Genomic DNA, 57,671 nt, shown 5'->3' on the forward strand with positions numbered 1-57,671 from the left:
CGCTATCTTGAGTTTACGTCTTATCTGCAAGAATTTCCCTCATCTTTAGTTCTGAGTACCGGGAATGCGACGAGCTTGGTGGACAGCACGCCCCATGACTTGCTCATTTTTAACTATCAACGCAAATACCCGGAATTAGGAAATAGAGTTATCGCAAAGCGAGGGAAATTCCCGCTACATTTGGGTAAATTGATTTATATTATGTTCCTGCACAACACCTACGCAATGCTTCCGGAAATTGAAGAGGCTGGTGTGCAGTTTATATTTACGCTGTATCCTGGGGGTGGGTTTGCTTTAAATAATCCCGAGGTTGACCGCCAACTCACCCGGGTATTTGGATCCCAGTTTTTTCAAAAAGTCATTGTGACGCAGCAGGTAATATACGAATACCTCGTTAGAAAAGGATTATGTCCACCTGAAAAGATAGAAATAATCTATGGCGGTGTAATGCCCGAGGTCGGCGGGACCTTGCTTTCCAAGCGTCGATGGGGGGAGGAAAAGGCCCATTTGGACATATGTTTCATGGCGCACAAGTACACCCCGCGCGGTGAGGACAAGGGCTACGATGTGTTCTTGGAAGTCGCCAAAATACTGCGGCAAAGCCATGACGATATTTATTTCCATGTGGCAGGGGGGTTCGATCAGCATGTCATAGATGTGAGTTCGCTGGGCGACCGGATAAAATTTTACGGCCCCCTAGGCCCGGATGCGATTGATGGCTTTTTCAGAGACATGGATATTATCCTGTCTCCCAACATCAGTGGAAAGATATACTCTGGATCGACTGACGGCTTTCCCACCGGCTGCTGCGTGGAGGCAGCCATGCGCGGGACAGCGATTTTCGCTACAGACGAATTCGACTCCGCCAAGGCCTGCTACACAGATGATCAGGACATTGTCATCGTTAAATATGATGTTAAGCACATCGTTGACAGGATAGAGCAGTATTATAGCGATCCTAGCGCTTTGAAATCCGTCGGCGAAAAGGGCATCAAAACCGTGAGGGATGTTCATCGCCTTGAGGCGCAAATGGTGCCACGCATTAATCTTCTGCGTGAAGCCATTCTCAATCCTCCCCCGGCTGGAGAAGCGCTGACTCTAAGAAGAAAAATCGCTGGGTTGCAGACCGAGCTTGCTCACCGCGACGAGCAACTCGCCGCTCTCACAAAAAAGAAAAGAAAACTATCGTTATTATTGCGCGGTTTGAGGCGTCTTCTGACCGGCCGCTCGGATACAACAGCTAAAGAGATTTTCCGTGTTTTCCGTTCCGGAGGTTTCAAGGGCTTGAGGCGAGCCTTACGCGATATCGGGAGCTGAATATACTTTCGGAAGCGACGGCGTCGTGAGCCGCGTTATGCTCTTAGCCAAATCTAGGTCACTCATACTAACCTTTCCCTTGACGCTGTCTTCTGATGAAGTCGAGATAATGGTTCTGGTACAAAGATGTTGGTGGGCGGTGGCGCCCACCCATCGCGAGCAGGGCGTCTACTGATGATTATTCCCAACGCCCGGTATAAGATCGCGCTCAAAGCCCTTGTCGACGAGAAACTGGACGACCTCCGGTATACTCCCCTCAGCAATTGCATCTTTGATGATCTGGGTTTTTACAAAAGGAAATCCTTTTTTGATTAACTCTCTCCAACAGTGGATAGAAGGATTACTATGCCAATTTCCGCGGTCGCCGTCGGTTTCATAAAGAGGGCCGCATGTTAGTCCCGCATGGGTCAATTTGCTTGTCATCCCAATTTCATACAATGCAATAATGCGGCTTTTATCTTGCCATGCGAGAACTGAATCCCAGAATCTCTGGACTGTTTGAGATTTCAAAGCTTTTTGATTAAGGTGGATAAAATAGCTCTGCAGGTGACGTCTACCAATGGTACTATCAGTCAATCCAGTAACATCGTAAGGGGAAGCCGACAGTTGGTTGAAAAGCGGCTTCAGCGAAGGCTCTTTCGGTATCATGCTGTCATTGGCGAAAAGTAGGGTTTCTGCACGCCAGATTTCCGGGCGTTTCCGCAGCGCTGCCGCCCAAAGGGCGAAATCATGACCGTCATTCGCGCGAGCGGCGAATCCATCACAGAATGCCTCGCCAGGGTCCTTGCCCTCGTTTGGAGATGTGAGGCTCACGCCAAGTCCATAGATGTGAAATCCCTGCTCCTTAAGTGCCCGCATGTAAGCCAGTGCGTGAGGCGCGAACCTACCATCCTCCCGGAGTAGTCCGACGAATAGACAGCAATTCTTGTTCTCTGGATTTGAAAGTGGACGATGCTCAACCCATTCAGCTTGCAGAACGGAGTGACCAATAATTTTGTTTCCACTGTTCAAGGGCAGCGGACTTATTGCGAAACCTGCTTTCTCAACGGCTGGCGGTATAAGCTTAAGCAATGCATCAGAGTCGTAGATGCCACTATCGACATCGGCAGACTCGATATTCATCGTTTTTATCCAAATGAGTGCGGATTTGCGTATTAGACATACTGCTGGAAATGACGGGCGGCTATCTATCTCTGCGAGGTCGAGATTCATAAGTTGCGCGAGACGCCTGGTTTTCCTGTCGGTTTTCTTTCCGCTACGACTGCTATTGTCGACGTCCCAAGTCAAAAGTCCAATGCCAGGATTATTCTGCATAAAACTCCATGCGGGACCCAGCTGAGAGGTTGCTTCACCAAAACGTTGCTGGAGTAAATACTGAATCGCTGGCCGGCTGGTTTCAGAGAATTTCGCCTCGTTCGCCAGAAAGATGAATTCGCTATGGTGGTCGCTAATTCCATCCAGAAGGTTTTTGAGGACCGCAGCCGAAAAGAAACCGTCTCTGACGGGGCGGAAAGGCAAAGAACTCTTAGTTCCTTCAGGTAGTCGAAAGTTATGAAACGCGAGCCTCTCTATATTGGAGGTCGCTCGGGTCATAAATCGCCCGAATGTTATTTCACGTAAATGTACCCCTGTAGACGTTCGGATTTCTGGCCAGTAGGTACCTTGTTTGCGCCTCACGTCATCGAGCATCTCTCTAATTTTTGTCCCGATTGGCCGGCGTTTTCTGCTTCTCGGGATGATGCAGACGTCAACAGGTGCGATAGACGTGAATTTCAGGGTATTGTTTCCCTGTATGGTTCTTATCAAAAAATATGATTTATTTCTTTGAAGATTTAGCAAGTATGATTCTTGTTTACCGCCCGCGTTAATTTCCACCCCGCAAAGGCCCGCATCTTGTGTTTTCACCACAAAATAGTGCTTGTTTATTGTTGATATTGAAACTTCTGTTGTGAACATTAATCTTCTTTGCCCGTTACGATCGCTATATCCTGCCGTCGTTTTTTACTTCGCAATGACGGGATGAGTTATTACTTTAACATCGCCTCGCGATATGTGCTGATGATCCCTTGGAAAAAGCCTAGCGCCTTAGCGCGACGCCGATCTGAAAAAAGCATTGCAGGTGAAAGAAACAAAAATATGGCTTGGCAGAGCGTAGACGACAACGGGAAAGGTCTATGGTGCTTCTTTCCCGTATATATTCTTGATCTCGCCATGTGATAGGCTTTGAAACGAGCAATCTCGGGTGAGCGACCCGAGGAGTGTCCACTGCTATGTACTACGAGTGCATCTCGAACAAACATGAGGGGCCCAGTCTTCGCGAGTCTGAGCGAGAGATCGTCATCCTCATGGTAAAGGAATATGTTTGGGTCAAAGCCCTTCGAATCGCGAAATATAGCGCTTGAAACAAAAATCGCTGCTCCACTCAATATAGAAATGGGCCTGTCTTGAGTGGGCCACCCCCGGGACATATATTGCTGGCGTGACAGAAGCCAAGAGCGCCTTTTAAAATAAGGTGTAGAATCACTGTTAGCAATCCGAGGATTGAAGGCAGAGGCTGCAGGATAGCGTTCGGCGGCGATTAACAAGGCATCGATAGCGCCATCGGTCAATCTTGCATCTGGATTGAGAAATAATAACCACGGGGTAGTAGCAACCTCTGCACCGGAGTTGCATCCACGCCCAAATCCCTCATTTTTATCAAGTTTTACAACACGAATACTGCGACTACTAGGAAAATCATGAAATCGATTATTTCCGCCGTTATCCACTAGTATGATAGGCGTTGCTTCAGGAACGGACGCAATCATTTCCGGGACAACGTCTTCGCTTCTATAGCATACCGAAATTACAGTGACGTCTGCTGTGGATAAATTTGGCACTCTCAAATAAACTCCACCATCGATATAGTTCCGTTGCGCGGTGTTGGCTGCTTCGCGGCGACCTTGTAGCCGGCTTGCTTGACGATGGAGGAAAAGGCGCGTTCCAAACCATGTTGGAGCGTACCTTTCTTTGCTCCGTTTTCTGGTTGAAAATCTTTGAGACTTATATTGGCACGCTCAAGCAGCTTAAATGCTGCTGGACGAAACCAGAACATCGTTCCTACAAAGAATTGCGTATCCCCGGGCTCGAAGGTCACATCCGCCCGTTTGAATACCTCTCGCATATGACCCAACTCATTCTTAATGTATTGCGATACAGGTTTTCCATTAAGCGGCAAACTCAAATTTCTTGGACCGAGAAGGCCGAGTTCGGGGTTCTCGGAAAAGGATTTAAGTACATGACGGCCTGCACCATTTGCTAAAAGACATGCAAATGTATAGCGACGAATTCGATGCCCAGAGATAGTTTCTTTGCCATTCTTTCGGGACAGTTTCCCATGAATCTTGCAAACGGCATCATAGTTTTTAAAAATTCCCTGCTTCAAAAGCTCCATGAATGGGCCGACATCGCGGCCGCGATTTTCCATAAGGATGATCCGAGCGTTTGGAAATGTTGTAAGTACATTGTCTTGAAAATTAGAATCTTGCGCCGTCACGCTGATAACGACGTCCATATCAACACCGTTTTGAAGAAGGGTGGATTTAATTTCGGGCCATGTTTCCATGTAGTGCAGATGAACATAGACGCAGGCCCGCACAGGTGGAGACAACATAGCGTTTTCAGCATGGTCGACGAGAGGCCATCCCTCATCTAGCCAATCCCAGCCATTGTTTTCTTTTGATAAATCATCAAGCCCATATAAACGCAGAGCGCGATATTCAACATTGGCGAACGCCGCAGCTTCCGCTACCTCTTGATCGCCAGAAAGACAGATAAGCTTCTCTCCGGGGCCGAAATTTTGAAGTCTATGGCGCTGAATAACAGCCCACGTCTTTTGTATGGAAAAGAACGTCTTGGATGCAGGTATGAAATCGATATCTGCTTCCCGTTCGCAGGGGCTGTCAGCTATGAAGCGAACTTTTCCAGCGCCGAGAGGTTTTTGTAAATGCAAGGCGTAGCGCAACTGGCCCCTGCTCAAATCCAGTCTGCAACACCGTTCGACGTCATCCGCGTCTATAAGTTCAATCGCTTGGACTTTGGGATCAATGTTCTGAAACGAAAGTCTGTAATATCCGGGTTCGAGAGAAATTGTCTTTACTTGAGACATCTAACAGTCCATCCCAAAGCGCCACTTAATCAAACAAGAACGGACGTAATAGAGATTGTCCGAACGTTTTGGCGATCTTTATCTGGATAATCATGCGTTGATGGTTATGACTTTGACGTGACGCAATTGAGTTGGGTAGGGCGCGCACCCTCCCAATTGTCCGATGCAGGGAACACTGATCATACATTCGCAAGTTTACGCAAGTAAACGCCATAATCGCCTTTACCCGCTTTTTCGGCAATTTCGACAAATTGCGACTTGGTGATGAAGCCTTTGCTCAGAGCGATTTCTTCCGGACAGGCAATCTTGAAGCCTTGTCGCTTCTCCAGCGTGCGCACGAATTCACCGGCTTCAAGAAGACTCTCCGGTGTGCCGGTATCAAGCCACGCGTAGCCGCGCCCCATGATTGATACTTTCAGCTTACCGCGCTCGAGATAGGTTCGATTTACATCCGTAATCTCGTACTCGCCGCGTGCGGAAGGTTTGAGGTTGGCTGCGATGTCGACCACATCCGCGTCGTAAAAATAAAGGCCGGTGACAGCCCAGTTGGACTTGGGCGTCGCGGGTTTTTCTTCGATGGACAGTGCACGCATTTCGCTATCGAAATCGACCACACCATAACGTTCTGGATCGTTTACATGATAGGCGAAAACCGTCGCTCCGTCGTTGACGCTTGTGCCAGCCTGCAGAAGTTCCGGCAATCCGTGACCGTAATAGATGTTGTCACCCAGGATAAGGCATGATGGGGAACCCGCCACGAAGTCCGCGCCAATCATATATGCCTGCGCCAGCCCATCCGGGCTTGGCTGAACCGCATATTCGATGGAAAGACCCCACTTTGAACCATCACCCAGAAGAGACTGGAAAAGCGGCATGTCATGGGGTGTAGAGATAATGAGAATCTCACGAATGCCGGCCAGCATCAGCGTGGTCAGCGGATAATAGATCATCGGCTTGTCGTAGACCGGCAGGATCTGCTTGGAGACCGCCAATGTCATCGGATGCAGACGCGTGCCGCTGCCTCCAGCCAGAATGATGCCCTTCATGGCGTTTCCTTTTTGCTCTGCGCAAGAGCGGTGACCACCGCGCGCGTTGATGTTTGCCAGCTCGGCAGCCTTATGCCGTAAACCTCTTCCAGCTTGCTGCAATCAAGCCGCGAGCTTGCCGGGCGCCGGGCCGGGGTAGGGTATTGCTCTGTCGTGATGTCGTTGACGATCATCGACTTCCCGCCGTTCTCCGCAGAAAATGCGAATATCTGTTTTGCGAAATTCGCCCAGTTCGTTTCACCGGTTCCAGACAGATGAAAAACTCCCCGAAGACGGGCTGAGGAATCTTGCGCTAGTTTTCTTGCGATTGTTACGATCGCGGTAGCGATGTCGTTGGCTGAAGTAGGGCATCCGAACTGGTCCGCAACCACATTCAGCTCGTCGCGGTTCTCGCTCAGCCGGAGCATGGTTTTCACGAAGTTGTTGCCATATTCCGAATAGACCCATGCGGTCCGCAGAACGGCGTAATTGTCGGTGGCCTCGGAAACGGCGCGTTCGCCTTCGAGCTTCGAACGGCCGTAGATGGAAGTCGGGCCTGTCGGATCACTTTCGACATAAGCGGTGGCCTTGGTGCCATCGAAAACATAATCCGTGGAAAGATGAATGATGGGAATGCCGAGGTCACTTGCCGCCTGCGCGACTGCCCTTGCTCCATCTCGATTAACGGCAAAAGCGATGTCAGGCTCGCTTTCGGCCTTGTCGACGGCGGTATAGGCGGCTGCCGATATCACGACATCGGGGTTTGCCTCGCGTAGCGCCGTCAAAACAGTTTCAGGTTGTGCAAGGTCGAGTTCCGGTCGGCCCAGAGCCACGATCTCCAGTTCGGCACTCGCCAATGCCTGGAGGGCACTGACGACCTGACCATTTTTGCCCGTAACTGCCAGCCGCATTCGCTCAGCCCTTTGTCAGAACGCCGAGACGTTCTCCGGCGTAAACACCCTCGCGAAGCGGCTGCCACCACCACGCATTGTCGAGATACCATTCCACGGTCTTACGGATGCCGGTGGCGAAATTTTCCTGGGCTTTCCAGCCAAGTTCGGTTTCGAGCTTGGTTGCATCGATGGCATAACGGGCATCGTGGCCGGGGCGATCCGTCACATATTTGATAAGCTCGGCATAGGGTTTCGTTTGCGGGCGCAGTTCGTCGAGAATGGAGCAGATGCAGTTGACGACATCGATGTTCTTCTGCTCGTTTCTGCCGCCGACATTGTACTTCTCGCCGGCAAGACCCTTCTGAACGATGAGCCATAGGGCGCGGGCATGGTCTTCCACATAAAGCCAGTCGCGGATGTTTGCGCCGTTTCCATAGACCGGCAGAGGCTTGCCTTCCAGCGCGTTGAGAATGATCAGCGGAATGAGCTTTTCCGGGAAATGGAATGGTCCGTAATTGTTGGAGCAGTTGGAAATGACGACCGGAAGGCCATAGGTCCGCTGCCAGGCCGTAGCGAGATGATCGCTCGCGGCTTTAGAGGCGGAGTATGGCGAAGAAGGGTCGTAAGGTGTTGTTTCTTCGAAAAGCCCGTTGTCCCCGAGCGAGCCATACACCTCGTCGGTTGACACATGAAGCATGCGGAAATTCGCCTTGGCGTCATCCGCGAGGCCGCTCCAATATTGCCGGGCTGCCTCCAGAATCGTGAAAGTGCCGTTGATATTGGTTTGAATAAAATCAGCGGCGCCGGTTATGGAGCGGTCGACATGGCTTTCGGCGGCCAGATGCATCACATAGTCCGGCTGGAACGTCGCGAAGGCGTCATTCATCGCGGTCCGGTCACATATGTCGGCCTGAAGAAAGCGGTGATTGGGTGAGTTTTCGATTGGCTTAAGAGAAGCCAGATTTCCCGCATATGTCAGCTTGTCGACAGTGAGAACATCCGCGCCAACCTCGCTTACGAGATAACGTACGAGGGCCGAGCCGATAAATCCGGCGCCGCCGGTAACTAGAACGCGCATCATCAGTTCCCAGTGTTTTCGTAAGTGAAATATTCAGGCAATTCGGACAGAAGCGGCTGTTTGGCATCTTTGTCGGAAAGGATGCAGCCATCCAGCTTCGGCCAGCTGATGCCGATGGCAGGGTCATCCCATTTAACGCCGCGGTCGTTGGCTGCACTGTAAGGGGCCGTCACTTTGTAAGAGATGACCGTGTCGTCAACGAGCGTCATGAAGCCATGCGCAAATCCCGCCGGAACCCACAGTTGCTCGCCATTTTCAGGTGAGAGTTCGACAGCGGCCCATTGTCCGAAGGTGGGCGATCCTGTTCTGATATCGACGGCGACATCCAGCAGCCGTCCCCGAATGCAGCGAACGAGCTTGCCCTGCGCAAAAGGCTCTGTCTGGAAATGAAGCCCTCGCACGGTTCCGGCCTGTGCGGACAGGGATTCATTGTCCTGCACGAACTCCACATCCGCTACATTTTCGCGAAACCATTCCCTCTTGAAAACCTCGCTGAAGTAACCCCTGCTATCGCCGAAACGAGCCGGAGTTATCTTTTTCAAGCTTGATATCGAGAATGCTTCTAGTTGCACTATGCGGATCCTGTCTGGTCTGCCTACTCAGGGTGATATGGCTTTATCGGCAGGGACAGTCAATAACGCTTTATTGATCGCCCACACAAGAGCAACAAGCTTTACGTTGAGCAGTATGCAGAAGCTTTCGGATCATCGCGTGTTTTTTTGCATCGCGTTCAGCCAAGCGCTCGCTAAATTCTCTCCATTTGCCACCCGCGCAGCGTGAAATCTATACTGCCTGTGCGTCAAGTCCACCGGGATTGATTGTGAATTGTTCCATGCGCTTTCCGGGGATGCGGTCGCACTCTTATTTCCACATCGCCCGCATCCGCGCGCCCACATCAATCCGGATCTGCTGCGCGCTGCGCTCCGAAGCCGCGGCCGATATGATGGGCCAGGTTGCCGTTTCGAAGAATTGCAGCAATGTCGCCGGTATGAAGCGGGTTCTTGAGGCGTAGACATGCCTGTCGCCCTGCTGGCTCTGGCCGCCGGTGAAGAACCGTTGGGGCGTGATCAGTGACAGGCCGTCCTTGGCGCGCGTCATCGCGACATAGAGTAGCCGTCGCTCCTCCTCCAGTTCCTGGGTGGTGCCGACGCCAAGATCGGATGGGATGCAGCCGTCGATGACATTCAGGATGAAGACGGAACGCCATTCCTGGCCTTTTGCCGAATGGATGGTCGACAGGGTCAGGTAATCCTCATCAAGCAGCGGCACGCCGGCCTGATCGCTGGTGGCGTCAGGCGGATCAAGTGTCAATTCCGTCAGGAATCGTTCGCGTGAGGGATAACCGCCGGCGATCTGTTCGAGCTGCAGCAGATCGGCCTTGCGGGTATCGGCATCCTCATGGATGCGTTCGAGATGGGGCTCGTACCACAACCTTGCCTGGCCGATTTCGTCCGGCCAGCCGTTTTGGCTCCGCCGCAGGCCCACCAGCATTTGCGTGAAGGCCGTCCAGTCATCGCCGGTCTTCGGCGGCGGCGGTATTTCGGCAAGGGCAAGCAGGGGCTCGGCGTCTGCAGCGATCGTATCGAGAATGTTGCCGGCCTTCTTCGGTCCGATGCCGGGCAGCATCTGCAGCAGCCGGAAGCCGGCGACACGGTCACGCGGGTTCTGGGCGAAGCGCAGCACGGCCAGCATGTCTTTCACATGGGCGCTGTCGAGGAATTTCAGGCCGCCGAATTTGACGAAGGGGATGTTGCGGCGGGTCAGTTCCACCTCGAGTGGACCGCTGTGGCTGGAGGTGCGAAACAGCACGGCCTGTTGTTTCAGCGTCATGCCGGTTTCGCGATTGGCAAGGACCTGATCGATGATGAAGTTCGCCTGTTCTGTTTCGTCCTTCACCGTCACGAGCTTGGGGCGCTCGAGCGACTGCCGCTCCGTCCAGAGGTTTTTGGTGAACCGCTCACGCGCCAGATCGATGACGCCATTGGCGGCGGCAAGAATTGGCTGCGTCGAGCGATAGTTGCGATCAAGCGTGATGATATCCGCCGCCGGGCTGAAGGATGCCGGAAAATCGAGGATGTTGCGCACCGTCGCAGCCCGGAACGAATAGATCGACTGCGCATCGTCGCCCACCACCGTCAACCCACGGCCACCGGGTTTGAGGGCCATCAGCACCGAAGCCTGCAGCCGGTTGGTATCCTGATATTCGTCGACCATCACATGGTCGAAACGGTTGCCGATATCGTCTGCCAGGATGGGGTCGCTCACCATCTGCGCCCAATAGAGCAGAAGATCGTCGTAATCGAGCACGTTCTGGACCTGCTTGGCTTCGACATAGGCCGCAAACAGTTGCTTGAGTTCACTCTCCCAGCTGGCGACCCACGGATAATGCTGGCGCAGGATCTCCTTCAGCGGCGTCTGGGAATTCACCGCACGCGAGTAGATCGCAAGGCATGTTCCCTTGGTCGGAAAACGGCTTTCGGTCTTGGAAAATCCCAGCTCGTGCCGGGCAAGGTTCATCAGGTCGGCGCTGTCTTCGCGGTCGTGGATGGTGAAATCGATATTGAGGCCGATCTGTTCGGCATAGATGCGCAACAGGCGTGCGCCGATGCCATGAAACGTGCCGGACCATGCCAGCGCGTCGGTGAGCGCGCCCGAATTGCCGCCGAGGACCTGTTTGCAGATACGCTCAACACGCCGCGACATTTCCGAGGCCGCGCGTCTGGAAAAGGTCATCAGCAGGATGCGGCGGGGGTCGGCGCCGTTGACGATCAGATGCGCGACGCGATGGGCGAGCGTATTGGTCTTGCCGGAACCGGCGCCGGCAATGATCAAGAGCGGTCCGGCCGTCTGTCCCTCTGCCAGCCCGACGCCGTGTTCCACCGCCTTGCGCTGCTGTTCGTTCAACTTGTCCAGATAGGCAACCGCCATGCCTGCAATCCTTGATATGTGGTTGTCCGTCCGTGGATAGCGGTCGAAATGGTCAGCCGTCGAGGCATCGGCTGGCCATTTCCACCGTTCCTGCAATGATTAGCAAAGACTCAAACACCAATCCAGAACAAATGCTGAACGCGCTGCACGGATCATTTTAGCCGGGATGCTGTTCCAAGAACCGTGGGCGGAAAGGATCTGATTTTCCCATCATGATAAGAATAGTAGTGAGGAAAATCTCGTACTTAATTGAAATATATATTCATTTATTGTGGTCTCTCCCGCGTTTCCTGTTTCAGGTCGGAAAGATTTGAACCAAGCCGGAGGCCTGCGAGTTCAATCATCGGCCTTGGGGAAGAGGCCAGTCTGTTGGGAGGACCAAATGAAAAATCTGAAATTCTGCCTGATCGCCGTTGCCGCCCTTGCGACCTCGACATTTGCCTTGGCCGAGCAGAAAGCCGTGAAATCCGATGTCACCATCGCCTCTGACATCAATTACCTGCTTTACACCCCGAAGGATTATGCTGGTTCGGACAAGACCTATCCTCTCGTCGTCTGGCTGCATGGCGGTGACCAAGGTGGCAGCGATGTTGAAAAACTGCGCACAAGTGGTCTGCCAAAAATGATCGAAGAGGGGCGCGATTTTCCTTTCCTGGTGTTTTCGCCGCAAAACCCCAGTGAGGAACTGCTTTATCCGATCGAGCGTGTCGCAGCCACTCTCCAGTCGGTGGTGGCCGATCATCGGGTGGACCGCAGCCGCATCTATCTGATCGGTTATAGCCGGGGTGGATTTGGGGCGTGGTCAATGGCCGAACAGTTTCCGGAGACCTTTGCTGCTGTCGTGCCGATTGCCGGCGGCGGTATCCGGCATTATCTCAACCGCACCAATGAAAAGACCGCCTTCTGGGCTTTCCACGGTGCAAATGACGAGGTGATACCGTTGTCCGACACCGTGGTTCTCGTTCAACGCCTTCAGGAGTTGAAACGCAATGTTCGGCTCACCGTGTTCGAGGAGACAAATCATCAGGCGGTGGAGGCAAAAGTGCTGAAGGACGAGGCGATGTGGACGTGGCTTCTCGAACAGAAGCTTGCTGAGGTCAAAGCACCGTCTTCTCCCTGAGTTTCGCCGGATCTCTGATTGAGGCGATCACAGACAAAGCCGCCCGGCGCTTCCGCCGGACGGTTGTCTTTAGAGGCTCGATGTCGATCTAAAGGAAGCTGCTTTCGAACAGCTCGCCAGAATAGGCCGCGTGGGTAACGCCCGCTTCAAGGTCGGCCCTGGTCAACTCATCGACAAAAACACCATTCTGCATGACGAGAACGCGGTCGCACATATGGGCAATGACCGCGAGATCGTGGCTGACGAGAACGAAAGTAAGGTCGCGTTCCTCGCGCTGGTCGGCCAGCAGATTGAGGATTTCCGCCTGAATGGACACATCGAGCGCAGATGTCGGCTCATCGAGCAGCAGGATGGGCGGCTCGAGGATCAGCGCGCGTGCGATTGCCACACGCTGGCGCTGGCCGCCCGAAAGTTCATGCGGGAACCGCTCGGCGAAATGTGCGGGCAGGCCGACCTGTTGCAAGGCGGCCGGCACCTTCGACCAGCCATCGCCAAGCCCCATGGAGCGGATCGGTTCGGCCAGAGCCCGGCCGATGCGATGGCGCGGGTGCAGCGAACCGTACGGGTCCTGGAACACCATCTGCGCCAGCTTCAGTTCTTCGCGGCTGCGCACTTTGCCGACCGGCTTGCCGTCGAAACTGATCGATCCGGTCCACACCGATTCCAGACCCGCAAGCGACCGCAGCAATGTCGATTTGCCGCAACCGCTTTCGCCAACGATACCGAGCGTTTCACCCTTGTTGACCTTGAGGCTGACGCAGCGAACCACGTGATTGCGGTTTTCATTGGCGCCATAGACGACATCGAGCTTGTCCACCGTGATCATCGCATCACCTCCGCATCAATTGCCTGTCGGTCCAGTACCTTGAGACGCCTGACAGGATTACGGGGATCGGGCATCGCCGCGATCAGGCCGCGCGTGTAGGGATGTTGCGCATCTTCCAGCTTCGTCAGCGTTTCCACGACGCGCCCGCCATACATGACCAGCACCCGTTCGCAGAAGGCCGAGACCATGCGGATGTCATGGCTGATGAGAATGAGGCCCGAATTGTTTTCACGCACCATCTCGTCCAGAAGCAGAAGCACATCCTTGCGGACGCTGACATCGAGAGCCGAGGTCGGCTCGTCAGCGATAACGAGCTTCGGTTTGGCGAGCAGCATCATGGCGATCATCACGCGCTGCCCCATGCCGCCGGAAATCTGATGCGGGTAAAGTCCCATCACGCGGTCGGGATCGTTGATGCGCACGCGCAGCAGCATATCCCGCGCTGCGTTTCTCGCGGCCTTGCCGGTGAGAGCCAGATGCAGTTCGGCCGCTTCCGCCACCTGTTTTCCGATGGGCAGGACCGGATTGAGCGAATAACGCGGGTCCTGCATGATCAACGCCATCTCGCTGCCGCGGATCGCGCCCATCTGGCGCTCGGATCTGGTAAGCAGCGGCTCGGAGAGGAAGTCCATGCGCTCCGCTGTAACGGTGGCGCTTTTCGGCAGAAGCCGCATGGCGGCGCGGCCGGTCGTGGACTTGCCGGAGCCGGATTCGCCGACGATGCCGACACGCTCGCGCCCAACGTCGAAGTTGACATTGGAAACGGCGGGAATGGAGTTGCGGCCGAAGCGAACGTTGAGGTCGCGGACCGAAAGAATGGGGGAGCTATCAGGAACGGGCATGGCGCGGATCCAGGAGGTCTCGCAGCGTATCGCCGGCGATGTTGAAGGCAAGGCTCGTCAGCAGGATGGCGATGCCGGGCATGACGGCAACCCACCAGTAATCGAGCATGAATTTACGGCCGCTGGAGATCATCGCTCCCCATTCCGGCAAGGGAGGCTGGGCCCCGAGACCGAGGAAGCCAAGCGATGCGGCAGTGAGGATGATGCCGGCCATGTTCAGCGTCAGGCGGACGATGACCGAAGGAATGCACATCGGCGCAATGTATAAAAACAGGATGCGCAGCGGTGATGCGCCATAAAGGCGGGCGGCGGCCACATAGTCTGTATTGCGCACGACGAGGGCTTCGGCGCGGGCAAGACGCGCGATTGGCGGCCAGGCGGTCAGCGAGATCGCGATAATCGCCGTGCCGAGACCCGCACCCATGGCGGCCGCAAAGGCAAGTGCCAGCACAAGCGATGGGAAGGACAGCACGATATCGGTGGCGCGCATCAGGATCGCATCGGTTCTGCCGCCGAAGAAGCCGGCCATGACGCCAATCGCAAGGCCGATGGGGCCGACGATAACCGAGACCGACAAGACGGTCTGGATGGTGATGCGGGTGCCATAGACGAGCCGGCTGAAAATATCCCGCCCGAATTCGTCGGTTCCGGCCAGATGCAGCCAGCTGGGCGGCTGAAGCGCATTGTCGAGCGCCTGACGCGCCGGATCGAATGGCGCAATGAGCGGCGCAAAAATCGCGACGAGAACCAGGATGGCAAGGATGGCGAAACCGAACATTCCAAGCGGCTCGTCACCGAGCTTCCTTAATGTCCGGAACGTCGTGGTCGATAGGCGTGACAGGGCGCTGCGGCCGTGAACACCATTATTCTGGGTGATATCGGTCATCGAGCGACCTCCCGTGTGCGCGGGTCCAGCGTGGTATAGGCCACGTCTGCCAGGAAGTTGAGCATCATGAAGATGAATCCGATGACGATGGTGGCTGCGAGAATGGCATTCATGTCACCGATGAGCAGGGCGTTGGTCATGTATTGACCGATACCGGGCCAGGAAAAGACGATTTCCGTCACCACGGCGCCTTCGAGAAGGTTGCCATAGGAGATGGCGAGAACGGTGATGAGCTGCACGGCGATGTTGGGCAGCACGTGCCGGGTAACCGTGCGTGCCGGGCTGACGCCCTTGGCGCGCGCTGCGATCACATAATCCTGGCTGAGTTGCTCGAGCGTGAAGGCGCGTGTCATGCGGGTGATATAAGCCATCGCCATATAGGCAAGGATGATCGCCGGCAGGAGGATGTGCGAAAGCGCATTCCAGAAAATCTCGGTTTCGCCGGCAAGCAGAGTATCGACCAGCATCAGTCCCGTTTTCGGTTCCACGAGGCCTTCGTAAAAAACGTCGACACGGCCGGGGCCTGCAACAAGGTTGAGATTGGCGTAGAAAATCACCAGCCCGACGATGCCGAACCAGAAGACCGGGATCGAATGTCCCACCAGCGCGAAGACACGGGCGAATTTGTCGATGAACGTATCGCGAAACAGCGCGGCGGAAAGACCAAGCGGCACGCCGATGACGGTGGAGATGATGATCGCCAGCGTCGCCAGTTCCAGAGTTGCCGGAAAGGCCTGCGCCAGATCCCGGGTCACCGGGTTGCCGGTCAGGATTGCTATCCCGAAATCTCCATGCAGCAGGCCGCGCAGATAAAGGAAAAACTGCTGATAAAGCGGCAGATCAAGTCCGAGCCGCGCCCGCATGGCCTCATAGGCCTTGGGGTCCGCAAGCTCGCCGACAATTGCGCCGACCGGATCGGTCGGCATGACCCGGCCAATGATGAATGTGATGCAGAGCAGAATGAAGAGGCTGACGACAAGTTGCAGAAAGCGATGTCCAAGCCCGCGCAGTGAGATTTCCGTCATTGAAGGCCGCACTTCCGCACGAGGAAACCGTTAGCGAATGGCGTATCTCGAACCGCTCGCCACAGGCGCGCAATTCTCCATTGCAAAAACTCTTGATGGTACTTCATCCCAACTCCTCCCTGAGCTAACATGAAAACATATGACGTAACACAAAGTCATCATATGAGTAACGAAGGGATTCGTATTTCGCAAGAGGGAAGAGTGGCATGAGGGACGATATGGCAAAACCGCGGGAGCGACGGGCGCAACAGATCATCGACAATCTCAGCGCGGAAATTCGCAGCGGTAAACTGAGAAATGGTGACCAGCTTCCCACGGAACCGCAGCTTGAACGCACCTATGGCGTGAGCCGAACGGTGGTGCGCGAAGCGATCGCGGATTTGCGCTCTGCCGGTTATGTCGTTCCCATCCAGGGCAAGGGGGTTTTTGTCAGCAATACCAGTGAATGGGCCGGGGTAAAGCTGACTCAGTCGGAAGCGGGCACCATTGCGGAAACGCTGGAAATGCTGGAGTTCCGGCTGGCAACGGAAGGGGAGGCGGCAGCGATTGCAGCCTATCGCCGCACGGCCCAGCAGGAAGCCGCAATCTCGGCCGCGCACCGGAAAATGGCCCGCGCCATAGATGCCGGCGAAACCACCGTTGACGCCGATTACGAGTTTCATACGGCCATCGCGATTGCCACGAACAACCGCTTTTATCTGGAGGCCCTGCGCCAGTTCGGTTCACGCTCGATACCGCGCGGTCAGTTTCCGACGCTGCCTGAAACGGGGGATGCGAATTATCTTCGCAAAGTGCAGGCGGAACACGATGCAATCCTGCGCGCCATCGTCGAGCAGGACCCGGATGCGGCGCGAAAAGCCATGCGCGAACATATGCTTGCGAGCCAACGTCGCTATCGCCTGCTTTCGGAAGCGCAATAGCATCTCGACACTCATCTTATTTCGTGCAATGTCATATGATGACTTGCATGGAGAGAGGAGAGAATCGATGTATGTCGGCACCCAGGTTGCTGCACGCGACGATGAGGATTTCAAGGTTTGGGCGCAGCTCGGCGTCAAGAACATAAGCGCTGACCCGCCCGGAAAGCCCGCGAGCTGGGTTCTGGATGACTTCGAGCGTCTGCGCGACAAGGTCGAAAGTTTCGGTCTGGTGCTGGACATGGTGCAATTGCCCCTGCCTTCCCGGCCGATCGAACAGGCGTCGTATCCGGATATCCTGCTTGCCGGTCCGGAGCGTGACCGGCAGATCGATGCCGTCTGCACGATGATCGAGAATATCGCCAAGGCCGGCATTCCGGCAGCGAAATACAATCTCAATCTCATCGGCATTCCGCGCACTGAAATGGAACTTGGCCGCGGCGGTTCGCTGAATGAAGCGTGGCGGTGGGACAAGGCCGACCACAATGCCGATCCGGGTCTGGCCGGCGTACTTTCGGAAGACGAGAACTGGGAGCGCATCGATTATTTCCTCGAGCGCGTGGTGCCGGTCGCGGCAAGCAACAAGGTGCGCCTCGCGTGCCATCCGCACGACCCCTATACGCCGCCGGGCTATAAGGGCGTCACCCGTGTGCTCGGCACCGTCGAAGGCCTGAAGAAATTCGTGCAGATGCGCGAAAACCCCTATCACGGCCTGAATTTCTGCCAGGGGTCGATTGGCGAGATGCTCGATAATCCGCGCGAGGAGATCGATGACATCATCCGCTGGTTCGGCAGCCGCGACAAGATTTTCAACGTCCATTTCCGCAATATCAGCGGCGGCAAGCTGTCGTTCATGGAGACGTTCCCCGATGAGGGCGACATGGACATGGTACGTTCGCTGAAGCTCTATCGTGAGCTGGGCTATCGCTACATGATCATGCCCGATCACGTGCCGACGATTGCCGGCCGCGACCCCGTCGGCGTCGCTTTCGGCTTCTGCTACGGCTACATCGCCGCGCTGATCGAAGCGCTCGATAACAACCATCTTTGACTGTTTCAGGCCGGTCGGCGCAGGTCCGCGCCGCCGGTTTCACACCCATAATTACCGATCTGTAGGAGGAGCAGGTATGAGAAAATCATTGATCCGTCTCGCATTCACCACCGTTCTGGGAGCCATGCTGGTGCCCGCGGCACCAAGTCTGGCAAAAACCCCCAACGATCAGCTTATCATCGCAACGTCGCTGGCTCAGGTCCTGTCGCTTGATCCGCATCAGGCCACGGAAGCCAAGGCCAACGAAATCATGGCCAATCTTTATGATCGCCTGATTTCTGTTGACGGTTCGGGCAAGGTTTCGCCGCAGCTGGCGGAGCGCTGGGAGACAGACGACAAGGGCATCACGTTCCATCTTCGCGAGGCCAAATTTGCCTCCGGCAATCCTGTCACCTCTGCGGATGTCGTTTATTCGTTCAGCCGCCTGTTGAAGATGAACCAGGCGGCCGCCGCCAATCTTAAACGTGTCGGTTATAATGCTGACAATGTCGACAAGCTGGTGAGCGCGCCGGATGAAAAAACGGTGCGCATCGAACTTTCCGGTGAAACCACGTCCGAACTGCTGCTCTATCGCCTCGCCATGGTCATTGCCAGCGTTGTCGACAGCAAGGAACTCAAGTCCCATGAAGTCAATGATGATTGGGGCAATGCCTGGCTGAGAACGAATTCCGCCGGTTCCGGACCCTTCACGCTCAATCGCTGGTCGCCCAATGAGATCATCATTCTCGAGGCCAACAAGGATTACGTGGCCGGCAGCCCGAAAATGCGCCGCGTCATCGTGCGGCATGTGCCCGAAAGCCAGGTCGAGCGTCTGATGCTGGAGCGCGGCGATATCGACATCGCCAGTGCCTTGACGGCGGCCGACCTTGCGATCTTCAACAACAAGGAAGGTTTTCAGATCCAGCGCGTGCCGACGGGCGGTTTCTATGTCCTGTCGATGAATGCCGGCAAGGAGCCTTTGTCCAATCCCAAGGTCCGCGAAGCGATCGCTTACGGCATCGACTACAAGGGCATGGAAAAGACCATCATGGGGCCTTATGGCCGGGCGCGCACGGTGCCGGTGCCTGAGAATTTCGAATATGCCATTCCAAGCCCGGACTGGAAACTCGATGTTCCCAAAGCAAAGGCCCTGCTCAAGGAAGCCGGATATGAGAACGGCTTTACGCTTAATCTGAAGACGATTGCACAGACACCGCGTATCGACCTTGCCACCGCGATCCAGGCGTCGCTGAGCCAGATCGGCATCAAGGTCAATATCCAGCAGGGCAATGGTTCGGACGTGATTGCCGCTCACCGCGCCCGCGATTTCGATCTGCTCATTCCGCAGACCGGCGCCTATATGCCGAATGTGCTGGGTTCGATGGAGCAGTTTTCCAGCAACCCCGACAATTCGCTTGCCGCCAACAATGCCGGCAATTTCGTCTGGCGCTCGGCCTGGGACATTCCGGAACTGACTGCTCTGACGGCAAAGGCTTCGCTTGAACCCGACGCCAAGAAACGTGGGGAAATCTACACCGAGATGCAGGAGAAGTTCATTGCGCAGAATCCGGCCGTGCTGCCGATGTTCGAGCGGTTCGAACCGATCGTGCTCAATGCGCGCGTGAAGGACTATGTGGGCCATCCAAGCCAGACAACACGGCTGGAAAAGGTGACGAAGGACTGAGGGCCAGACCACACACCATCTGAAAATCTGTGACGGGCGGTCTTACCGCCCGTTTTTTATCGGCAGTTGCAGCGCAATGTTTCAGGGCAGACCATTGGTTTCAGGCGATTATCGTCATCATCCCGAAATTTCGGGGGTTTTCTCAAGGACTTCATCGGATTAGACCGTGTGATGACCATTCCTTCCGCTGGGCGAGAGTCGCAAACTCCGCTCACCAACATCCTAGAAAATACGTTGACGATCATGAACCTTGCACAGATAAAACTTCCGTCGCGGCCGCTGAGCCTCAAGCGTGGCGTCATTTCGGTGCCGGCAGCCTATTATTTTTCCATTCCGGTGCTTCTGGTAATCCTGGCGGTGATGCTTGTGGCTGAGGGCCCGGGCATATTGCGCGATTACCAGATCAGTAAAGATCCGCTTGAGATTGAAAGCGGCGATATCAACGGCAGCTGCAAGACACGCAAGGCGATCTTTACGACCTGCGAGGCGGACCTTTCTTATGATCATGCCGGCGTGAGCTACACGAAGGAAGTCGAGGTTATGTTCGTCGATTTCCATTCCGGTGACTATGAGACCGGGCTGGTCATTTCCGCGAAGAACCCGGAGCTTGCAACGATCTCACTCGGCCTCGATATGCTCTGGAACCGCATCATCACGCTCGGTGTGTTTGTCGCCCTGCTCGGTTTCGGCAGTCTGGCAATGCTGTTTACGCTTATCCGCGTCCTGCGAGCCCGCCTGCAATTGCGGCATCCCGCACCTTTGACTGTTATCCCCGTGGCGCTGACGGCAGTTGCCGAAAAACGCAGCCGCCTTTTCGTAACCTATGCCGATACGGTCAGAGACGCCAAAACCAAGCGGCAGTCCTTCACGCATCTGGAGAGAGGACGCATCCCTGTTGTCGTCGGTCACACCGGAAAACACGATATTGCGCTGGCGGTCTGGCACGGCAATACCGCGCTTCCGGTTCTTCTCGACGATCAGCTGGAGCGGATCGACCTCTCGAACGAGGAGAGGGCGCAGGCTCTTGCATCAATTGCACCGATGGTTGCGAGCCAGGCACAGGAGGCCTCCTCCACTGCCGGTGCGGCGATAAAGAAACAACCGGGCCTTCTGCGGCGGCTGGGGACTTTCGTCGCAATCGTGGCCGTCATCATTGTCGCGGTCTTCGGCTACTGGCTGTGGTATGTCACAGCCGCGCCGTCGCAATTCAATTCGCCGGGTATGGACCTCAACAACATGATGCCCGCAGCCGTCAATGAATGGGGTTGCGCCCGCCTGCAGGAGCGCTTCGCCGACGGCCCGGCGCCCTTCGGATGTACGGCGGCTGACTACCGAAGCTGGAAATAACGGCTTCGCTCTCTCTAACATCGCCGGACCGAGCGCAACGTTTTGCGCCGGTCCGGTGCATATCCTGTTTTGCGCAGAATGGCTGGCGCCATTTATCAATAGTTGCATTAGAGATTTATAAATAAACCAAATTCATAGTGCGATCATGGGCGGTTCTTCAGAGGCTGGGAGAGTGCATCATGTTCACGGTTCTGGAATGCGTTGCCGTACAACACGACCGGGCGGTCGTGCTTCTTGCGGCAGTGATCTGCCTGCTTGGCATGCTCGCCTTTTTTCACCTGTTGTTGCGTGCGGAGGAAAGTCCGGCTGGCCGCAAGCCCTATTGGGTGCTGACCGCCGCCTTTGCTGGGGGGCTTAGCGTCTGGGCCACACATTTCGTCGCCATGCTCGCCTATAAGGGGTCAGTCCCTATCGGGTTTGATTTTTTCTTCACGGCTCTTTCCGCAGCGCTTCCTGTTCTGGGTTTCTGGCTGGCGCTCAGAGTGCCCTCGCAGGCAGGTTACAGCCCTGCCATCGTTGGAACGTTGGTGACCGTTTCGGTCGCCGTCATGCATTTCGTCGGCATGGCGGGAATGGATGTCGCCGCCACCATCAGCTATCGCTGGGGGTCTGTCCTTGGCGGTTTTGCCGTTGCCTGGGTGTTTTTTCTTCTGGCCTTTTTCCTGTTTCGCCGTTCCGGCTCCTGGAAACAGCGTATCCTCCTTCCGGCCGGCTCTTCGATCCTGGCAATCTGCGCACTGCACTTCACCACTGTTTCGGCAACGGTGCTGTCGCCGGATCCCTCCATTTCCGGCCCTGATCCCGATAGTCTTGCAAGGCTGATGGTGATCGGTGCCGTGTCCGGCGTAACGTTCCTCATCCTTTGTGTGACTGCTACAGCGGCGCTTGTGGATCGCTACCTTGTCGATCTCAAGGGCCTTGTCGATGCGACGCTGGATGGTCTTGCCGTCGTGCGCGATGGTCGTATCGTCGAGTTGAACACCCGCTTTGCCGGTCTTCTCGGCAATGATGAGGCATCCCTGATCGGGAAAAATCCCGATGATCTGTTCAAGGCCATCGACGGGCAGCCCGCCTATCTGCCGCGCCACGCGCCGGTCGAGGCGATCCGCGAGCGGGCCGACCGGCAGCAGGTGTTTGAACTTGCCGTGCGCACCATCGAATATCGTGGTCGCCCCTGCGAGGTGATGGCCATTCGCGACCTTACGGAAAAGCGTGAGGCGCAACGGGAAATCGAATATCTCGCACGCCATGACGTGCTGACGGGCCTTTCGAACCGTACGATGTTCCAGACGCAGCTGCGCCGACAGATCGAGAATTGCGACGACGAGGACGAATTTGCTCTGCTGGCGCTCGATCTCGACCGGTTCAAGGCCGTTAATGATATATTCGGCCATGCCGAGGGTGACCGGGTGCTCAAAAGGGTCGCCGCCATTCTCCATGAATGCGCAAGGGCAGGGGATGTGGTCGCGCGCCTTGGCGGCGATGAGTTCGTCATACTGACTGCCCGGCACACCAAGGCGGATGAGGCGCGATTGCTCGCCGAGACCATCCTTGGCATGTTCGCACTGAAAATGAATGTTGCCAACGACCCGACCGCCGTCGGCGTCAGCATCGGCATTGCCGTTTTCCCGCGTGATGGTCTGAATGATGAAAGCATCATGCACGCTGCAGATCTCGCGCTTTACCGTGCCAAGGTCGGCGGGCGCGGCATATTGGCTTTTTACGACCCTTTGATGGATCAGGAGGCGCGTGAGCGCCGCCAGCTCGAAACGGATTTGCGGCTTGCCGTCAATCGCAACGAGTTGCTGTTGAACTACCAGCCGGTTTTATCCGTCGAATGTGGTCAGGTCGTTGGTTACGAGGCGCTGGTGCGCTGGCAACACCCGACAAGGGGTGTCGTGTCGCCGGATGTTTTCATTCCGATAGCGGAAGAAAGCGGGATCATCATCTCGCTCGGCGAATGGGTGCTGCGTGAGGCCTGCCGCGAGGCGAGCACCTGGGCGCCGCATCTGAAAATCGCGGTCAATGTCTCGCCATTGCAATTTTCTCTGGCAAATCTCGGCCATGTCGTCTGTACGGTGCTGATGCAGACCGGTCTTTCGCCGAACCGGCTGGAACTGGAAATCACCGAGGCTGCACTGCTGAAAGATCGCAAGGCGACGCTGATCATCCTCAACCAGTTGAAGGCGCTGGGCGTCGCCATCGTCATGGACGATTTCGGCACGGGTTATTCTTCGCTCAGCAATCTCCAGAGCTTCCCTTTCGACAAGATCAAGATCGACCGCAGCTTCATTGCCGCCATGAGCGATGATGACAATGCCCGCGCCATCGTGCGCGCGGTAATCGGCCTTGGCCGCAGCCTCGATCTGCCGGTGACGGCGGAAGGCATCGAAACCGACGCGCAATATCGTATGGTTGTCGATGAAGGATGCGCGCAGGCGCAAGGTTATCTCTTCGGTAAACCCGATGTGGCGCCAGCCGGGGCCGCAGGTACGACCACACGCAAGAAATATTCCGTTTGAAAGAAGGCGCAACGGCGTGATGCCGTTGCCCGCCATTCCCCAAATGATGGAACGAGAGCGGACGTAGATCGTTAGGGTCACGTGTGATGTGTCCACATCGTCGGCCAGGTCCGGCACCGGACGACCAGCCTGTGGAACTCGCGCCCGTCTATGTGCTGCTGGCCTCTCAGGACGGGAGCTGCATCAATGGCGAGGTCTATGGCGTGACCGATGGCAGGGGCATCGCCTGAGGGCGACGTGTCAGTCTCGAGGATGTGAGATGAAACGGCAGGCAAAACGTTCAGATGCTCAGGTAAACGCCCTCGACGTCCGCGACCGGCTGATACTGGCGCTTTATGCCCAGCTGAAGGCGGAGCGGCAGACGCGTGAGGCGATGGAGTGGGTCATCCGTAACGGTGGCCTCACACCCGAGGTGCTGGAGGCGATGGCATCCGACCCCGTGCCGGTGCTGGCTGAGGCGGATATTCCCGCGATCGAGCGTATTCTTGGTGCTGATCGATCTTCACGTGACGCTAATAGCGGACGGCCATCATGAACCGAAGAGCCAGCTGGAAGGGCCATCTTGTCTTTGCCGATTTCAACTGTGAAATCGGCCTCTATTCCGCGCTGACCTCCACGGAGAAGATCTCGTTCAACATCGTCAACCGCAAGACCGGCCACCGGGTTGAGCGGCAATATGTCGATAGCGATACCGGCGAGGCGGTCGGGCGTGACGATCAGGTCAAGGGTTACGAGCGCGACAATGGTGACTACATCGTCATCGAAGGCGATGAGATCGCAAAACTGATGCCGGAGAGTGACAAGGTCATTCGCATCCGGCATTTTCTTGAATGTGAAGAGATCGACAAGCTGTTCTTCGACAAATCCTATTACCTCGCCCCCACGCAGGACGGCGGAGAGGAGGCCCTGACGCTGCTGGCAAAGGCCATGCAGGACGAAAACGTTGTCGCGCTTGGCGAGGCTGTACTTTTCCGTCGTAACCGCATGTTGCTGATCCGCCCAAGCGGCAAGGCGCTCATCGCCACCACGCTGAATTTCAGTTACGAGGTGCGCGCTGAGAATACCGTTTTCAAGTCCATTCCCGATATCCAGTTCGATGACGAGATGCTGGAGCTTGCCGGCCACATTATTCAAACACGCGCCGGCACCTTCGATCCCGCCGAATATAGCGACCGTTACAATGATGCGCTCGCGGAGCTGGTGAAGGCCAAGATCGAGGGCCGGGAAATCCAAAGGCGGCCCGCTCCGAAAGAAGACAATGTCATCGATCTGAAAGAGGCCCTGCGCCGCAGTGCGAATGCCGATGGCGGAAAGAAAACCAGGACGACGGGCCGCAGGACTTCCCGGAAAGCGAGCTGACGCATGGGATTGCAGACCTATAACGCCAAGCGCAGTTTCGACAAGACGCCGGAGCCGAAAGGCACATGGGCCGAAGCTCAAGGGTCGAGTTTCGTGATACAGAAACACGATGCCCGGCGGCTGCATTATGATTTCCGGCTGGAAATGGACGGGGTGTTGAAAAGCTGGGCGGTGACGCGTGGCCCCAGCCTCGATCCGGAGGACAAGCGCCTTGCGGTGCATGTCGAAGACCACCCGCTGAGCTATGGTGATTTCGAGGGCGTCATTCCCAAGGGACAATATGGCGGTGGAACGGTCATCGTCTGGGATCGTGGCGTCTGGAGGCCGATTGGTGATGCGAGGAAAGGATATCGCAAAGGCCATCTCGAATTTGAACTTGATGGCGAAAAGCTGAAAGGGCGCTGGCATCTGGTGCGTATGCACGGAAAACCCGGTGAGAGCAGGGAAAACTGGCTGCTGATCAAGGGTGATGATGAGGTAGCCCGGCATCAGGGTGGTGCGGATATTCTGGAGGAGCGGCCGGAATCGGTAAAGACCGGACGCAGCGTCGAGGATGTCGCGGCCAAACCGAAAGACACCTGGAATTCCAAGCCGGTATCGAAAAAGGCGGCTGCCTCTTCTTCCGGCCAAAAGCAGGCACATGCCTTGCCCAAGGGCGCACGCAAACAGACGCTTCCGTCCTTCGTGCCGCCGGCGCTGGCGACGCTGAAGCCGAAACCGCCGACCGGTTTGCGCTGGCTGCATGAAATCAAATTCGATGGTTACCGTCTGCAGGTGCGGCTTGATCACGGCAAACTCCAGCTTCTGACCCGCAGCGGGCTGGACTGGACGGAGAAGTTTGGCGAAGAGGTGGCACGTGCGCTTAAAGCCCTGCCGGCGGAAACCCTGCTCATGGACGGGGAAATCGTCGTGGAACGCGACAGCGGCGCCTCCGATTTCTCGGCTTTGCAGCAGGATCTGAGTGAGGGGCGCAGCGACCGTTTCGTTTTTTACGCCTTCGACCTGCTTTACCTTGATGGCAATGATCTGCGCGGGGCGGCACTGACCGATCGCAAGGCGCTGCTGGAAAAGCTGCTGCCGGCGGGCGATCCAAAGCTTCGATACAGCGAACATTTCGAGGAGAGCGGCGAGCTCGTGCTGGACCATGCCTGCCGTCTCAGCCTTGAGGGCGTTATTTCCAAGGTTAAGAACAGCCAATATGTTTCCGGCCGTAAAGGCGAATGGGTGAAATCCAAATGCTCCATGCGGCAGGAATTCGTTATCGGCGGCTACACGCTCTCTTCGACATCGGACCACGCCATCGGCTCGCTGGCGCTTGGCGTTTATGAAAAGGGCAAGCTGCGCCATGTCGGCCGTGTCGGCACCGGCTACACGGGCGAAGTGGCCGAAATGCTGCTTGGCCGCCTGAAACCGCTGGACCGCAAGGAAAGCCCGTTTGGCGACAAGCTCTCCGCGCTTGCGCGCCGCGACCTTCACTTCGTCACGCCGCAATTGGTGGCGGAGGTGGAGTTCCGCGCCTGGTCTGGAGATGGCAATCTGCGTCATGCGTCCTTCCGGGGCCTGCGCGAAGACAAGCCGGTGGAAGAAATCGAACGCGAGGAGAAGGCCGTGAGCGATACAGGCGCGCCGCAATCCAGCATCAAATTCACCCATCCGGACCGGCTTTATTGGCCTGAGGACGGAGTGACCAAGGAGGGGCTCGCCGATTATTATGCGCAGGTCTGGCGGCATATGGCGCCCTTCGTCGTCGACCGACCGCTGGCGCTGCTGCGCTGTCCCGAGGGCATAGAGGGGCAGCGTTTTTTCCAGAAACACGCCTGGCGCGGCATCAACAAGGCCGTGGAACAGATCAAGGACCCCAAGGACAAGGGCGGCGAACCGCTGATCCGCATCACCGATTTCGACGGCCTTATGGCTCTGGTCCAGTCCGCAACGCTTGAAATTCACCCATGGGGCGCAACGACTGCCAACTGGGAGAAGCCGGATATGATCACAATGGACGTCGACCCCGGTGAAGATGTGGCCTGGGAAGAGGTGATCGAGGCGGCATTGGAGCTGAAACGGCGTTTCGAAGACGCCGGGCTTGCGGCCTTCGTCAAGACCTCCGGCGGCAAGGGCCTGCATGTGGTGGCGCCGCTCAAACCTCAGGCGGGCTGGGCCGCCGTCAAGGCATTTGCAAAAGCGATGGCCGCCGATATGTCGAAGGCTGAACCCGATAAATATCTTTCCGTGGCAACGAAAGCGAAACGCAAAGGCCGCCTTTTCATCGATTATCTGCGCAATGGCAGAGGCAATACGGCGGTTGCACCCTATTCGACCCGTGCACGACCGGGGGCGGCGATTTCCGCGCCGCTGGAATGGTCGGAACTCACGGCTGAGATCGGCCCGGCGCATTTTACCGTCAACAATATCGGTGGGCGCCTTTCGGCCCTGAAAAAAGACCCATGGGACGGTTTTTTCGCCGCAGCGGAACCGCTGCCGAAAAAAGCGCGCTGACAACAGCTGATCTTCAGCTTCGTTTTTCGGCGGCGAGGCTTTTTTTCAGTGCGTCCATGATGTTGATGACATTGCCACCGGTGCTCGCTTTCGTGCCGGTTTTCTTTTTGGAAGACGGTGTCTCGTCGCCTTTGGTCTTCAAAAGCGCCTTGATCTTTTTCTGGATCGGGTCCTGCACCAGAGTTGGCTTCCAGCCGGTCATCTGTTTGCCGATGCGCTTTTCCATGGCCTGCAGCAGCGGCTTTTCAATTTTCATTTTCGGGTCAAGCGCGTCGATGCTCTCGCGCACCTCTTCGCCATAATGCAGCGTCCACAGGATGATGCCCTTGCCTGAAGGCTCCAGCAGAACGGCCCGTTCCCGGCGGTAGAGCACCAGCCGTGCAATGCCGTACACGCCGTTGGCCGTCATGGCTTCGCGAATGACGCTGAAGGCCTCGGTGCCGATCTTGTCTTCAGGGCGCAGGAAGTGCGGGCGGTCATACCAGATCCAGTCGATCGAGCCCTTCGGTACGAAAGTCCTGATATCGATCGTCCGGGTACTTTCCAGCGCCACGGCATCGATCTCTTCGTCTTCCAGCAGCACATAGTCGTCCTCGGCGCGGGGAAACCCCTTCAACTGGTTTTTTACTGCTACAGGCCGATGAGTGATGCTGTCGACATAGCGGCTTTCGACACGGTTGCCGGTTTTGCGATTGAGGATGTGGAAGGTATATTTGTTACCCTCGGTCGTCGCTGGTGTCAGCGAGACGGAGGCCGTCACCAGCGACAGCTTCAGATAACCCTTCCAGAAAACCTGCCGTGCCATTGTCCGCGATCCGTTTCGCCGTTGATCTCCCGGATCAAACTTCCGCGGGGCGGTATTTGTTCCGGGCGAATGGCAAACGGGCAGGGGAGCCTGTCAGCCGAGCAGCGAGGTCAGCCCGTAGACGGCGGCGGAAATCAGTGCCGCAGCCGGCATGGTGACGATCCATGCGATGACGATGTTGCCGGCAAGCCCCCAGCGCACGGCCGAAACCCGGCGGGCAGCCCCCACGCCAACGATGGCGCCGGTAATCGTGTGGGTGGTGGAGACCGGAATTCCGAGCCATGTCGCGCCGAACAATGTCAGTGCGCCGCCGGTTTCGGCGCAGAAACCCTGCATCGGGTTCAGCCGGGTGATCTTCGAGCCCATGGTATGCACGATGCGCCAGCCGCCGAACAATGTGCCGAGCGCCATGGCCGACTGGCAGGAAATTACCACCCAGAACGGCACGTAGAAACTTTCGCCCAAATGCCCCTGGCTGAATAGCAGCACGGCGATGATGCCCATGGTCTTCTGCGCGTCGTTGCCGCCATGGCCGAGCGAATAAAGCGAGGCGGAGATGAACTGCATGACACGGAAGGTGCGATCCACCGCAAAGGGTGTCTGCCGCACGAACAGCCAGGAAACGGCGAGCACCAGCAGCAACGCCAGGAAAAAGCCGATGGCCGGCGACATGAAGATGGCCCCGACAGTTTTCAAGAGGCCCGACCAGACGATGGAATTAAAGCCCACTTTCGCAAATCCGGCACCGACGAGGCCGCCGATCAGCGCGTGTGACGAACTGGAAGGAATGCCGAAAATCCAGGTGACGATGTTCCAGACGATCGCGCCGATGAGGGCGGCAAAGATAACCTGCGGCGAAACGATGGCCGGATCGATGATGCCGGTGCCGAGCGTTTCCGCCACATGCAGCCCGAAAAACAGGAAGGCGATGAAATTGAAGAACGCCGCCCAGGCAACCGCATATTGCGGGCGCAATACGCGGGTGGAAACGATGGTGGCGATGGAATTTGCAGCGTCATGGAGACCGTTCAGGAAATCGAAGAACAGCGCGATGGCGATAAGGCCGACAAGCAGCGGCAGGGCAAGTGCGACATCCATCAGACGTTCTCGATAACGATGCCGCTGATCTCGTTGGCCACATCCTCGAAGCGGTCGACGACCTTTTCGAGTTCGCCGTAGATCTCGCTGCCGATCAAATAGGCCATGGCGTTACCGGCCGCACCGTGGCGGCGGAAAAGGTCTTTCAGGCCCTGATCATGAAGCTCATCGGAGCGGCCTTCGACGCGGGTGACTTCTTCGGCAATCGCCGACAAGCGCTGCGCATTGGTGCCGACCTTTTCCAGAAGCGGAATGGCTTCGGCGATCAGGCTTGCCGCACGCACGATCTCGTGTCCCATCTCCTTCATCAGCGGGTCGAATTCGCCCTGTTCGAAGAGGCGGATGGTCTTCACCGTCTTGTGCATCATGTCGATGGCGTCATCCATGGACTGGATGAGGTCCTTGATGTCGCCGCGATCAAAGGGGGTGATGAAGCTGCGCCGCACCGCAAGCAGCACATCGCGGGTAATGTCATCCGCCTGATCTTCGAGGGCAACGATAAGGTCGCAATTCTTCTCGACGTCGATGCCGCTCAACAGTTGATCAAGCGCACCTGCCGCCTTGACGACTGTTTCGGAATGTTTGCTGAACAGGTCGAAGAAACGATCCTCGCGCGGCATCAGCTTGCGGAAAATGCTCATCATGCGAATTGGCCCTCAATGGCGCTATTTATGTTGTAGGGGGTAATTGTCATAAAACTGTCATAAATGCAGGCAGGGCATTGATGCAACCCGGAAAATCGGCACTATCAACGCAAATGAAATCTTCCAAGAAAAGCCGGAAAACCCGTCCGGTGCGCCCCCTGACACTGCTTCAGCAACTTGCTACCATTCCCGAAAAGCTCTTCACCGGCGCTTTCCGGCAGCAATATGCCGCCTTGTGTTTTCGCCACGGCGATAACGGAAATGATGTTGAAATCCTTCTCGTCACATCGCGCACCAGCCAGCGCTGGATCATTCCGCGCGGATGGCCGATGAAACGCAAGAAGCCGCATGAGGCGGCGGCCATCGAGGCGTGGGAGGAGGCGGGCGTGCGCGGCCGGGTGAGAAAGGCAGCCATTGGCCGCTACACCTATCTGAAGATGCTCGACAATGGCGATGTCGTCCCGTGCATGGTCGATGTGTTTCAGATCGAGGTGACGGGTGCGGAAACGAGTTTCAAGGAACGCGGCGAACGCCTGGTTGAGTGGGTCCGTCCGGATGAGGCAGCGAGGCGCGTTCGGGAAATCGAACTGAAATCATTGCTGGTTGATTTCAAACCCAAGGGCAAAAGGAAAGACGGGGCGGGTGAGAGACCCTGACAGGTCGCCGTGTTCTCCGTGAACAGAGCCTGGACCCTGTGCCGTAATGTCTTTGCAACATGGCATACTCAATTTTGCCGGATGAATTTCATCAGGTGCATTATGCGTTTATGTCGTGCCGCCATGCGGCTTCTTGGCCGCTACATCCATCCCATCATCGTGTTTGCCGTGCTTCTGGCAGGGCCGGCCACCATACTTCTGCTCCGGTAAGAACCGTTGCCCCATTGACGGGAAAAGCATTGCTGCCTCTCCCGTCAATGACCGGTTTTCAGAAAACCAAGGGGTTTCAGCCGGGCTGCGCCTCGCGGGTTTGGGCGGAGTGATCGGCCGTGCCCGCTTTTCCAGCCTCATCCGGTGCTTTTGGCAAAAGGTGGGCGAAACGCCTCGTGATGCTGTCGATATAGGACAGGATGGTTGGCACGACGATCAGGGTGAGGAGGGTGGAGCTGATGAGGCCGCCGACCACCGCATGCGCCATCGGCGCGCGCTGCGCACCGCCACCGCCGATGGCGAGCCCAAGCGGAATCATGCCGAAGATCATTGCAAGCGTTGTCATGATGATCGGCCGGAATCGGATGACACCGGCGTTCGCCAGCGCTTCGTTAAGGGAAAGCCCGCGTTTCCTCTCCCTGTTGGCAAAATCGACCAGCAGGATGCCATTCTTGGTGACGAGGCCCATCAGCATGATGAAGCCGATCAGCGAAAACATGTTGATCGTGCTGCCGGCCACCATCAGCCCCAGAAGGACGCCGGCCAGCGAGAGCGGCAAAGAGGCCATGATGGCGAGCGGTTGCAGGAAACTGCCGAATTGCGAGGCAAGCACGATGTAGATGAAAATAACCGCCATGATGAGCGCCTTGACCATGTGGCCAATCGTCTCCTGCATGGTCTCGGCCTCGCCGCCAAAGCGGATGCGGTAACCATCCGGCAGATCGCGGGCAGCGGTCAGGCTCTGCAGGGCATTGGTCACATCACCTAGCGTGCGGCCGGCAATGTTGGCCGAAACCAGCACCTCGCGGCGATTGTCGATGCGGCGGATTTCAGCCGGTGCCGGCGCAGTGCCGATCTCGGCCACCTGATCGAGACGCACCATCACGGGCGCGCCATTCGATGCCGTGCGACCGGTCGCGATCATCAATTCGCCGAGGGTTGCGGCATCGGAGCGCCGTTCGCCGGGAAGGCGCACGACGATGTCATAGCTGTTGCCGCCCGTATCCGTCCATTTCGACACATCTTCGCCACCGATGAGCGGAGAGAGGGCAGTGGCCAGATCTGCGCGGGAAATGCCGAGATCGCTCGCCGCCTCGCGTTTCAGACGGACGGAAAGGACCGAGGTCACGTTGCGGGCGCTGGAATTCACATCCACAAGGCCGGGGATCGTTTTCATATCCTCCACCAGACCTGCAGCTATTTTTTCAAGGACGGCGCGGTCGTCACCGAGGATGCTGAGCTGCACCGGGCTTTCACCGCCGCCAAGGCCGTTCTGAAGGATCGCGACCTCTATGCCTGGTACGGCTGACAGGCGCTTGCGGATCGGTTCAGCCAGCATCGCGGGCGTCTGCGTTCGCGCTTCCAGCGGCACCAGCCCCACCAGCACGGCGGCGCGCTGCTTGCCCGCCGCACCACCGGTGTTGATGGTGGAATAGAGCGTCTCGACTTCGGGGAACTCCCTCAGTGCCTTCTCGACCTGTCGGACCTTCGCCGTTGTGTAATCCAGCGAGGAACCGGCTGGCGCCGTGACGGTAATCTGAAAGCGGCCTTCGTCGGTGTTCGGCACGAATTCCGTGCCGACCAGCGGCACCATGAACAGGCTGCCGATGAAGATGCCGATGGTGGTGAGCAGCGTGATGAGCCGGTGGCGCAATGTCCAGCCGATCACATGCCGATATTGTTCGGCCAGCCATTCGAAACCATGATCGAAGCGCGTAATCAACCGTCCGATTGGCCCGCGTCTGGCATCGGGTTGCGCATCCGGGTCGTACCAGACGCTCGAAAGCATCGGATCAAGCGTGAAGGCGACGAAGAGCGAGATCAGCACCGCAGCCGACACCGTGACGCCGAATTCATAGAAGAACCGACCGATGATGCCGTCCATGAAGGCAACCGGCAGGAAGACCGCCACGATGGTTGCGGTTGTCGCAATCACTGCAAGGCCGATTTCGTTGGTGCCGTCGAGCGCCGCGCGGATATGGGATTTGCCCATATGCAGATGACGGGTGATGTTCTCGCGCACGACGATAGCGTCATCCACCAGAATGCCGATGGAGAGTGTCAGCGCCAAAAGGCTGAGCGTATTGAGGGTGAAACCAAGAAAATCGATGACGGCAAGCGTACCGATGATGGCGATTGGCAGTGTCAGGCCGGTGATGACCGTGCTGCGCCAGGAATTCAAAAACAGGAAAACGATGGCGATGGCGAGCGCCGCCCCTTCGATCAGTGTCGTCTGCACCTGACCGACGGATTCCCGAATGGGCGTGGAGGTGTCGGTGACGATGCGCAATTGGACATTCTGCGTGGCCAGCTCGGTATTGAGTTGCTGGAGACGGTTCCTCACATCCGTCACGACCTGAACCGTGTTGGCGTCCTGAACCTTGACGATATCTATCGCCAGTGCCGTCTGGCCGTTATAGAGGGCGCGGCTTTCGGCATCGACCGCTCCTTCGGAAACCGTGGCGACGTCGCGGAGCAGGATCGCCGCGCCACCGCGTCTTGTCACCACCATGTCCAGTAGCGCCTGCGGCTCCTCGACGCGACCCCGAACCTGGATCGTGCGTTCGGACACGGGATCGACGATGCTGCCGGCCGGGCTGTTGCCGTTGCCGGTGCGCAGCGCGTTCACCACCTCGTTGATGCCAACCCCGAGCGCCCGCATGCGTGTTTCGTCTATAGCAACGTCGATCTGTCGTTTGCGGCCACCCACCAGCGTCGCCTGTCCGACACCTGCCACGGTGGTCAGCTGGCGCACCACCTTGCGGTCGGCAAGGGTGGTGAGCGCCGGCACATCGAGCGACGTCGAACTGATTGCCAGGGACAGGATAGGTTCGGCGGCGGGATCGAAACGGGAGACGACCGGCTTCTTGGCGTCTTCCGGCAAGTTCGCCTCGATGGCGGCAACCTTGTCGCGCACATCCTGCGCGGCGGCGGCTCCCTGTACCTCGAGCTTGAATTTCACGACGACCACGGAGCGCCCCTCATAAGAGGTCGAGGTGATCTCATCCAGACCGCCAATGGCGTTCAGCGCATCCTCGACCGGGCGTGTCACTTCGGTCTCCACGGTCTCCGGCGTCGCGCCTGGATAGGTGGTGACCACCACCACGACGGGCACGTCGACATTGGGATATTGATCCAGCCCCAACCGTTGCAGCGAAAAAATGCCCATGACCAGCAATGTGACCATCATCATGGTGGCAAAGACGGGATGGGAGACGGATATACGGGTCAAAAACATTTCAGCCTGCCTTATCGATGGTCACTGCCATGTCCGGCTGCAATTCCGGAAGCGGTGCAGTCAGGATCGTTTCACCATCCTTCAGGCCCGTGGCGATCTCGATCAGGCTGCCGCCGTGCCAGCGTGATCCCAGCGCCACCGTCTGGCGGCGCAAATGGCCGTCCGTCACCTTAAGCACATGGTAGCCGGTCTCATCCTTGCGAAGCGCGATGGCGGGAACTACGAGCGCATCGTTTTTTTCACGCACGAGGATTGAGCCGCTGGCAAACATTCCGCCCCACAGCCGGCCGTCACCGTTGACGAGACGCAGATAGACGGTGACGAAGCGTGTGCCATCCTCGGCAACCGGGCTGATACGCTCGACGGTGCTTTTGACGGTCTGGCCAACGAGGCCGTCAATCTCCAGTTCCGCTGTCTGGCCAACGCTCACACGGGGAATATCGCGGGTGGCGACGAGAACCTTCGCTTCCAGAACGCTGGTGTCGACCAGTGTGAGAAGCTCGCCATCGGCGCTGACGCGCGCGCCTGCTTCGGCCAGCCGGCGGGTGACGGTACCACTGAAAGGCGCGCGGATTTCCGCGTTGCTAAGGGCGAGGCGGGCGATATCCATCTGGGCCGAAAGGCTTTGAACCCTCGCTGTTTTCACCACGACATCGCTTTTCGCCTTGTCCAGCTGTTCCGCCGATGTGATGTTTTTGGTGGCGAGCTGTTCGGTTCTCGTCAGTGCCAGCATCGCGAGTGTCAGTTCGGCCTCGGCCGCGTCCCGGTCGCTTTGCCGTTGCAGCAGCGCCGCTTGCAGATCATCGGTTTCAAAGCGCACCAGCACATCACCGGCCCGCACCGCCTGTCCGTCCCGGATGTTCATCTCCAGAATTTTCCCGGCCTCGCGGGCGCGGATCACGATTCGGCTGACCGGCTGAAGTTCGCCGCTGATGCTGAGCTTCTCCACCATCTGGCGCGTGCCGATCTTCGCCGTTTCCGCAGCCGTCAGTTCGAAGGGAATGCCGGCCGGGCTCAGGAGGCTGGCCTCGACAATTCCCTTGACGCGTTCATTCGCATCGACGCTGCCGCGCGCCGGGTCGAGTGCAGTAACGACGAGAGCGCAGCCCGCAAGCGCGATCCCGGCCTTGATGCTTCTCTTCACCCACATAATACAATCCTTCCACGCAAAGTTCTTCGGGTAACGGCTCACTGAGCTGTCACGTCGCCCGTTATTCAGGCGGATGGTGTCTGGATAGGGGGCCATAATTGCAGCAGCATTACCCTGCCGCATCGTCTTCGCCGCAATACTGCCGCAACCTTTCTGGCAGACAACGGCTGGCAAAGGGACGGTGACATATGAGACTTCTGTTGATCGAAGATGAAAAAGAAATGGCGGATGCGCTGTCGGCAACGCTCGGCAAGCAGGGCATCATCATCGACCATACGATGCGGTTAGGTGACGCGATGGAGCTGACGCGCCAGCATGTTTATGATGCCATCCTGCTTGACCGCCGGCTGCCGGATGGTGAAGGGCTTGCGCTCATCCCGAAACTGCGTCGCGCCGGCGTCGATACGCCGATCATCCTGCTTACCGCGATGAACGAACCGGAGGACCGCATCGCGGGACTGGATGGCGGCGCGGATGATTATCTGGGCAAGCCGTTTCTCATCGGCGAGCTTCTGGCGCGGGTGCGCGCGGTTTTGAGACGGCCGGCAAGCCTTGCACCGGCCCAGATAGCCGCCGGTCGGATCGTGATCGATCCGCTGCACCTCAGCGTCACCATCAATTCGCTTCCCCTCGATCTTCCAAGACGCGAGCTTCTGGTTCTCGTCGCGCTCGCCAAACGCAAAGGCAAGTCGGTGCTGCGCTCGACGCTCGAGGCGGCCGTCTACAATTACGAGGAGGAAATCCAGTCCAATGCGCTCGATGCGCATATATCGCGACTGCGCAAACGCCTGCTCGACGCCTCCGCCGGTGTGAGCGTGCATAATATTCGCGGCATCGGTTATCTGCTCAAGGAGGATGCATGAAGGCGCAGGGTAAATCCAATCCGTCCCTTTGGTGGCAATTGAGCTGGCAGCTCAGCATCGTCGTCTCCGCCATGATCGCCGTCGTCATCATCGGGCTTTGTGTTTACGGGGTGATGCGGGTCTCTCCCAATATCGGGCTTTGGGAGGATCTGTCTGCGACACTCGACGAGTCGCTTTCGCTCGATCCGCAGAAGGGGCTCGTCATCACCGAGGGGCCGGCGCTGAAGGCCCTCAAGGCGGAGAATGAAGAACTCTGGTTCGTTGCATCGACGCTGGATGGCCAGTCCGTGACCTATGGCGCTGTGCCAGCGGTCTATGCCGAGCTGTCGCGTTACGCCCATCTGATGATGGACGCTGATATTCGCGGCGGCGCCGGCATATCCGAGGTCGCGTTGTCTGAAAGTCTCGATACGGCATCTGGGCCGCTGAGGGTCATGTTCGGCGGAACCTCCCATATCAGCGCGTCGTTTCTGACGCTTCTTCTCGGCACTTATCCGATCTATGTTCCGCTGCTGGCGGTTATCCTGCCTGCGGTGTTCTTTTCCGTGCCGCGCATCGTGCGCCAGGCGCTCGCCGGTCTCAGTTCCGTCGTCCGGAAAGCCCCGGAGATCGACCCGCGCCGGGCGGGCTCGAAGCTGCCCGTCGAGGATGTGCCGCGGGAAGTCGTGCCGCTTATCGTGTCTTTCAACAGCATCCTCGAACGGCTCGAGCAGCAGTTCCGGGCGCGGCAACGGTTTCTCATCGATGCGGCGCATGAACTCAGAACACCGATCGCCATCATGCAGACCCGGATTGAGGGTCTGCCGGAAGGGCCAGAACGGCAGCGCCTGATGGAGGATGTCGCGCGGCTTGGTGAAACCGCGGAACAGCTTCTGGCCGTCGAGCGGAACGATCAGGTACATGACCGATGGGAGACGGTCGATCTCGTCGAGATCGCCCGCACGGTCGTTGCCGATCTGGCGCCGCTGGCGCTGTCGGCGGGTTACGATATTTCCTTTGACACGCAGATCGCGCGCTACGAAATGCAGGGCAACCCGTTCGCTTTGCCACGCGCCGTCAGCAATATCGTGCGCAACGCCATCGACCATGGAGCAAACAGAGGGATGATCCATGTCTCGGTTCTCGCAAACGGCGAAATTGCGATTTCCGATGAAGGGCAGGGCATAGCCGAAGACCAGCAGGAGCGGATATTCGAGCCATTTTATCGCGTGACGCCACGAAGCACGGGAGCAGGTCTGGGTCTCAGTCTCGTCAAGCAGATCGTCGCTGACCACAATGGACGTGTCCTTCTGGAAAGCTCCGCCTTCGGAAGCACATTCCGGCTCTGCTTCTGATCGCGATTTTTGCAACGCCCCCGGACTGTGATTGTAATGCTGCCGCAATTTTAGCTGTCGTAGCGTGTGGGGCACAGGAAATCTTTCCAACCGGAGCACATGCAATGAAACACCAGCGGAATCCGTTCGTCACGGCCAGCGGCGGCAAAGTTGCGCGCAGCCGCAGCGCCACCTTCGCCACCTTGCCTTTTGCCCTCATCATGTCCGGCTGTGCCTCCGTTCCGCTGCAGGAGGGCGGTACGCTGACATCCTATGCGCAGCTCAGCCCTGCCAAGGGCAAGTTCACCAAGACCAGAACCTTCGTGGATGCCAAGGGCCTGGCAGCGGTTAAAACCGTCGCCATCGTGCCCACCACGTTTTCCTTCACCGCCTCGTCGCGGGTCACATCGGAAAAAGACCGCGCGCTTGTGTCCAATGCGCTTGATCGCGCCATCTGCGTGGCGCTCAGTGACAAATACCGGATCGCCGCTCTTGGCCAACCGGCAGATATGACGGTGCGCACCGTCATCACCGATCTGGTGCCGACCGACAAGACCATGGCGGGGGTTTCAACCGCCGTATCGCTCGGCAGCAACTTTGTCCTGCCGGTCGGCGTGCCGCGATTGCCGGTGGGCCTCGGCGGCCTGGCGGTCGAGTCGGAGGCGGTGGACAGTACCGGCGTCCAGCGCGCCGCCGCCGTCTGGTCGAAGGGTGCCAATTCCTTCACCGACAGTGCCCGTGTTTCGGAAATCGGCGATGCCTACGGGCTTGCCTCTGACTTCGCCAATTATTTCGCCCGCATCCTCGTCAAAGGCAAGACCTCCGAAGGACTGGATATTTCGATCCCGTCGGGCCACCGCATGCGCTCGGCCCTCGGCGGCAAGCCGAAATATGCCGAATGCGATGCCTATGGCCGGTCACGGGGTTTGCAGGGCATGGTGGCCGATCAATTCGGCGCACCGCCCGAATGGACGGACAAGCAGGTAAAGGCCGCTTCGCGATAGAATCAGCAGGGCTTATGCGCACCCGTCTTTGCCGTGTTGGCGGGATGGGCGGCCTGCGCCCATAATGTCTGCGCCATCGTCTTGAGCAGCAACGATTCCGCCCATCTGTCGGTGGAATCGTTGCCGTCCCGGTCGGTAATCGCATAGGGGCGGGGGCCGAGTTCGCAGGTGAAGACCAGCTCGGCATTATCAGGCGCGCGCGATCGCCAGTGCCGGAAACCATAGTCCCACCAGTCCAGAAAAAGGTCGACCCATGGCCGGTGATGGGCAAAGGAAATCTCGATCTGGATTTGCTCGCAGGAGCCGATGCGTCCGTGAAAGGCCTGCGCATTATGAAGGATGCGCTGAATCTCTCTCTGGCTCTCGTCTTCCACCGGAAAGGCGAATTCGCGGGCAACGAGATAATGGGAGAGATCGGCGAGAAGCGGCAGATCCGGTCGTTGTTCGAGCAGGTCCAGCGTGAATGGGAGATCGCTGGTGATGCGATTGCGGTGGGTCTCGATGAAGACGGGAACGCCCGCCTCTTCGGCAAGCCGCATCCAGCCGTCGAGAAGCGGCAGGCAATCTTCTACTCGGCGCGGGCGGATGTCGGCCTGTAGATCGATATGGCTGACCGGAAACTCCTGCGCCAGTTCCAGCGTGTGGCGCAGGTCGTCGACATGACGCGGAAAACAGACACCTTCGATCCGAAGGCCTGTGCCGCTGATAGCCTCATGGAGACGCAGCACATCGGCACGGTTGGTGTAATGCGCACTGATGCCGTCGAAGCCGGTTTCGGCAATCCGGGCGATGTTTTCCTCAAGGGTCGGCTCAGGGTCGTCGCGGCGCAAGCGTTCCATGGCCCAGAGCGATTGAAAGACGAGCAGCTTCTGCATCAGGCCGCCCGCGCGCTTTTCAGCAATGTCTTGAGGTTCACACCGGGGTCGGCAAGGCTCTCCGGATCGGGGTTGATGCCGGCGGCGATCAGCATCTCGGCCAGTTTTATGTCCCTGGCGACAGTGTTGCCGACACCCAGTCCGGCTGCTGCGACAAGCTGGCCGTCCTTAAGGAAGAATTCCAGTTCGCCATCGCCGAGCGGACGAATGACGCTTTGGTGTCCCGGCTGCGGCAGGCCCGCGACCTGAAGGCCGAGATCATATTGATCCGACCAGAACCACGGGAGGGCGGCAAAGGCTTCGTTCGCGCCAAGACTATTGCGCGCAGCAATTTCCGCCTGATGGCGGGCATTGCGCCAGCTTTCGAACCGGATATGTCCGCCAACGGCTTGCGAGACGGCCGCGCAATCGCCTGCTGCAAAGATATCGGGGTCGCTGGTACACAGAAACGCATCGGTCAGAATGCCGTTGCCGGTCGCAAGCCCCGCCGCTTCGGCCAGGGCGATATTGGGCACGACACCGATGGCGGAGACGACGATATGGGCCGGCACGCGCTCACCGTCGGTCAGCAGGACTGCTTCCGGTGTAATGTCCGCCACTCCCTGACCCAGATGGAAATGCACCCCTTCATCGCGATGGCGCGCATGTATCTTTTCGGCAAAACGCGGCGGAACCGCCCGGCCAAGCGGCCGTGCCGCCGCTTCGATAACGCTGACCATAAGCCCCTTGCCGCGCAGCACCGCCGCAAGCTCCATTCCGATCAGTCCCCCGCCTATGATCGCGATCCTTGCGCCGCTATCGGCGCGGGAAAAAATCGCTTCCGCATCCGCATGGGTGCGGAAATTGAGCGCCTGTGCGGCACCGGGGCAGGCGAGTGTTCGCGGCTGCGCCCCGGTTGCGAGCAGCAGCCTGTCATAGTTAAGCACCTGCCCGTCATCTAGTCTCACGGTTCGGCCTTTCGCATCGATCCGGGTCGCCGATACGCCCTGGCGATAGGAGATGCGGGCGGCTTCCAGCGCGCCGTCGGCGCAGATGGGTTTCATCCGCACGGCACCTTCGAGCGGCTTGGAAAGCGGCGGCCGTTCATAGGGCGGATGCGGCTCGGTGCCGACCAGCGTGATGTTGCCTGCAAAGCCCGTTTCGCGCAGCGTAAAGGCGGCGCGCGTGCCCGCCTCGCCGGCGCCGATGATGACGATTGCGTCCATGGTATCTCCGTCAGAAGGGGCCGGCGCGCTTTTCAGGGCGCACCGGCTGGGGGAGGGTCAGTTGCGGCTGGCGTAGTCGGTCATGTTTTTCCGCGTCACCAGTTCGAAAGGAACCATGACCTGCTTGTCGACCGGCGTGCCGCGCATCAGGGCGACGGCGGCGTCGAGCGCGCTCGTCGATTGCCCCTTGGCGTTCTGGAACACCGTGGCGTCAAGATCGCCGGCGGCCATGGAGGCAAGCCCGTCCGGGGTGGCGTCGATGCCGATGACGATGACATCATCCATCGAAACGCTCGCCGCCTTCAGCGCCTGCACCGCGCCGATCGCCATTTCGTCATTATTGGCGAAGACGACGTCGATGGGCCGGCCGGCGGTGATCCAGTTCGTCGTCATGTCCATGGCGTTTGTCCGTGTCCAGGCCGCCGACTGTTCGTCGGCGATTGTGACGGTCTTGCAGTCGCCGGATGCAAGAGCCTGCTTGAAGGACGAAGTACGGTCACGCGATGCCTGATGGGCAAGATCGCCCATCAATATGTAAGCCTGCGCATCCGCTGCCTTTCCCTTCTCCTTGAGCAGCGAACAGGCCGCTTCGCCCGCCAGCCGCCCGGCATCGGTTTCCCTTGAGCCGACATAGGCCTGTTTTTCGGGAAGCTTGGCGACATTGTCCGGCTCGAGATTGAGGTAGACGAGCGGAATGCCTGCCTTGGCCGCCGCATCGCTGATGCCGGGTGCGGCCGAGGTGTCCGCAAGCGTCACGATGATCGCATCGACGCCTGCGGCGATGAAATTATTGACCTGGTTGAGCTGCTTGGAAATATCGGCCTGCGCATCTTCGACCTGGATCTTGACGCCGTCGACTTCCGATGCCCGGGCGCCAAGCCCTTCGCGCAGCAAAGTCTGGAAATTATTGTCGAAGCTCTGCATCGAAACGCCGATCGTTTCGGCCGATGCGGTGCCCGCCAGCAGGACCGCCAGCGCGGCCATGGTACAGATGGATTTCATGTCGTCCTCCCTTGGGGCGCCGGGCCGCCCGGGTGCATTCCGGAGGCCCTTTCGGGCCTGCTCGAAAGCTCGGCCTATCCGATGGTGACGCGCACCTCGCCGTCCACCACTTCGGCCGGATAGGTTTTGAGATTTTCGCAGGCGGGGAGCCGCAGCGCTTCGCCGGTGCGGTAATCGAAAGCGCCGGAATGCTTGGGACATTCCACCTCGAAATCCATCACCAGCCCTTCGGCAAGATGGATCGCCTCGTGGGTGCAGAGGCCCGCGGTGCAATAAACGCTGTCATCCGGGGCGCGATAGATCGCATAGGTGCGCCCGGCGTGGTCGAAGCGGATTGCGCCTTCCTGTTCGATATCGTCAAGTCTGCAGGCTGAAACCCAGCTCATTCGGCTGCCTCCCCGATTGTGTTGCGCGCCTTGCGGGCCGCGAGTTTTTCTTTGCGTTTGCGATAGCGTTCCTGCATGCGGGCTTCCCCCTCGGTCGAGCCGTCGTGCCAGGTGCCGAACCACCGATCGAGCGGGATGAGGGCATCGCCGTAATTCACCTCGAAATATTTGTGGTGGAGGTAATGCGCATAGGCATGGCTATCGACCAGCCCGTCCTCGCCGATCTCGACCTTGTCGAAGCCCACATGGCCGGGGATCGCGCCGAAACCCGCATAGTGCAGCTGGTAGAGCATGAGGACCGGATTGGACGGCAGGATCAGGTGATAAAAGGCCGTGCCGAAATACAGGAGATGCTCGACCGGATGCATGGAGAGCGACGACCATGGCGACGGGTTCACTGAATTATGGTGGACGGAATGCACCCATTTGTAGAGCAGCGGAATATGGATGAGCCGGTGAACGCAGAAGAAGTGAAATTCGTGGATGATCGGCACGACAAGCGCGACGGCGGCGAGTGTCCACGGATTTTCGGCAAAGCTGAGCCAGGGCGCATAACCATTGGCATAGGCCCACAGCATTGCCACTTCGATGGCGGTCCAGATGGTCACGCCGGAAAGGAAGGTGCGCAGGATGTTGTCGAGGTTCTGGCTTTCGAACCAGAAGGCCTTGCTCTTTTGCTCGGCGGGAAACTTGCCGTTATATTTGAAACGGTTTTCCTGCCGCTTCAGAATATAGAGATGCAGTTCGAAGCCGCCGTAAAAGAGGAAGACGCAGACCGCATTGACCGCATAGAGCCAGGCGATCCAGCCGAAGCCGAGGCTCGCCATGGTTTCCACGGGCGGGATGACCCATGCCCAATAGGCGATGGCAGAAAGCGCGAAGATCGCATTCCAGGGCAGGAAATAATGCGGCAGCCATTTTAACAGCGCCATGAGGCGGGGTGGAAAGGCGAATAGCGGCGCCGTTTCCACCGGCTGGTTCGGCGCCCAGTCGCCGCGCTTGTTGCGCGTTCCATATTTCAGATCGTCCATAGCGCTCTCCTTCGGACGATCGCTCCCGATACGCCCGCGCAAGTTCTCACGATGAAGGGGACGTTTGCACGCCGTGGTCGCCCGTCGCTCCTCACGATCTGCGGCCTTCCTCCCTGACGCAAAATTAGCAGTGAGGGCGGTGAAAGCCGAAACCTTCCTTGATCAAATCAGATCAAAGGCTCTGCGCGGTGATGGTGACGAAGCGAATGGGCGCGCTGTCAGGTTCGATATCGGTAAGGCCGATCCTTTTCAGGACAAGGTCCAGCGCCCGGCGGGCCTGCGCCTCGGGCGCCTGATCGAGCACGATGTCCATGATGCCGTCGTTCAGCGCCTTGCGGGTATAATCGGTCAATTCATGGCCGACGAAGAAGATGTCTCCTCCGCGCGGGTGACGGCGAAGAACGTCGATCAGCGCGGCATTGGCGCCGCCAACATTATAAAGGCCGGCCATGTCGGGGTAGAGATCGAGCGCCATGCGCAGAGCCTCGGCGCTGTAATATTCGTCATCGCGGGTAAAACCCAGCCATTCGAAATGATGTTTCCCGGGATGATCGCGGAAATAGTCGGAAAAGCCGCTGATACGGTCGCGATGAACCTGATAGATCGGATGGCAGAGCGCTGTGACCGGGCCGTCCCGGCGCGCCATGCGGGTGATGAAATGTGCCGCCGTCCGTCCCGCCGCACCATTGTCAATGCCGATGAACTCACCCTTTTCGGCCGAGGCGCGCGTGACGACATGGACGACGGGAATGCCGCGGGCGACCACTGCTTCGACCGCAGCCCTGACCGCCGGACTGCTTGGAACAGCGAGGATCAGGCCGGCGCGCGCTTCGCCGGCGGCGATAATGCGGCTTGCCAGTTCTTCCGGCTTCATTTCTTCAGCAAAGCTGCGGTGAACGACGACAAGAGGGTCGAGCGTTGCGGCAATCCTTTCGAAGGCCCTGGAAAGCCTCCGATAAAAGGTGGTTTCGGGGCGTACCATCAGCACTTCTATGCGCAGCAATCCGCGGTGGGTTTCCGGCAGGGTGCGGGGATAGTCCAATTCCCGCGCGGCGATGACGACCTTTTCCACGAGTTCGGCGCGAACACCGCCACGCCCGTTCAGCACCCGCTCGACCGTTGCTGTCCCGACACCTGCAAGACGGGCGATATCGCGATAATTCGGTCTGCTCACATTCGGGTTCCCTGCTGGTGGTGCGGACGTCGGATTCTGCTGCAGATGGATCAGGCGATGCCAAGTTTCTGGAGACCGCATTCGCGGACAATCTCGGCAATATGGCTGAACTGCCCGGACAGCGGATTGCTCTTGCGCCACACCATGCCGATGGTGCGCGACGGGCGCGGTTCCGCCAGCCGGAACACCGAGACGGTGGATTGCCGCGTCTCCATATCGACCGCCATCTGCGGAATGAGCGTGACGCCGATGCCAGCGCCAACCATCTGTACGAGGGTGGAAAGCGAACTGCCTTCCATAAGCACGCGCGGCGGCGCATTGGTCGTGCTGCAAAAGGAAAGCGCCTGGTTGCGGAAGCAATGGCCTTCCTCCAGCAGCAGCAGGCGCATTTCACCCAGCTTGTCGGCGCTCGGCACCGGCATGCCCGCATCCTCCATGGGCCGCACGAGAATGAATTCCTCCGAAAACAGCGGAACCTCTTCGAGGGCGGGTTCCGATACGGGCAGCGCGACGATCGCCATATCCAGCCGCGCTTCCAGCAGGTCTTCGATCAGTTTTTGCGTCACCGCCTCGCGCGGCCGCGCCTCCAGCCCCGGATAATGCCGGGTGAGTGTTTTGATGACCTGTGGTAAAAGATAAGGCGCGACAGTGGGGATGACGCCGATGCGCAGGCGGCCGCTGAGAGGGCCTTGGCCCGCACGCGCCAGATCCTGCAACTCATCCACCGACCGCAGGATCGAACGGGTGCGCTCGGCGAATTCCTCGCCAAGCGTCGTCAGCCTGATCTGGCGGCTGCCGCGTTCGACGAGCGGCGCGCCGATCAGTTCCTCCAGCTCGCGGATTTGCAGCGAGAGCGCCGGTTGGGAAATGGCGCAGGCTTCCGCCGCCCGTCCGAAATGGCCGATCTTGGCCAGCGCGTCGAAGTAACGGAGATGTTTCATGGAGAGCGCAATCATAAGCTCAGCATATCGCAGCCTTTAGAATATACAATTGGAAATTATGGAACCCGGCTGTTAGTCATCTTCATGACAGAAAGAAGCTGTAGCTGTGAAAGGTCACCAGCGTCGCTGCACGGTCTTCCCATGACCTGCCGCCGCCTCTGGCTCGGAATGCTGCACATGTCGAACTGATTATTTTGTTTAATTGCTAAACCCATCGGAGGGCGAAATGGACGCAACTTCAAAACTGGCTGGCAAGTGTCCTGTCATGCATGGAGGCAATACGGCCTCCGGTAAATCGGTGACCGAATGGTGGCCGAATGCGCTGAACCTCGACATCCTGCATCAGCACGACGCCAAGACCAATCCGCTCGGCACCTCCTTCAACTATCGCGAAGCCCTGAAGACGCTCGACGTCGAGGCCCTGAAGGCCGATCTGCGTGCGCTGATGACGGACAGCCAGGAATGGTGGCCGGCGGACTGGGGCAGCTATGTTGGCATGATGGCACGTGTTACCTGGCATGCGGCCGGTTCCTACCGCGTGACGGACGGTCGCGGTGGCGCCAACACCGGCAACCAGCGTTTTGCCCCGCTCAATTCTTGGCCGGACAATGTCAACACCGACAAGGGTCGCCGCCTGCTGTGGCCGATCAAGAAGAAATACGGCAACAAGATTTCCTGGGCTGACCTCATCGCGCTCGCCGGCACCATCGCCTACGACGTCGCAGGTCTGAAGACCTTCGGTTTTGCCTTCGGTCGTGAAGATATCTGGGCTCCGGAAAAGGACACCTATTGGGGTGACGAGAAGGAATGGCTGGCGCCGAGCGATGGTCGTTACGGCGATGTGAGCAAGCCCGAGACGCTGGAAAACCCGCTTGCCGCCGTGCAGATGGGCCTCATCTACGTCAACCCGGAAGGCGTCAACGGCAAGTCCGATCCGCTGGCGACGGCGGCGCAGATGCGCGAAACCTTTGCCCGCATGGGTATGGATGATGAGGAAACGGTGGCGCTGACCGCCGGCGGCCACACCATCGGCAAATCGCACGGCAATGGCAGCGCCGCCAATCTCAGCCCCGATCCGGAAGCCGCAGGCCCGGAATATCAGGGCCTTGGCTGGATCAACACCAAGGGCCGCGGTATTGGCCGTGACACCGTGGTGTCGGGCATCGAAGGCGCCTGGACGAGCGAGCCGACCAAGTGGGACAACGGCTTCTTCGACATGCTGTTCAAGCATGAGTGGACCTTGACGCACAGCCCCGCCGGTGCTTCGCAATGGGCGCCGATCACCATCGCCGAGGATGACAAGCCTGTCGACGTCGAGGATGCCTCGATCCGCACCATCCCGATGATGACCGATGCCGACATGGCCCTTAAGGTCGATCCGATCTACCGCGAGATTTCGCTGAAGTTCAAGGACGACCAGGACCACTTCTCCGACGTCTTCGCCCGCGCCTGGTTCAAGCTGACGCATCGCGACATGGGGCCGAAGTCCCGTTACATCGGTCCGGATGTTCCGGCTGAAGACCTGATCTGGCAGGATCCGATCCCAGCAGGCCCCACCACCTACGACGTCGCTGCCGTCAAGGCCAAGATCGCCGCTGCCGGCCTGCCGGTCGCCGATCTGGTTGCGACTGCATGGGACAGCGCCCGCACCTTCCGCGGTTCGGACAAGCGCGGCGGCGCCAATGGCGCGCGCATTCGCCTCGCACCGCAGAAGGACTGGGAAGGCAACGAGCCCGCCCGTCTTTCCCGCGTGCTTTCGGTTCTCGAGCCGATCGCCCGTGAAACCGGGGCGAGCATCGCGGATGTGATCGTTCTCGCCGGCAATTACGGTGTGGAACAGGCGGCGAAAGCCGCTGGCTTCGATATTGCCGTGCCTTTCGCGGCCGGCCGTGGCGATGCTTCCGCCGAGCAGACGGATGCCGACAGCTTTGCCCCGCTTGAGCCGCTGGCGGATGGTTTCCGCAACTGGATCAAGAAGGACTATGTCGTCAGCCCTGAAGAACTGTTGCTCGACCGGGCGCAGCTTCTCGGCCTCACAGCGCCGGAACTGACCGTCCTCATCGGCGGCCTGCGCGTCATCGGTGCCAATTATGGCGGTGCGGCGCATGGCGTTTTCACGGACAAGCCCGGCGCGCTGACGACGGACTTCTTCACGACGCTGACGGATATGGCCTATTCCTGGGTTCCGACCGGCAACAATCTCTACGAGATTCGTGACCGAAAGACCGGCGCAGCCAGATTTACGGCGACCCGTGTCGACCTCGTGGTTGGCTCCAACTCCATCCTGCGCGCCTATGCGGAAGTGTATGCGCAGGACGATAGCAGGGAAAAATTCGTCCGCGACTTCATTGCCGCCTGGACGAAGGTGATGAACGCCGACCGTTTCGACCTCGTCTGAGCGGAAAGGCGAGTCCCCAATAAGGCAAAACCTCCCCGAGCGATCGGGGAGGTTTTTTTGATCTTGTCAAAGCCATCCAGGCGCTGCGCTACCCTCGGGCGTTAACCCGTGATGACGCATGAAAAGGGATGCGTGACTTGCGGCTATCGGGATCAAAAGAAACTGTCAGCGGCGGTCGGATGATGAAACCGGCCGGTCAGCGGCCGGTTTTTCGGCTTTCCCCGACGGCGCCTTGCCGCCTTTTTCATTTTCATGCGCATCCGGCCCGGCAACGATGACACCGTGGCCCTGTTCTTCGCGCTTCTTGTCGGCGAAATCGCCCGCTTCCTTCTTGCGATCCATGTTCATCTCCCGTGTTGAGGTCCTGTCATGGATTTAACGGGCGGTGCGGGCGGAGGTTCCAGAACTGCCGCGCAAGCGAATGTTTCTCTTTATAACGATCTTTGCTATTAACATGAATTGATAAGTCATGTTATTGGCGTAGGGGCGCGATGTCTGTTGCGGCATTCGCCGCTTCCCGCGTCCCCAACCTCGGCTCGACAACCGGACGGTAACCGCTTTGAGTTTCTGGCATTCCATGACCTGGCACACGGAAGGGATCAGCGTCACTGCGCCGGTCAAATGGCGCCAGTTCGACGGGCTGGTCAGCGCTTTCTGGGAGGCCGAAAGCCAGATGGGGGCGAAGGGTTATTATCTGGCCGCCGATCCCCGCATCATGATTTTCTTCAACGATGTCTCGTCGCGGATCCGGATTTCCAACCGCGATGGCGAGTTTTCGCAGCATTCGCGGCCGATGACGCGGGCGGTCTATGTGCCGGCCGGCGTGCCGATGTGGACGAGCAGCAATGCCACGCATCGCTTTTCCCATCTCAACCTGCATATCCACAAAGACCGGCTTTTGCGCTTCCTGTCGCCAGCGGTCGGCGGTTCTGCGGCCATGACGGCGCTGCGCCGTCCGGTCGAGATACAGGATATCGGTGCGGTGGAAACGCTGGCAGGCTTGCTTGTCGATGAGCTGGCCGAGCCTTCGAAACATCCGCTTTATGCTGAAAGCCTGATTGGCGGGATCGTCGCTGGATTGCTGGATATTCCCGGTTCAACGCCGGAGCAGGCCAATGGCAGGCTGACGCAGGCGCAGATGAACAGGCTGCTCGCCCGGGTCGAAAAACGCGGTGACGACCGTATGACGGTTGCCGAAATGGCCGATATCGTCGGGCTTTCCGAAAGCTGGTTCGCCACCGTGTTTCGCCAGACCACGGGCAAGACACCGCTGCAATGGCAGCTGGAGCGGCGTATCAATGCCGCCCAGAAACTTCTGCTGGAAGGTGATCTGACCGTTGCCGATATCGCCGCGCAGCTTGGTTTTTCCGATCAGGCCCATCTGACTAAGGCCTTCCGCCACTCGGTGGGCAATACGCCGGCCGCCTGGCGGCGCATGCACAGGCTGCTTTGAGCGGGCGCGCCTTGCCGTCTACGCGCAGCGGTTTTGCCGTTCCGCAAGCCTGGATCCGCTTCCTCCTCGTGCTTGTCCGGAGGATCTGCCAACTTCTAACATGACGAGACGGGATTGGATCCTCGGGACAAGCCCGAGGATGACGTTGAACATTAGGATAATGATGCAATATACTGAAAAATATTGCTAATCGCGACGTTCACCACGTCTTGCGCAGGGTGACGGAAAACGCCCGGCCGGGATTGTAGAAGTCAGCGCCGAAGCCACCATAAGCCACGTGTTTTTCGTTGAAGAGGTTGGAAACATTCACATCCAGAGAGGCGGTTTCCTGGATCTTGTAGCTGAATGCCGCATCCACGGTGACACTGCTGCCGGTTGAGACCTTGTTGGCATTGTCGAAATAATAGGCGCCGGTGTAGCGGCCACCGAGACCAAAGGTCATGTCGCCGAAGTGGTCGTTGCCCTCAAGCGTATAGTTGACCCACAACGAGGCCTGATGTTCCGGCACGAATTGCGGCCGGTTGCCGACATTGCCGCCCGTGCCGTTTTCGGTGATTTCCGCGTCGAGATAGGAATAGGCCGCCGTGAGGCTGAGATTGTCGGTGACTTCCGCCTTGGCTTCCAGATCGAGACCGCGCACGCGCACTTCACCGATCGTGGTCGGCAGGCTGGTGATCGGGCTGGTGACGGTGATGTTGTTTTTCTTCAGGTCGTAGATCGAGGCGGTAAACAGGGCGGGGAAAGCCTCCGGCCGGTATTTGATACCAAGCTCGATCTGCTCGCCGCGTTCCGGTTCAACGCTGAGGCCCGATGCCGGCACCACCGATTCGGCGTAGCTGATATAGGGCGCGATTTCATTGGTGACCTTGTAGGACACGCCGATGCGCTTGGTCAGTTCGCTGATGTCGCCGCTCGCCGTCGTGCCGTTCAGCCGGTTGGTCTGGTCGGTGTCGATCCAGTCGTTGCGCAGGCCGGCGCTGACGATCAGCCTGTCGAAGAAGGTCAGGTCCTGTTGCAGGTAGATTGCCTTGGTTTTCTGGTCCGTCAGCGAGTTGGAGAAGAGCGGCACGGAGGCGGGGGCACCGGTATAGACGGGGTTCATCCAGTTGATGCTTGGGGCCGAGCCGAAGTAGTTTTTGCTGCCGGATGTGTAGTCGTTGTAGAAGACGCCGACGAGGCTGCGGCTTTCGACATTTTCAAACCGCGTATCGTATTGCAGGCGCGTGTCGATCAGGAAGTTTTCGGTCTCGGTGTCGTTGCCGAAATAGGAGCGGTTGGCGATCGTCGAACCGTTGGTCGGCGTGGACGAGATATAGGCGTAACCGAAATCGGTATTGGTCTTGCTGTAGCGCGCATTGGAACTCAGGGTCAGGCCCGAGCCGAAGTCGTGGTCAAACATCACGCTTAGCGAATTGCGGTTGGTGCCGCGATAGTTGTAGTCCGGCTCACCGAAGAAACGGCTGCGGTCGAAATGCGAACCGACCGGATGGCCGCCGCCGCCGGGAACGCCATCCTTGTTGAGGTGGTCGTAAACCACGGTCAGGCTGGTGACATCGGTCGGACGCCAGGTCAGGCCGCCCATGAAAAATTTCTCGTCATCGCGCGAATAGTCATATTCCGCATCGGCATTTCTGAGCTTGCCGGTCAGACGGTAGGACAATGTGTCGTCGCTGGTGATGTTGTCGCCGAAATCGAAGCCAGTCTCGGCGCGACTATAGAAACCGCCGGTGACATAGGCTTCGCCGAAACGGGCGCGTTTCGGCACCTTGGTGGAGTAGTTGACAGAACCGCCGGGATCCGAGACGCCAAACGTGGTGGAGTTGCCGCCTTTCAGCACTTCCACGCGCTCATAGGCATAGGTCTCTTCGCGTGGCGCACCGAAGGGGCGGCCGAGCGTCAGGCCGTCGCGATAGGTATAGGCATCGAAGCCGCGAATCTTGAAATAGTCGAAACGATCGTCGGAGCCGTAGAAATCCGTGGTCACGCCGGCGGTATATTGCAGCGCTTCTTCCACGCTCTGCACGCCGCGCTGCTGCATTTCCCTGGCGGTGATGACAGAAACGGAGGCAGGTGTGTCGAGAATATCGGTCGCCATCTTGCTACCGCTCGTCGTGCGGGTGGCGACGATGGACTTCTGGTCATTGTCGCCGCTGTCGATGGTGATCCGTTCCAGAACCGTGCTGCCGCCCGTCGTGCCAGCTTCCTGCGCCAGCAATCGGCCGGGCAGGGCGACGACAAGCGCCGTGCAGGCAAGCAGGGCCGCTTGCCCGTAACGATGCGGCGCGGTTTTGCGGTTTCTGCCTTCGATTTCGATATTCATTGGTGCGTTCCAGAAGTTGATGTCCCTATCGCCGCTTACACGGCCCACTCTCGAAGCGCCAATAACTTGAGAAAGTTTGTCCGGTATTGTAACTTTTTGCGGTTTTGTACAAAACCCCGGAAATTTCACCGCTGTTCGGGCCGCATATCTTCCTTAGGCTTGACGGGGGCATGTGAAGCTGAGAGTTCAAGTCCACTTTTGAACCTTTGAGAGCTTCGCCCATGCTTCGCCTGTTTAGCGGTCTCGTGCCGGCCGTTTTGCTTTTCCTGTCGATAATCGTGCCGACGACTGCCGCTGCAAACGAGACGACGAGCTATCCCATCGTCATCAAACATGCCTTCGGCACCACGACGATTGCCGGCAAACCGAAGCGCGTCGCCACCGTCGCCTGGGCAAACCATGAGGTACCGCTTGCTCTCGGCGTCGTGCCTGTCGGTTTCGCCGCCGCCAACTTTGGCGATGATGACGGCGATGGCCTGCTGCCCTGGGTGGCAAAGCGGCTTGCCGAACTCAAGGCGGATAAACCGGTTTTGTTTGACGAGGGCGACGGCATCGATTTCGAGGCGGTGGCGGCAACGCAGCCGGATGTCATTCTCGCGGCCTATTCCGGTCTCAGCCAGTCCGACTACGATACGCTGAGCCAGATTGCGCCCGTGGTCGCCTATCCCGTCTCTCCATGGGCGACGGACTGGCGGGACATGATCCGGCTGAACAGCGCCGGCCTTGGCATGGTTGCGGAAGGCGAAGCGCTGATCAAACGCATCGAGACGGAGATTGCCGAGGTGGTCGCCGGCCATCCGCAGCTGAAGGGCAAGTCGGCGATGTTCGTCACCCATCTCGATGCCACCAATCTCAGCGTCGTCAATTTTTACACCGCCAATGACAGCCGGGTGAAGTTTTTCGCCGATCTCGGGCTCGCCTCGCCAAAAAGCGTCGTGGAAGCAACGAAACCGGGACAGTTCGCCGCCGGCGTCAGCGCCGAGCGTGTCGATGCCTTCGACGATGTCGATATTGTCGTGACCTATGGCAGCAAGCCGCTGCTGAATGCCATGCGCGCCGATCCGCTTTTGGCCCGTATGCCGGCCGTTTCCCAGGATGCCATCGTCATGCTGGGGCGCGATCCGCTCGGAACAGCATCCAATCCCACACCGCTGTCGATTTCCTGGGTGCTGAAGGACTATGCCGACCTACTGGCAAAGGCCGCTGAGAAATCCACCGGGAAACCGCAATGACAATGCCTGGGACCGACGGCGCTCCCACCCTGCCATATGCCGGTCGCTCCAGCCGCAGGCGCGCACTCTGGCTTGGCATCGTGCTGGCGCTACTTGCGGTCCTTTGCGCGCTTTCGGTTGCCATCGGCACGCGTGACGTATCGCTGGCCGATATTACCGCAGCGCTTGCCGGCCGGGTTGAGACGGTTGCGGAAGCGGCCGTCGCGGTCCGCCTGCCGCGCACGGTACTTGCGCTTCTGGCCGGTGCGGCGCTCGGTCTGGCAGGAGCGATCATGCAAGGCGTCACTCGCAATCCGCTGGCCGATCCCGGCATTCTCGGCGTCAATATGGGTGCGTCGCTCGCCGTCGTCATCGCCATCGTCTGGTTCGGCATTGCCTCTTCGCAGGCTTTCATCATTGCCGCGATTGTTGGCGCAGGTATCTCTGCCGTTTTCGTTTATGTCGTTGGTTCGCTGGGACGCGGCGGGGCGACGCCGCTGAAACTGGCACTTGCCGGTGCCGCCACATCCGTTGCCTTCTCGTCACTGGTCATCGCCGTGGTGCTGCCGCGCAGCGATATTGCCGGTGGCATTCGCGCCTGGCAGATCGGCGGCGTCGGCGGCGCGACCTTCGAGCGCATCGAGACCGTGCTGCCGTTTCTCGCCGCCGGTTTTGCCATCAGCCTGCTTTCGGCGCGCAGGCTGAATTCGCTGGCGCTGGGAGACGAGCTTGCTGCCGGCCTTGGCGAAAATGTCGCTGTCGCCAGAGCCGTTGCCTCCTTCGGCGCCATTCTGCTCTGCGGTGCGGCCACAGCCATCTGCGGGCCTATCGGCTTTGTCGGGCTGGTGGTGCCGCATCTGTCCCGCCTGCTTGTTGGTGTCGACAATCGCTGGCTGCTGCCGTTTTCCGCGCTTGGCGGCGCCTGCCTGCTGCTTGCTGCCGATATTGTCGGCCGTATCGTCGCACGGCCGTCGGAACTCGATGTCGGCATCGTCACCGCGCTGGTCGGAGCGCCGTTCTTCATCTGGATCGTCAGACGCCAGCGGGTGCGTGAACTATGACCATGCACGCTGCCGTCATCGACACATTGGTCTTGAACCGCCAGACCCGCCACCGCCGGCGTCGCCTTGTCATCGCCATTCTGTCGGCCCTCGTGATTGCCGCATTCACCCTGACGCTGATGCTGGGGCAATCCTTTACGCCGCCCGGTGAGGTGATCCGCGTCTTGGCTGGCGAGGATATTGCCGGCGTCAGTTTCACCGTTGGGCAACTGCGCCTGCCGCGCGCGCTGCTCTCTGTGCTGGCCGGGCTGAGCTTCGGGCTGGGCGGTGTTGCCTTCCAGATCATGCTGCGCAATCCGCTCGCCAGCCCCGATATTATCGGCATCAGTTCCGGCGCGAGCGCTGCCGCCGTCTTCGCCATCGTCGTGCTGCAGTTGAACGGGCCGCTCGTCTCGGTCTTTGCCGTCATCGCCGGTCTTGGCATCGCGCTGCTGGTCTATCTCCTGTCCTTCCGCAACGGCGTGGCGGGAACACGGCTTATCCTTGTCGGCATCGGCGTTTCCGCCATGCTCGAGAGTTTCATCGCCTATATTCTCTCCGTCGCGCCCGCCTGGACGCTTCAGGAGGCGATGCGCTGGCTGACGGGCAGCGTCAATGGCGCCAAACTTGCCCAGACCTCGCCGCTCCTCATCGCGCTTATCCTGTTCGGCGGGCTGCTCATCAGCCGTGCGCGCGATCTTGAGGCGCTCCGCCTCGGTGATGATGCGGCCGCCGCGCTCGGTGTGCGGGTCGGGAAAACGCGCATCATCGTCATCATCGCCGCCGTGGGGATGATCGCTTTTGCCACGGCGGTCTCAGGCCCCATTGCCTTTGTCGCGTTCCTGTCGGGGCCGATCGCCGCGCGTATCGTCGGCAGCAACAGCTCGCTGCTCATTCCCGCAGCACTTGTCGGCGCGGTTCTGGTGCTGGTGGGGGATTATTGCGGCCAGTTCCTGCTGCCGGGCCGTTACCCGGTCGGCGTCGTTACCGGCGCGCTGGGCGCGCCCTATCTGATTTACCTTATCGTGCGGGTCAACCGCAGCGGAGGCTCGTTATGACCGGCCACTCCCTTTCCGTAAGCGGCCTTTCCGCCGGCTACGGTGAAACCCTTATTATCGAAGGGCTGGACCTTGTTGTTCCGCGCGGCAGGATCACGGTCATTGTCGGCGCCAACGCCTGCGGCAAGTCCACCCTGCTGCGCAGCATGTCTCGGCTCATCACGCCCCGCGCCGGTCAGGTCCTGCTTGATGGCAAGTCGATCCACCGGCTTCCTTCGAAAGAACTGGCGCAGCGCATGGGCCTGCTGCCGCAGTCGCCGATCGCGCCGGAGGGCATTGTCGTGGCTGATCTCGTCAGCCGTGGCCGGCATCCGCACCACGGCCTTTTCGCCCGCTGGTCGCGGCAGGACGACGAGGCGGTTGCGGCAGCCCTCGTCGCCACCGATACGGTGGAGCTTGCCGAACGGCCGGTGGATGAACTTTCGGGCGGCCAGCGGCAACGCGTCTGGATCGCCATGGCGCTTGCCCAGCAGACCGACATATTGCTGCTGGATGAACCGACCACCTTCCTCGATATCAGCCATCAGGTCGAAGTGCTGGACCTTCTGACTGACCTTAACCATGCCCGGCAGACCACCATCGTCATGGTGCTGCACGATCTCAATCTCGCGGCCCGTTATGCCGATCATCTCGTGGCCATGCGGGACGGAAAGCTGCATGTCTGCGGCACGCCGGAAGAGGTGTTGACGGAAGAGAATGTCCGCCAGGTCTTCGGCATCGAAAGCCGGGTCATCGAAGATCCGACATCGGGCAAGCCGATGATGCTGCCGATCGGGCGGCACCGGAGTGGGGTCGCGCGGCTGCAAGATAGCAATATCTAGCCGCATGCGATTTATCCCCGGGGTAGACGTCTGTTAAGTCTTCACGGCTTGAAGAGATTGGCCGCCATATAGTCTACGAATACACGCACCTTGGGTGATAGATACCGGCTTGTGGGCCATAGCACCCTGAAGGTGCCGGTCGCCGCCAGATAGTCGTCAAGCACGGATACCAGCTTTCCCTCCGCGATTTCAGATGCGGCTGCGAAGAGTGGAAGACATGTGATGCCGAAGGCGTGCTGAGCGAGGTGGATCAACGGCTCGAGCGTGCTTGCCACGGTGGTTGCCGGAAGGTTCAGCTTGATTTCCTGCCCATCGCGAACGAGTGGCCAGGGTTCCAGCTTGCCGGAATTGGCAAAGCGGTGGTGCAGGCAGCGATGCAGGAGCAGATCTTCCGGCGTTTTGGGGTAACCGTGTGCGGCCAAGTATTCGGGCGACGCGACGATCACATGCCGGAATGTTCCGAGCTTTCGGCTCATCAGGCGTGTGTCCTTCAAATCGCCGGTGCGGATCACGGCGTCGAAACCCTCCTCGATGACATCGACGATGCGATCGGTGAAATCGAGATCGAGATTGATCTCTGGATAGGTGCTCATGAAAGCGGATATCGTCGGCATCAGCAGCATGCCCGCAAGCGGCAGGCTGACACGCAGCTGCCCGCGCGGGACGGCCTGTGATCGCGACAGTTTCGCCTGCGCTTCCTCATATTCCGACTGGATGCGCCGGCAGGTGTCCAGAAAATAGCTGCCTTCCTCCGTGAGGGCGATGCTGCGCGTCGAGCGATTGAAGAGACGAACCCCCAGTTCGTCCTCCAGCCGGGCGACGGCTTTTCCAACCGCGGAGCCGGATATTCCCAGACGGTGTCCCGCCGCGACGAAACTACCGGCTTCGGCCACCTGAACAAAGATGCCGAGCGTACCAAGCTTGTCCAAGATTGCCCCATTGCGGAAATATTTTCCGATATGTTGAGAGTTGCGGCCCGTTTATCCGCTATTTCCGAGGAGATATCCAGACCGTGCCACGCCGATAAGGGCTGTGCGTATCAAACGGAGATATCAATGGAAACGACACCGATTGCCTACTTTTCAGGCGCGCCTGCTGCCACAACCTTCATCGTCAACGTCATCCACGTTCACCCGGGCAAGCAGGAAGAAGCCTTTGCCATCATCCAGGACGTTGTCCACTACGTTGCGGAACGGAAGGAAGGATTTCTCTGGAGCAACCTCGCGAAAAGCAAGGACGGCCTGACCGTCGTCAATATCGAAGCGATCCAGGATGCCGGCAATGTCGACGAGTTCTTTACCGACCCGGTTTTCGTTGAGAAATTCAGGCGACTGGATACGGTTTCGAAGAGCGAATTCCACGCCTATTCCGTCGATGATCTCGTCCTTCCAAAACGGATCGCGACCGAGTGAAGGTCTGGGGTGGTAGGTTTTTCTGACTGGAATAAAGCGCACCGGCAGGGACTCACCCTGCCGGTGCCGGCGTGGCGCTCTCACACCAGAACAGTCACGGCCATGCCGCATAGGATGGCGGCGGCACGTTTTGCATGCGCATCCCCATTCGCCGGAAACGGCCGGGTGAGGTGCCTTCGTTGCGGGTGAAGAAGCGATTGAAATAGCCGGGGTCCTGAAATCCCAATCGGAATGCGATTTCAGCGACTTGCAGTGAAGAATTCAGAAGAAGATCGCGCGCTTCGGATAGCAGTTCGCGATGAATATAGGCCTGCGGCGAAAGCCCCGTCGCCTTGCGCACCGCAAATCCAAGGCGTTCGCGGCTGACGCCGAGTTGCCTCGCATAGTCTTCCACACCCCATTGGTCGCGCTTGTGCTGGCTGACCAGCAGGACGAACCGTTCAGTAAGGCTGCCGGGCGTGGAGACGGCTGCGGCAATATCGGCGATGGCGTGCTGGCAGATGCGGATGAGCGTGACGGAGAGCAGGCTGGCGATGATCGTGTCCGAACCGGTTGTCGCGCGGACATTTTCGCTGGCGATGGTCTCTAGATAACCCGCAAGTTCCTGCCGGTCCTTTTCCGCCGGCACCTGCGTCAGAACACGCTGCAATATATTGCGCACGGTGCTCGCGCTCATGCCGGTGGGCATCGCATGGGCAAGCCCGATTTCGCTCGTCTTCAGCAGCGATCCACGGCTTCCGGCATTCAGCCGCAGGCGGCCGGCGGGGCCGATGGGGAGCCAGACAAGCCCCGGTGCCGGAACAGGCAACGTCTTTTCGCCCTGTATTATCTCCGCTTCCCCGGCTGAAAGGAGAAGCAGATGGGCGCTATCCGATTCCAGCCGGAATTCGGATATGCGCAGCGTCGAGGCGAGGGTGCGTG

General features: G+C 58.6%; 49 protein-coding genes and 1 pseudogene (2 of these 50 cut by a window edge). 22 read left to right on the forward strand and 28 right to left on the reverse strand.

Annotation, left to right across the window (positions count from 1 at the left end):
• Positions 1–1,317: the 3' end of a glycosyltransferase gene (locus ACQZ5F_RS21220; RefSeq protein ID WP_448730937.1), read on the forward strand. It extends 1,446 nt beyond the left edge of the window; the window shows 1,317 of its 2,763 coding nt (coding positions 1,447–2,763); the start codon falls outside the window, past its left edge; it ends in the stop codon at positions 1,315–1,317.
• 168 nt (positions 1,318–1,485) lie between these two features.
• Here ACQZ5F_RS21220 and ACQZ5F_RS21225 read toward each other — a convergent pair whose 3' ends face one another.
• From ACQZ5F_RS21225 to ACQZ5F_RS21260, 8 genes are all read right to left on the reverse strand, one after another.
• On the reverse strand, positions 1,486–3,273 hold the full coding sequence (locus tag ACQZ5F_RS21225) for a rhamnan synthesis F family protein (protein WP_448730938.1): 1,788 nt from the start codon (positions 3,271–3,273) through the stop codon (positions 1,486–1,488).
• Between the two features lie 71 nt (positions 3,274–3,344).
• On the reverse strand, positions 3,345–4,196 hold the full coding sequence (locus ACQZ5F_RS21230) for a glycosyltransferase (protein ID WP_448730974.1): 852 nt from the start codon (positions 4,194–4,196) through the stop codon (positions 3,345–3,347).
• Positions 4,197–4,198: 2 nt separating this feature from the next.
• Positions 4,199–5,464 carry a rhamnan synthesis F family protein gene (locus tag ACQZ5F_RS21235; protein ID WP_448730939.1) on the reverse strand — a complete coding sequence of 422 codons (1,266 nt, stop codon included), beginning with the start codon at positions 5,462–5,464 and terminating at the stop codon, positions 4,199–4,201.
• Positions 5,465–5,643: 179 nt separating this feature from the next.
• Positions 5,644–6,510 (reverse strand): glucose-1-phosphate thymidylyltransferase RfbA, encoded by an 867-nt coding sequence (gene rfbA, locus ACQZ5F_RS21240; RefSeq protein WP_444552760.1) that lies wholly within the window; start codon positions 6,508–6,510, stop codon positions 5,644–5,646.
• Positions 6,507–7,400, reverse strand: a complete 894-nt coding sequence (rfbD, locus tag ACQZ5F_RS21245; protein WP_448730940.1) for a dTDP-4-dehydrorhamnose reductase — start codon at positions 7,398–7,400, stop codon at positions 6,507–6,509. The genes rfbA and rfbD overlap by 4 nt, the downstream gene beginning before the upstream one ends.
• 4 nt (positions 7,401–7,404) lie before the next feature.
• On the reverse strand, positions 7,405–8,460 hold the full coding sequence (rfbB, locus tag ACQZ5F_RS21250) for a dTDP-glucose 4,6-dehydratase (protein WP_225338135.1): 1,056 nt from the start codon (positions 8,458–8,460) through the stop codon (positions 7,405–7,407).
• A 2-nt stretch (positions 8,461–8,462) separates the two neighbouring features.
• Positions 8,463–9,032: a dTDP-4-dehydrorhamnose 3,5-epimerase gene (gene rfbC / locus ACQZ5F_RS21255; protein ID WP_080843011.1), complete on the reverse strand. Its 570-nt coding sequence runs from the start codon at positions 9,030–9,032 to the stop codon at positions 8,463–8,465.
• Positions 9,033–9,321: 289 nt separating this feature from the next.
• Positions 9,322–11,388 (reverse strand): ATP-dependent helicase, encoded by a 2,067-nt coding sequence (locus tag ACQZ5F_RS21260; protein WP_225338136.1) that lies wholly within the window; start codon positions 11,386–11,388, stop codon positions 9,322–9,324.
• Positions 11,389–11,770: 382 nt separating this feature from the next.
• On the opposite strand from ACQZ5F_RS21260, the gene ACQZ5F_RS21265 reads away from it, so the two are divergent.
• A complete protein-coding gene (locus ACQZ5F_RS21265) occupies positions 11,771–12,508 on the forward strand; it encodes a carboxylesterase family protein (protein ID WP_225338137.1) in 738 nt (245 codons plus the stop codon).
• An 88-nt stretch (positions 12,509–12,596) separates the two neighbouring features.
• Here the strand turns inward: ACQZ5F_RS21265 and ACQZ5F_RS21270 are convergent, their stop codons facing one another.
• Genes ACQZ5F_RS21270 through ACQZ5F_RS21285 form a run of 4 tightly spaced genes read right to left on the reverse strand, consistent with a single transcriptional unit; the run spans position 12,597 to position 16,087 of the window.
• Positions 12,597–13,334 (reverse strand): ABC transporter ATP-binding protein, encoded by a 738-nt coding sequence (locus tag ACQZ5F_RS21270; RefSeq protein ID WP_448730941.1) that lies wholly within the window; start codon positions 13,332–13,334, stop codon positions 12,597–12,599.
• Complete coding sequence (locus tag ACQZ5F_RS21275) at positions 13,331–14,176, reverse strand: ABC transporter ATP-binding protein (RefSeq protein WP_052820395.1); 846 nt, start codon at positions 14,174–14,176, stop codon at positions 13,331–13,333. The genes ACQZ5F_RS21270 and ACQZ5F_RS21275 overlap by 4 nt, the downstream gene beginning before the upstream one ends.
• Positions 14,163–15,062: an ABC transporter permease gene (locus tag ACQZ5F_RS21280; RefSeq protein WP_052820396.1), complete on the reverse strand. Its 900-nt coding sequence runs from the start codon at positions 15,060–15,062 to the stop codon at positions 14,163–14,165. The genes ACQZ5F_RS21275 and ACQZ5F_RS21280 overlap by 14 nt, the downstream gene beginning before the upstream one ends.
• Positions 15,059–16,087 (reverse strand): ABC transporter permease, encoded by a 1,029-nt coding sequence (locus ACQZ5F_RS21285; RefSeq protein WP_046801147.1) that lies wholly within the window; start codon positions 16,085–16,087, stop codon positions 15,059–15,061. The genes ACQZ5F_RS21280 and ACQZ5F_RS21285 overlap by 4 nt, the downstream gene beginning before the upstream one ends.
• A gap of 206 nt (positions 16,088–16,293) precedes the next feature.
• Here ACQZ5F_RS21285 and ACQZ5F_RS21290 point away from each other — a divergent pair, with 206 nt between their 5' ends.
• The 9 genes and pseudogenes from ACQZ5F_RS21290 to ligD all read left to right on the forward strand — a co-directional run bounded on the left by ACQZ5F_RS21290 (position 16,294) and on the right by ligD (position 27,442).
• A complete protein-coding gene (locus tag ACQZ5F_RS21290; protein WP_046801148.1) occupies positions 16,294–17,007 on the forward strand; it encodes a FadR/GntR family transcriptional regulator in 714 nt (237 codons plus the stop codon).
• Positions 17,008–17,074: 67 nt separating this feature from the next.
• Complete coding sequence (locus ACQZ5F_RS21295) at positions 17,075–18,055, forward strand: mannonate dehydratase (protein WP_137087852.1); 981 nt, start codon at positions 17,075–17,077, stop codon at positions 18,053–18,055.
• A gap of 124 nt (positions 18,056–18,179) precedes the next feature.
• Positions 18,180–19,718: an ABC transporter substrate-binding protein gene (locus ACQZ5F_RS21300; RefSeq protein ID WP_404801037.1), complete on the forward strand. Its 1,539-nt coding sequence runs from the start codon at positions 18,180–18,182 to the stop codon at positions 19,716–19,718.
• Positions 19,719–19,961: 243 nt separating this feature from the next.
• Entirely contained in the window at positions 19,962–21,065 is a 1,104-nt protein-coding gene (locus ACQZ5F_RS21305; RefSeq protein ID WP_225338209.1) for a hypothetical protein, read from the forward strand.
• A 179-nt stretch (positions 21,066–21,244) separates the two neighbouring features.
• Positions 21,245–23,587: a bifunctional diguanylate cyclase/phosphodiesterase gene (locus ACQZ5F_RS21310; RefSeq protein WP_225338139.1), complete on the forward strand. Its 2,343-nt coding sequence runs from the start codon at positions 21,245–21,247 to the stop codon at positions 23,585–23,587.
• A gap of 125 nt (positions 23,588–23,712) precedes the next feature.
• Positions 23,713–23,817: pseudogene (locus tag ACQZ5F_RS21315) on the forward strand (NAD(P)-dependent dehydrogenase); the annotation flags it as partial.
• A 29-nt stretch (positions 23,818–23,846) separates the two neighbouring features.
• Positions 23,847–24,122, forward strand: a complete 276-nt coding sequence (locus ACQZ5F_RS21320) for a hypothetical protein (RefSeq protein ID WP_225338140.1) — start codon at positions 23,847–23,849, stop codon at positions 24,120–24,122.
• Positions 24,119–24,946 carry a non-homologous end joining protein Ku gene (gene ku / locus ACQZ5F_RS21325; protein WP_225338141.1) on the forward strand — a complete coding sequence of 276 codons (828 nt, stop codon included), beginning with the start codon at positions 24,119–24,121 and terminating at the stop codon, positions 24,944–24,946. Before ACQZ5F_RS21320 ends, ku (ACQZ5F_RS21325) begins: the two co-directional genes overlap by 4 nt.
• Before the next feature lie 3 nt (positions 24,947–24,949).
• Positions 24,950–27,442, forward strand: coding sequence for a DNA ligase D (gene ligD, locus ACQZ5F_RS21330; RefSeq protein ID WP_225338142.1), 2,493 nt, complete (start codon positions 24,950–24,952; stop codon positions 27,440–27,442).
• A gap of 13 nt (positions 27,443–27,455) precedes the next feature.
• Here ligD and ku (ACQZ5F_RS21335) read toward each other — a convergent pair whose 3' ends face one another.
• From ku (ACQZ5F_RS21335) to ACQZ5F_RS21345, 3 genes are all read right to left on the reverse strand, one after another.
• Positions 27,456–28,247: a non-homologous end joining protein Ku gene (ku, locus tag ACQZ5F_RS21335; protein WP_225338143.1), complete on the reverse strand. Its 792-nt coding sequence runs from the start codon at positions 28,245–28,247 to the stop codon at positions 27,456–27,458.
• Between the two features lie 93 nt (positions 28,248–28,340).
• A complete protein-coding gene (locus ACQZ5F_RS21340) occupies positions 28,341–29,345 on the reverse strand; it encodes an inorganic phosphate transporter (protein ID WP_046801157.1) in 1,005 nt (334 codons plus the stop codon).
• Complete coding sequence (locus tag ACQZ5F_RS21345) at positions 29,345–29,989, reverse strand: DUF47 domain-containing protein (RefSeq protein ID WP_080843024.1); 645 nt, start codon at positions 29,987–29,989, stop codon at positions 29,345–29,347. The genes ACQZ5F_RS21340 and ACQZ5F_RS21345 overlap by 1 nt, the downstream gene beginning before the upstream one ends.
• A gap of 113 nt (positions 29,990–30,102) precedes the next feature.
• Here ACQZ5F_RS21345 and ACQZ5F_RS21350 point away from each other — a divergent pair, with 113 nt between their 5' ends.
• Positions 30,103–30,645 carry an NUDIX hydrolase gene (locus tag ACQZ5F_RS21350; protein ID WP_080843025.1) on the forward strand — a complete coding sequence of 181 codons (543 nt, stop codon included), beginning with the start codon at positions 30,103–30,105 and terminating at the stop codon, positions 30,643–30,645.
• A 286-nt stretch (positions 30,646–30,931) separates the two neighbouring features.
• Here the strand turns inward: ACQZ5F_RS21350 and ACQZ5F_RS21355 are convergent, their stop codons facing one another.
• Positions 30,932–34,093 (reverse strand): efflux RND transporter permease subunit, encoded by a 3,162-nt coding sequence (locus ACQZ5F_RS21355; RefSeq protein WP_225338144.1) that lies wholly within the window; start codon positions 34,091–34,093, stop codon positions 30,932–30,934.
• A gap of 1 nt (position 34,094) precedes the next feature.
• A complete protein-coding gene (locus tag ACQZ5F_RS21360) occupies positions 34,095–35,243 on the reverse strand; it encodes an efflux RND transporter periplasmic adaptor subunit (RefSeq protein WP_052820409.1) in 1,149 nt (382 codons plus the stop codon).
• A gap of 188 nt (positions 35,244–35,431) precedes the next feature.
• On the opposite strand from ACQZ5F_RS21360, the gene ACQZ5F_RS21365 reads away from it, so the two are divergent.
• The 3 genes from ACQZ5F_RS21365 (at position 35,432) to ACQZ5F_RS21375 (ending at position 38,423) form a co-directional block, all read left to right on the forward strand.
• Positions 35,432–36,106, forward strand: coding sequence for a response regulator transcription factor (locus ACQZ5F_RS21365; RefSeq protein ID WP_046801162.1), 675 nt, complete (start codon positions 35,432–35,434; stop codon positions 36,104–36,106).
• Positions 36,103–37,440: a sensor histidine kinase gene (locus ACQZ5F_RS21370; RefSeq protein ID WP_052820410.1), complete on the forward strand. Its 1,338-nt coding sequence runs from the start codon at positions 36,103–36,105 to the stop codon at positions 37,438–37,440. The genes ACQZ5F_RS21365 and ACQZ5F_RS21370 overlap by 4 nt, the downstream gene beginning before the upstream one ends.
• Positions 37,441–37,544: 104 nt before the next feature.
• On the forward strand, positions 37,545–38,423 hold the full coding sequence (locus ACQZ5F_RS21375) for a DUF3313 domain-containing protein (protein ID WP_225338145.1): 879 nt from the start codon (positions 37,545–37,547) through the stop codon (positions 38,421–38,423).
• Positions 38,424–38,425: 2 nt separating this feature from the next.
• On the opposite strand, the gene ACQZ5F_RS21380 is transcribed toward ACQZ5F_RS21375, so the two are convergent.
• The 7 genes from ACQZ5F_RS21380 to ACQZ5F_RS21410 form a co-directional block, all read right to left on the reverse strand.
• A complete protein-coding gene (locus ACQZ5F_RS21380) occupies positions 38,426–39,298 on the reverse strand; it encodes a sugar phosphate isomerase/epimerase family protein (RefSeq protein WP_225338146.1) in 873 nt (290 codons plus the stop codon).
• Positions 39,298–40,503, reverse strand: coding sequence for an NAD(P)/FAD-dependent oxidoreductase (locus tag ACQZ5F_RS21385; RefSeq protein WP_225338147.1), 1,206 nt, complete (start codon positions 40,501–40,503; stop codon positions 39,298–39,300). Before ACQZ5F_RS21385 ends, ACQZ5F_RS21380 begins: the two co-directional genes overlap by 1 nt.
• Positions 40,504–40,560: 57 nt before the next feature.
• Positions 40,561–41,505, reverse strand: coding sequence for a substrate-binding domain-containing protein (locus tag ACQZ5F_RS21390; protein ID WP_046801167.1), 945 nt, complete (start codon positions 41,503–41,505; stop codon positions 40,561–40,563).
• A gap of 74 nt (positions 41,506–41,579) precedes the next feature.
• Positions 41,580–41,891 (reverse strand): MocE family 2Fe-2S type ferredoxin, encoded by a 312-nt coding sequence (locus ACQZ5F_RS21395; RefSeq protein WP_046801168.1) that lies wholly within the window; start codon positions 41,889–41,891, stop codon positions 41,580–41,582.
• The gene (locus tag ACQZ5F_RS21400) at positions 41,888–42,922 is read right to left on the reverse strand and encodes a sterol desaturase family protein (RefSeq protein WP_448730942.1); all 1,035 of its coding nucleotides are present in this window, start codon (positions 42,920–42,922) and stop codon (positions 41,888–41,890) included. The genes ACQZ5F_RS21395 and ACQZ5F_RS21400 overlap by 4 nt, the downstream gene beginning before the upstream one ends.
• 172 nt (positions 42,923–43,094) lie before the next feature.
• Positions 43,095–44,096: a LacI family DNA-binding transcriptional regulator gene (locus ACQZ5F_RS21405; protein WP_225338148.1), complete on the reverse strand. Its 1,002-nt coding sequence runs from the start codon at positions 44,094–44,096 to the stop codon at positions 43,095–43,097.
• Positions 44,097–44,146: 50 nt separating this feature from the next.
• Entirely contained in the window at positions 44,147–45,052 is a 906-nt protein-coding gene (locus ACQZ5F_RS21410) for a hydrogen peroxide-inducible genes activator (RefSeq protein WP_080843035.1), read from the reverse strand.
• A gap of 211 nt (positions 45,053–45,263) precedes the next feature.
• Between ACQZ5F_RS21410 and katG the strand changes: the two genes are divergently transcribed.
• Complete coding sequence (katG, locus tag ACQZ5F_RS21415; RefSeq protein WP_448730943.1) at positions 45,264–47,435, forward strand: catalase/peroxidase HPI; 2,172 nt, start codon at positions 45,264–45,266, stop codon at positions 47,433–47,435.
• Positions 47,436–47,600: 165 nt separating this feature from the next.
• Here katG and ACQZ5F_RS21420 read toward each other — a convergent pair whose 3' ends face one another.
• On the reverse strand, positions 47,601–47,777 hold the full coding sequence (locus ACQZ5F_RS21420) for a hypothetical protein (RefSeq protein WP_137087873.1): 177 nt from the start codon (positions 47,775–47,777) through the stop codon (positions 47,601–47,603).
• 217 nt (positions 47,778–47,994) lie between these two features.
• Here ACQZ5F_RS21420 and ACQZ5F_RS21425 point away from each other — a divergent pair, with 217 nt between their 5' ends.
• The gene (locus tag ACQZ5F_RS21425; RefSeq protein WP_210239375.1) at positions 47,995–48,888 is read left to right on the forward strand and encodes a helix-turn-helix domain-containing protein; all 894 of its coding nucleotides are present in this window, start codon (positions 47,995–47,997) and stop codon (positions 48,886–48,888) included.
• 199 nt (positions 48,889–49,087) lie between these two features.
• Here ACQZ5F_RS21425 and ACQZ5F_RS21430 read toward each other — a convergent pair whose 3' ends face one another.
• Positions 49,088–51,208 (reverse strand): TonB-dependent siderophore receptor, encoded by a 2,121-nt coding sequence (locus ACQZ5F_RS21430; protein WP_448730944.1) that lies wholly within the window; start codon positions 51,206–51,208, stop codon positions 49,088–49,090.
• 221 nt (positions 51,209–51,429) lie between these two features.
• On the opposite strand from ACQZ5F_RS21430, the gene ACQZ5F_RS21435 reads away from it, so the two are divergent.
• From ACQZ5F_RS21435 to ACQZ5F_RS21450, 4 genes are read left to right on the forward strand one after another with little or no spacing between them, the layout of a single operon-like run.
• Complete coding sequence (locus ACQZ5F_RS21435) at positions 51,430–52,440, forward strand: iron-siderophore ABC transporter substrate-binding protein (RefSeq protein ID WP_052820421.1); 1,011 nt, start codon at positions 51,430–51,432, stop codon at positions 52,438–52,440.
• Between the two features lie 2 nt (positions 52,441–52,442).
• Positions 52,443–53,480: a FecCD family ABC transporter permease gene (locus ACQZ5F_RS21440; protein ID WP_432704559.1), complete on the forward strand. Its 1,038-nt coding sequence runs from the start codon at positions 52,443–52,445 to the stop codon at positions 53,478–53,480.
• Entirely contained in the window at positions 53,477–54,517 is a 1,041-nt protein-coding gene (locus ACQZ5F_RS21445) for a FecCD family ABC transporter permease (RefSeq protein WP_448730945.1), read from the forward strand. Before ACQZ5F_RS21440 ends, ACQZ5F_RS21445 begins: the two co-directional genes overlap by 4 nt.
• Positions 54,514–55,338 (forward strand): ABC transporter ATP-binding protein, encoded by an 825-nt coding sequence (locus ACQZ5F_RS21450; protein ID WP_448730946.1) that lies wholly within the window; start codon positions 54,514–54,516, stop codon positions 55,336–55,338. Before ACQZ5F_RS21445 ends, ACQZ5F_RS21450 begins: the two co-directional genes overlap by 4 nt.
• A gap of 41 nt (positions 55,339–55,379) precedes the next feature.
• Here ACQZ5F_RS21450 and ACQZ5F_RS21455 read toward each other — a convergent pair whose 3' ends face one another.
• On the reverse strand, positions 55,380–56,267 hold the full coding sequence (locus tag ACQZ5F_RS21455) for a LysR family transcriptional regulator (RefSeq protein ID WP_225338153.1): 888 nt from the start codon (positions 56,265–56,267) through the stop codon (positions 55,380–55,382).
• Positions 56,268–56,393: 126 nt separating this feature from the next.
• Between ACQZ5F_RS21455 and ACQZ5F_RS21460 the strand changes: the two genes are divergently transcribed.
• Positions 56,394–56,750 (forward strand): antibiotic biosynthesis monooxygenase, encoded by a 357-nt coding sequence (locus tag ACQZ5F_RS21460; protein WP_052820426.1) that lies wholly within the window; start codon positions 56,394–56,396, stop codon positions 56,748–56,750.
• Between the two features lie 94 nt (positions 56,751–56,844).
• Here ACQZ5F_RS21460 and ACQZ5F_RS21465 read toward each other — a convergent pair whose 3' ends face one another.
• On the reverse strand, positions 56,845–57,671 hold the 3' portion of the coding sequence (locus ACQZ5F_RS21465; protein ID WP_225338154.1) for a helix-turn-helix transcriptional regulator. It continues 46 nt past the right edge of the window; only the last 827 of its 873 coding nucleotides appear in the window; its start codon lies off the right edge, out of view; its stop codon occupies positions 56,845–56,847.

The organism is Agrobacterium sp. 22-210-1 (assembly GCF_053522525.1).

Bases quoted from the DNA above. Each gene is read 5' to 3' on its own strand.
- ACQZ5F_RS21370 (WP_052820410.1), top strand. From the start codon at position 36,103: ATGAAGGCGCAGGGTAAATCCAATCCGTCCCTTTGGTGGCAATTGAGC.
- ACQZ5F_RS21340 (WP_046801157.1), bottom strand. From the start codon at position 29,345: ATGGATGTCGCACTTGCCCTGCCGCTGCTTGTCGGCCTTATCGCCATC.
- ACQZ5F_RS21225 (WP_448730938.1), bottom strand. From the start codon at position 3,273: ATGTTCACAACAGAAGTTTCAATATCAACAATAAACAAGCACTATTTT.
- ku (WP_225338143.1), bottom strand. From the start codon at position 28,247: ATGGCACGGCAGGTTTTCTGGAAGGGTTATCTGAAGCTGTCGCTGGTG.
- ACQZ5F_RS21300 (WP_404801037.1), top strand. From the start codon at position 18,180: ATGCTGGTGCCCGCGGCACCAAGTCTGGCAAAAACCCCCAACGATCAG.
- ACQZ5F_RS21260 (WP_225338136.1), bottom strand. From the start codon at position 11,388: ATGGCGGTTGCCTATCTGGACAAGTTGAACGAACAGCAGCGCAAGGCG.
- ACQZ5F_RS21355 (WP_225338144.1), bottom strand. From the start codon at position 34,093: ATGTTTTTGACCCGTATATCCGTCTCCCATCCCGTCTTTGCCACCATG.
- ACQZ5F_RS21380 (WP_225338146.1), bottom strand. From the start codon at position 39,298: ATGCAGAAGCTGCTCGTCTTTCAATCGCTCTGGGCCATGGAACGCTTG.
- ACQZ5F_RS21440 (WP_432704559.1), top strand. From the start codon at position 52,443: ATGCCTGGGACCGACGGCGCTCCCACCCTGCCATATGCCGGTCGCTCC.
- ACQZ5F_RS21270 (WP_448730941.1), bottom strand. From the start codon at position 13,334: ATGATCACGGTGGACAAGCTCGATGTCGTCTATGGCGCCAATGAAAAC.
- ACQZ5F_RS21450 (WP_448730946.1), top strand. From the start codon at position 54,514: ATGACCGGCCACTCCCTTTCCGTAAGCGGCCTTTCCGCCGGCTACGGT.
- ACQZ5F_RS21320 (WP_225338140.1), top strand. From the start codon at position 23,847: ATGAAACGGCAGGCAAAACGTTCAGATGCTCAGGTAAACGCCCTCGAC.
- ACQZ5F_RS21390 (WP_046801167.1), bottom strand. From the start codon at position 41,505: ATGAAATCCATCTGTACCATGGCCGCGCTGGCGGTCCTGCTGGCGGGC.
- ACQZ5F_RS21385 (WP_225338147.1), bottom strand. From the start codon at position 40,503: ATGGACGCAATCGTCATCATCGGCGCCGGCGAGGCGGGCACGCGCGCC.
- ACQZ5F_RS21235 (WP_448730939.1), bottom strand. From the start codon at position 5,464: ATGTCTCAAGTAAAGACAATTTCTCTCGAACCCGGATATTACAGACTT.
- ACQZ5F_RS21310 (WP_225338139.1), top strand. From the start codon at position 21,245: ATGTTCACGGTTCTGGAATGCGTTGCCGTACAACACGACCGGGCGGTC.
- ACQZ5F_RS21290 (WP_046801148.1), top strand. From the start codon at position 16,294: ATGAGGGACGATATGGCAAAACCGCGGGAGCGACGGGCGCAACAGATC.
- ACQZ5F_RS21445 (WP_448730945.1), top strand. From the start codon at position 53,477: ATGACCATGCACGCTGCCGTCATCGACACATTGGTCTTGAACCGCCAG.
- ACQZ5F_RS21350 (WP_080843025.1), top strand. From the start codon at position 30,103: ATGAAATCTTCCAAGAAAAGCCGGAAAACCCGTCCGGTGCGCCCCCTG.
- ACQZ5F_RS21430 (WP_448730944.1), bottom strand. From the start codon at position 51,208: ATGAATATCGAAATCGAAGGCAGAAACCGCAAAACCGCGCCGCATCGT.
- rfbD (WP_448730940.1), bottom strand. From the start codon at position 7,400: ATGCGGCTGGCAGTTACGGGCAAAAATGGTCAGGTCGTCAGTGCCCTC.
- ACQZ5F_RS21275 (WP_052820395.1), bottom strand. From the start codon at position 14,176: ATGCCCGTTCCTGATAGCTCCCCCATTCTTTCGGTCCGCGACCTCAAC.
- ACQZ5F_RS21265 (WP_225338137.1), top strand. From the start codon at position 11,771: ATGAAAAATCTGAAATTCTGCCTGATCGCCGTTGCCGCCCTTGCGACC.
- ACQZ5F_RS21305 (WP_225338209.1), top strand. From the start codon at position 19,962: ATGAACCTTGCACAGATAAAACTTCCGTCGCGGCCGCTGAGCCTCAAG.
- ligD (WP_225338142.1), top strand. From the start codon at position 24,950: ATGGGATTGCAGACCTATAACGCCAAGCGCAGTTTCGACAAGACGCCG.
- ACQZ5F_RS21460 (WP_052820426.1), top strand. From the start codon at position 56,394: ATGGAAACGACACCGATTGCCTACTTTTCAGGCGCGCCTGCTGCCACA.
- ACQZ5F_RS21295 (WP_137087852.1), top strand. From the start codon at position 17,075: ATGTATGTCGGCACCCAGGTTGCTGCACGCGACGATGAGGATTTCAAG.
- ACQZ5F_RS21285 (WP_046801147.1), bottom strand. From the start codon at position 16,087: ATGACGGAAATCTCACTGCGCGGGCTTGGACATCGCTTTCTGCAACTT.
- ACQZ5F_RS21375 (WP_225338145.1), top strand. From the start codon at position 37,545: ATGAAACACCAGCGGAATCCGTTCGTCACGGCCAGCGGCGGCAAAGTT.
- ACQZ5F_RS21365 (WP_046801162.1), top strand. From the start codon at position 35,432: ATGAGACTTCTGTTGATCGAAGATGAAAAAGAAATGGCGGATGCGCTG.
- rfbB (WP_225338135.1), bottom strand. From the start codon at position 8,460: ATGCGCGTTCTAGTTACCGGCGGCGCCGGATTTATCGGCTCGGCCCTC.
- ACQZ5F_RS21420 (WP_137087873.1), bottom strand. From the start codon at position 47,777: ATGGATCGCAAGAAGGAAGCGGGCGATTTCGCCGACAAGAAGCGCGAA.
- ACQZ5F_RS21360 (WP_052820409.1), bottom strand. From the start codon at position 35,243: ATGTGGGTGAAGAGAAGCATCAAGGCCGGGATCGCGCTTGCGGGCTGC.
- katG (WP_448730943.1), top strand. From the start codon at position 45,264: ATGGACGCAACTTCAAAACTGGCTGGCAAGTGTCCTGTCATGCATGGA.
- ACQZ5F_RS21435 (WP_052820421.1), top strand. From the start codon at position 51,430: ATGCTTCGCCTGTTTAGCGGTCTCGTGCCGGCCGTTTTGCTTTTCCTG.
- ACQZ5F_RS21400 (WP_448730942.1), bottom strand. From the start codon at position 42,922: ATGGACGATCTGAAATATGGAACGCGCAACAAGCGCGGCGACTGGGCG.
- ku (WP_225338141.1), top strand. From the start codon at position 24,119: ATGAACCGAAGAGCCAGCTGGAAGGGCCATCTTGTCTTTGCCGATTTC.
- ACQZ5F_RS21395 (WP_046801168.1), bottom strand. From the start codon at position 41,891: ATGAGCTGGGTTTCAGCCTGCAGACTTGACGATATCGAACAGGAAGGC.
- rfbA (WP_444552760.1), bottom strand. From the start codon at position 6,510: ATGAAGGGCATCATTCTGGCTGGAGGCAGCGGCACGCGTCTGCATCCG.
- ACQZ5F_RS21410 (WP_080843035.1), bottom strand. From the start codon at position 45,052: ATGATTGCGCTCTCCATGAAACATCTCCGTTACTTCGACGCGCTGGCC.
- ACQZ5F_RS21345 (WP_080843024.1), bottom strand. From the start codon at position 29,989: ATGATGAGCATTTTCCGCAAGCTGATGCCGCGCGAGGATCGTTTCTTC.
- ACQZ5F_RS21280 (WP_052820396.1), bottom strand. From the start codon at position 15,062: ATGACCGATATCACCCAGAATAATGGTGTTCACGGCCGCAGCGCCCTG.